The organism is Dactylosporangium sp. NPDC048998 (assembly GCF_043197855.1).
GTDB lineage: Bacteria > Actinomycetota > Actinomycetes > Mycobacteriales > Micromonosporaceae > Dactylosporangium.
In genome coordinates, this window is the sequence record NZ_JBICTV010000030.1 from 1 (window position 1) to 57,671 (window position 57,671).

Below are 57,671 nucleotides of genomic sequence, written 5' to 3' on the forward strand. Positions count from 1 at the left end.
CTGCAGGACCGCGACGCGGGACACCGGCTGCTGGCCCGGCTCCGCGAACGCTGCACCACCATCGCCCTGGTCTGGGCCGATGCCGGATACGCCGGGCGGATGCTCGTCTGGGCCCGCAACGTCCTGCGGCTGACGGTCCAGATCGTCAAACGCACCGAGCCAGGTTTCGTCGTGCTGCCCCGCCGGTGGGTGGTAGAGCGAACGTTCGCCTGGATCAGCAAGCATCGCCGCTGCGTACGCGACTATGAGACCAAGCCCGACCACCACGAGGCCATGATCTACATCGCCATGATCATGACAATGTCACGCCGACTTGCCCGCACCGGCAACTGGTAACCAAGGTTTCCGGACGCTCACTTAGGAAGCTCGTCCGCGAGCACAGACCGAAGCGACCGCTCATCGGCATGAGCGCGCACCGGCCGCGCAAGGTTGCAACTACGTGCCGTAGCCACTGGCCATCGCCGACGATCATGCTGGAGCCAGTTTATGGCCGTCCTGGTGAGGCCAGCGTCGTTCGACACAACCAGGACGAGTGTGGTGCCGAAGCGGGAGGTTAGATGTGCTGGTGACCGTTCATGACGTAGCGCGCGCCTTGCCCGACATACCTGTGCTTCGCGAGCGGTGTCGCGCGTTGGCGATGTTGGACGCGATCATGAGTCCGGATTGGGAGTCGCGGTACTACTCGTTTGACTCGCGTTGGGCGCCGGGAGAGGAGATGGCGTCCATGCGGAACGGGTCGGGCGACGCGTGGTCGATCGTGTTCTCACCGGTCGGTGCGTTCATCCGGGGCTTCGATCACGAGTCGCCGATGAGCCCGGCTGTCAATGACGATGAGCTGTGGCCTGGGCTGGTCGATACCGTGCCGGAGGTCTTTACCGCCTGTGTTGAAGAGCCCGCGTTCAGCTTCGAGGGAACGCTGGAAGCGACCGTGTGCCTGTGGCGGCAGCATAGCGACGACCGGTGGCATGCCGGAGAGATCGACTTCCCTCAGGGTGGCGACCCGGACGGCGCCAGCTGGCTGTTCGAGGTGCTGGTCGAGGGTACGCCGGCGGCGTACCAACGCTTTGCCGAGGACTACTACGAGACAGCCGTAGATGTGCAAGCGGTCGGCGAGATCTTCGCGCTGCATCCGCTCGCCGATGAGTTGGTGCGGCGCCTGAACCCCGAGGTGACGGTGGAAGATCTGGCTGCTGATCTCGTCGAGATTGGTTACCCACCGCGCGGTGCATAGCGGCTACCTCGGTGGTGGTCAGTAGGACGCCGGACGTCGACTTCACACCCCGAGCATGGTCCCAAACACCAAAAACGCCACAGCAGCCGGCGACGGGCGCCCGCCCGTCGCGGCTGCTGTGGTGGTTCAGCGGGTCAGCTGTAGGTGAGGGAGAAGCTGTTGTCGGTGAAGTTGCTCTTGCCGGCGGTGCCGCTCAGCTCGAAGCCGAACTGGATCTGGCCCACCGTCACGTCGCCCCACCAGTTCTGGGTGCGTAGCCAGTTCATGACCGCCAGGACGTCCACCGTGCCGGACGTGGTGTTGGCGGTGCGGACGAAGGAGAAGACCGCGTTCGCGCCGTTCGAACCGCGGTACACGTTCCAGGTGTGGCCGCCCACGCTCACGTTGCGGGCGTTCGGCACCGCGCCGTTGCTGTCGTAGGACTCGGCGATCGGGCCCACCGCGCCGTGCTGGTTGGTCCAGATCATGACCTCGTACGCGTTGTTGTTCGCCCAGATGTCGTACGCGGTCTCGTAGTCGCCGTCGGCGGGGACGGTGACGTTGAAGGAGCTGCTGACCGACGCCAGCGAGCTGAGCGTGCGGCTGAGGGTCTTGCCGGTGTGCGGGTACGACTTCACGCCGCTGGTGCGCGGGTGGTCCGCGACGACGCCCCAGTTGGTGCCGGTCCGCGCCCAGATCGTCTGGGGGCCGGCGCCCGAGCCCCAGACGTCGTTGATGATGGTGTACCCGTTGTTCGTCCACTGATCCCATGCGCCCGTCGCGACCCACACGGCGTCGGCGGGAACGCCGCTGGTGCTCGACGGCGTCGGTGAGGCGCTGGGGGTGCGGGACGGAGTCGGGGAGGCGCTGGGAGTGCGGGACGGTGTCGGGGAAGGGGAGTTGGTGACGGTGCCGGTGCAGGCCGTGCCGTTGAGCGTGAAGCTTGTCGGCACCGGGTTGCTGGCGTTCCACGAGCCGTTGAAGCCGAACGACGCGGTGCCGTTGGTGGCGATTGAGCCGTTGTAGCTGACGTTCTTCGCCGTGACCTGCGAACCGCTCTGCGTGACGGTGGCGTTCCAGAACTGCGTGACTGTCTGGCCGGCCGAGTACGACCACACCAGGGTCCAGCTCGCGATCGGATCGCCCAGGTTCGTGATCGTCACGTCGGCGCCGAAGCCGCCCGGCCACGAGTTCGTGATCGAGTACGCGACCCGGCAGCCGGCGGCGGCCGACGCGGGTAGTGCCGTGACGATGTGTGCTCCGACCGCGGCTACCGCAACCGCTGCTCCCATGGACAGGGCAAGTGTTCGCCTCCGCATGACCGCACGACCTTTCCTCCGAGGTATCGATGCGCTTCGACACGGCAAGCTAGACCCGGGCGCAGGGCCGGTCAACGGAATGCCGCGGCCCCCGCGTGATGGCGCGCGACGGGGCGTGAAAGTTACGGCGGGAGGACCGGTTTGGTACCGGCGTGGATGATCGAGCGGGCCACGCAACGCCGGCTGGCCGGTGACTGGCGCGGCGCGTGCGCGGCCGTCAACGTCGACGCCGACTTCGACCTGCGCGCGGTCCGCCGCATGCACGGCGCCGAGGTCGCCGAGCGGGTCGAGGACGACCTGCGCCACCTCGCGCCCGACCTGCTGCGGTGGCACCTCCCGCGCCGGCCGCGCGACGGGCTGCTGCGCGGTGGCCTGTGGTTCCCGCTCGATCTGCTCCCCGAGGACCACGCGCTCGTCGCCCGCGCGCCCGTCTGGCACGACCGGCCGCAGCGGATCACGCTGCGCGTCGAGCACCTCGACCGGACGTCACCCGGCCGGCGCGACGACGAGCTGCTGCACCTTCGGGATCGATGGGATTCCAGGTGTACCGGCGGAATGCTGAGCCGATGCGGAGGAGTGCAACGGCTGCCGTTCTTCGCCGCCGACGGTGAGCGGCTGCCGGAGGAGCGGCTCGGTGGTGCGGGGCCGGAGGGGCTGGTCGAGCGGCTCGTCCGGCTCGACGACGGCGGGCGGCACGCGGCCGCCTGGGCCGCCGCGGGGTTCCGCCTTGACGTGCTGCTGTTCGACCCGCGCTGGGGGCGTGACCTGGTCGACCCGGCCGCGTTCGACCCGTGGCTGCCGACCGGCCGGCGTAACCACGTCCGCGGCGAGGTGGTCCGGCGTTCGCTGGCCTGGCTGCGGCCGATCCACCCGACGCTCACCGAGGCCGCGCGCGGCGTGCAGGGGCTTGCCCGCATCGACATGCGGGGCCGGTGCCTGGTGCTCGACGGGCGGCGGGTCCGGCTCGTGACGCGCGTGCCGTACGGCCGGGTCGACGAGGAGCGCCGGCGGGCGGAGGTGGCCGAGTTCGGCGTCGAGCTGGCCCGCATCCCGAGGATCCCGGACGTGCTGGCCCGCCGGCCGGCCGAGCTGGACGCCCTCGTCCAGGGCCGGCTGGGCCCCGACGACCTGCATCCGCTGGTCCGCGCCGCGCTGTTCCCCGGCCGCCCGGCACCGGTACCGGCACCGCTCCCGGTGCTGCGGGAGACCGTGCGCGTCCACTGCGACCACGCCACCCACGAGGTCGCCATGCGCGACGGCGCCGTCGTCCTGCCCCACACGCCCGCCGAGATCGCCCGCGAACGGATGATCCAGGCGCTCGGCGGCGAGGTCCAGGGCTGCGTCGCGGCGTACGACGGCTGGCGGAACCCGGCCGTGCGCATGCCCCGCCCGATGCGCACCCTGCGCGACGACCTCATGACACTGATCCGGCGCGGCGACGCCCGAGCCGTGGCCGCGGCCCTGGACCGCGGGCTCGACCCGCACGTGCGCGACGAGCGCGGCCGGACGCTGCTGCACCTGCTGCCCTGGCTGCACGGCGCCGACCTGCTGCCGCGCCTGCTCGCCGCCGGCCTGGACATCGCCGCCCGCGACGAGCGAGGCGAGACCCCGCTGCACGCGGCCGTCGATCACGGCACGGCCGAGCTGGTCACGGCGCTGGTCGCGGCCGGCGCCGACCCGCGGGCCAGGGCGAACGGCACGTACGGCCGCATGCCGCTGCACACGAACCGGCCCGAGCTCGCCTTCCTGCGCCGGTCGCCCTAGGCTGCCCGCCGGCAGGGCTGTAGCGCAGAGGTTGTCGCGCCCGACTTCCACTCGGGAGGACGCCGGTTCGACTCCGGCCGGTCCTGCCCTCGAGTGCTGCGCCCCCTCATCCGCTGGCGCCTAGACTGCCGGGCGGCAGGGCCGTAGCGCAGAGGTCGTCGCAACCGACTCCGAATCGGTAGGACGCCGGTTCGACTCCGGCCGGCCCTGCCCTTCGGATCACCGCCTCGGATCACCGGTGGAGGCGGATCCGCGCGGCGATCGGGAGGTGGTCGCTGCCGGTCGCCGGCAGCGCCCGGACTCCGGTGACGGTCGCGGAGCGCGCCATGATCTGGTCGATCCGCGCGATCGGCGCCCGCGCCGGGAAGCTCCACGCAAACCCGGACGACGCCCAGGTGAGCCGCGAGCTGACCGGCCGCAGCCCCCGGTCATCGACCGTACTGTTGAGGTCGCCGAGCAGGATGACGTGCGGGATCGGCTCGGTGGCGAGCAGGGCCCCGAGCCGCGCGGCGCTGTCGTCGCGCCACGCGGTGTTGAATCCTTTGCGCAGCCCGATGCGCACCGACGGCAGGTGCGCGACGTACACGGCGATGTCCCCGCCCGGTGCTTGCACGACCGCCCGCAGCCCGCGGTTCCAGTCCGCGTCGAGGCCGCGGGGCTTGATGTCGATCGCCCGTGCGTCGGCGAGCGGGTACCGGGACCACAGCCCGACCGTGCCCTGCACCGTGTGATGCGGGTACTGCGCCTCGAGCACCGCGGCGTAGGCGGGCAGCGCCTCGGGGGTCACCTCTTCAAGCCCGATGAGGTCGGGCCGGGGTTGGGTGAGCGCCCGCGCGGTGCCGGCCGGATCCGGGTTTTCGTCGCTGACGTTGTGCTGTACGGCGACGAGGTCCGCGGGCCCGCCGCCGGCCGGCAGCATCTGCCCGCCGAACGCCGCGAGCCACGCGACCACCGCCACCAGGACGCTGATCAGCATCGGGATGGATCGGCGCCACACCGCGACGCCGAGCAGTATCGGGACGGCGAGACCGAGCCACGGGAGGAACGCTTCCAGCAGGCTGCCGAGGTGGCCGGGGCGGTTCGGCACGGCGCCGTGAAACGTCAGCAGGCCGCCGAGCAGGACCGCCGCGACCACCGCAGCGTAAGAGCTTCTGCGCACGGAAAGCTGACGCGCCCGGCGTCGGGATGGTTGTCATCGCGCCGGCGTGAGTGAGCGCGAGATCAGGAGAGCGCCTTCGCGATGGCGGTGGCGGCGCCGACGACCTCCGGGGGGACCGCGGACGGGTCGAGCTCGGTCAGGGCCACCACCCCCACGCTCGCCTCCAGGCCCTCGACGCCCGGGACGGCGGCCGCCACGCCGTGGGCGCCCTGTTGCAGCTCGCCCGTGGTGGTCACGGCCGTGTAGTCGCCCTGACGGCCGGCCAGGATCGCCTTGCCCGCGGCGCCCGAGGCCAGCGGGTGGCGGGAGCCCGTCCGGTACGCCACGTGAAACTGCGTCCAGCTCGGCTCGACGACCGCCAAGGCGTAGGCCTCGCCGCCGTCGGCGATGGTCAGGTGGGCCGTCGCGCCCACCGATTCGGCCAGGCGGCGCAGCGCCGGGAGCGCCGCGTCGGCCACCAAGGGCTGGGCGCGGCGGGCCAGGTGCAGCACCCCGGCGCCCAGGCGGAGGCGGCCCGCGCGGTCGCGGCGGATCATGCCATGCTCGGTCAGGGTCGCGGCCAGCCGGTAGACGACCGCGCGGCCGACACCCAGGCGGGTCGCGGCCTCGGTCATGGTCAGGCCGGCCGGCGAGTCGGCGACCAGGTGCAACAGCCGCAGACCACGGTCCAGCGTCTGCGCCGTCTCGGATGCCACCGGCACAGGCTATTGGACCGCAGCCCGACTCGTTGAGCGTGCCTCAGTGGGCCGCGCTGTGCGCCGCGGCGCCGGACGCTACCAAGGCCGAGATCCGTACCCGGACGCGGCAGGGCCAGCGGGCCGCGGCGACGCCAGAGCCGCTCGTGTGGCAGTTCGGACCATGCTTGACCAACACCGCCAACCCTGATCATCAAAAGTCTCGACAAATTCGGGAACCGCTCGGCCACTTGGGGGGTGATAGGAGTATGGACCAATCGTCCGGCCCGCATGAGGGAGTCTCCGATCTCTACGCGGCCTGCTACCGCCGACTCGTCGGGGTAGTAGCGCTCGTTGCCGACGGTCACGCAGAGGCCGAAGAATGCGTGCAAGAGGCTTTCGTCAGGTTGCTCGGCCGGTGGCAGCACGTGTCTCGTCTCGAGTCGCCCGAAGTGTGGCTTCGCACCGTCGCGTTCAGGCTGGTGTCAAACCGGCGACGGAAAGCTCGCCACGCAGTACGCGCGCTGTGGCGTCATGGTCCAGCAGCCGACGAGCCCGCGCCGAGCGCCGATCGGATGGACCTGATCCAGGCACTGCGTGCGCTGCCTGTTGGGCAGCGCCAAGCCGTCGTCATGCATCACCTCTTGGGGCTCAGCATCGACGAGACTGCTGAGGCGCTGAAAGTGGCTCCAGGAACCGTGAAATCCCGTCTGAGCAGAGCTCGCAGTGCACTTGCCGGGTTGCTGAGAGAGGAGGCTATGCATGTCTAAACTCACGGAATTGTTGGCCATGGAGGCGGTGCGGCAGCAACCGGCACAGCAACCCGCCTTCGCCGAACTCGTGCGATTGCGGCGGAAGCGAGATCAGCGCAACCGCGCCGTCGCTGGCGCTGTCTTGGCACTTGCACTCGCCGCGGCCGGAGGATCTATGTTGTTCCGGCAGGAACAGGGCGCGCCAGCTGCGTCTGGCGATCGCGTAGTCGTCACTGGAACACTGCTGCAAGTCGGCGGCGATGCGTTGGACTCGGGAGATGTGCTGAAACGCGGCATTGCTGGCATGGTGCAGTTCCAGTCGGCGAACGGAACTGCGATCGATGCACCAGCCGCCAATGATGGCCGATTCTCTATCATGGTCCCGCCAGGTCAATATACCGTTACCGGTCGACCGCACTATGCCGTCGCCAGTAGCTCACTCGACTTCTCTTTCTGTCAAGCAGACGAACCCGTTATTGTTCCGGGCGACGGCCTCAGCGGCGTTCAGGTGATCTGTAACATCCGCTAGCGCGCCGGGCGAGCAGCCCGGCGCGCCGTTCCGCCCCCGACCGCTCCAAGCAATCCTCGCACAGCCGGGACCGGGTCTTCGCGGTCTCGCGGGCAGCGGCCCGGACCTCCTTGTCGGCCTTCAACGGCGCGTTCCACCACAGCGGACGTCTACGCGCCACACCACGACAACCAGGCACCCATCCGGGCGAGTCGGAGGTGGCATGTCGAGCGGACAAACGCCTGGCACAACGCCTTCAACCGCCTGCAACGCTGCGACGAACGCAAAGAACGCGTCATCGACGCGTTCTTTGCGTTCGCCGACGCCATCATCACGCTACGTAGCCTGATCCGGCAGGCATGGACCCTGTGCCGGTGGGACAACCGCCCCGCCCGCCGTCCATGATCTTGACCTATCTGCGCGATCTCTTCAATTCAATTTGGCGTCGGCACCTACCAACCGTGCGCGGCGACGGCTAGGCTCCCGTCCGGCTCGCCAACGGATTGTCATAGGGGAACCGTCGTGTCGTTGCTGTTGTTCTACATCGTCGCGCTCGGCGCGAGCGCCATTGTTCTACTGCTCGTGACGGTCACTGGGTTCGGAGCGACCTCGCTCGAGTACCGGATTCTCAGCGGCTTTGGCGCTCTAGCATCCGCCGCCTACGCGTTCTACCTGGTATTTCAGTTCCAGGGAGGGCGCTACTACTTCTTCAACGGTGCCCTAATCCTGCCCGTGTATGCCGGCTACAAGCTGTACACGGGTTTCCGGAGGCGCGAGCTTGATAGGGCGGACCGGCGGGCGGCGAAGGCCGCGCAGAAGGCTGCGGACGAATGGCGCTCGACCCGCCGTTGGTAGCGCCGGTCCAGGACCCAGGAGCGGACAGCAGAGGCCAGCCAAGGTCACGTGATACCACCGAGACCAGGCGGGCAACCCGACGAACAGCCAGACATCGACAATTCCCAAGCTGACAGTCGACCCGTACCCGCGCGCCCCTTGCATGCCCGTTGGGGTGGAAGACGGCGATCAACGGCGGTCAGCTCCTGGACGTGGCGGCCAGCGTGGCGACGCAGCTCAAGCCAGGTCGCTGCCGTGCGACTCCCGGCCGTGTCCACACTTCCTAAACTGTCCGGCTGTACAGCCAGCCGTTCCTTGCCCGCGCGGGCGTCGGCCCTGCGCCCCGCCGCAGCGACATGAGCTGGCGGGCCTTCCCTCGGGCGCAAGCGTCCGGGCTGCTCGCGACCGACTACTTCCACGTCGATACGGTCGCGCTGCGGCGGTTGTACGTCCTGGTGGTGATGGAGGTGGTGACCTGCCGGGTCCACATCCTCGGCGTCGCTGCGAACCCGACCGGCGAATGGACCACACAGCAGGCCCGCAACCTGGTCGTGGATCTCGGGCCGCGTCGTTCCGGTTCCTTGTCCGTGACCGAGTCGCGAAGTTCACCGGTCCGTTCGACGCGGTGTTCACCGCTGTAGGCATCGACGTGGTGAAGATCCCGCCCGCGGACGCCGAGGGCGAACTGTTACGCCGAACGGTTCGTCGGCAGCGCACGCAGGGAGTTTCGGCAAGCGCAGGAATCACCCCGGTCTCGGGTGGGGTTCGATCGGTACTGTCGCCCGTGTGGACGAGGAGTGGATGTGGTCAGACGCGTGGGTGCTGCTGTCCATCGGGGGCGCTGACGCGTCGACGGGGTCCACGCTGGTAGAGGTGATCGGCGTTGCCGACTACCGCAACCACGCGATCCTGACCGAGCCCGAGTTCACCCAGGCGGTCGGGCGACTGCTGGCGGCTGGCCTGGTCGGCGTCGACATCGCCGCCGATCGCTACTGGCTGAGGGATGCCGGCCGGGTGGTGAGCCAGCACGGCGGCCGAGGCGGATCGTTCGAAGGCGTGGAAGCCGCTCTTCGTGAGCTCGGCCGTCCCACGACACTGGGTTGGGCATTGCCGGCCGACATGTTCGACAGCGCTGTTGAGGCGTATCAGGAGGGTTTCTCAAAACTCTAGTCGTGCGTATCTGAGTGATTGCAGCCGGTGTGGCGCTAGGTAATTTTAGGTGGAGGGGCTGTGATGTGTTGCTTCGCCTGGGCGTTGTAGGCGTCGACCGCGCGGCGGTGATCCATGCCAGACAGGGTGGCGTACCACTCGCGGATCAGCTCCGGGTGTGACGTAGTCCGCGGACGGCCGGATCCGCACTGTGAAGACCGTCGACGGCCTGGTTCGCCAGCTGTCAAAGACTCGCCGCGGCACGGCTGCGGCGTCTGGCAGCACGACACGCTCTGTGCCCTTGTGACGCAGGGTCCCCGCCCCGCCCCTCGCCGGGTGCTGGTCGACGTCCGGCGGGGCGGACACCCCAGACTCCCTCCCGGCGCCATAGGGAGCCAGGTGCCGGCGGCGACAGCCGCGACGAGAACACGAGCCGGGCAGATCCGCGGCCGGCGGCTGAGTCGAGGACTCCATCTGCACGTGACGGCAACGCCACACGCAGGACCAGTGTCCCGACAGCCTTTCGTAGGGTCTCAGAGACGCTATGTGAACGTCGGCGGAGCGGTACGGCAGGCAGCGATCTTCACTGGGCGGACGTCCGGACGGCACGTTGCCGGACGCGGCCTCCGGGCGTGATGCCGGACGGGCGCGGAAGCTACTCTTGCACGTGTGACCCTACGCCTGTATGACACCGCCACCCGATCGGTCCGGGACTTCGTCCCGATGACGCCCGGGCAGGTCGGCATCTACCTGTGTGGGCTCACGGTGCAGGCCGGCCCGCACATCGGCCACCTGCGCTCCGGCGTCAACTATGACGTGCTGCGCCGGTGGTTCGCCAAGTCCGGCTACACGGTGACGTTCATCCGCAACATCACCGACATCGACGACAAGGTGCTGCAGAAGGCGATCGAGGCCGGCCAGCCGTTCTGGTCGATCGCATACGCCAACGAGCGGTTGCTGTCGGCCACCTATCAGCGCCTCGGGGTGCTGCCGCCCACGTATGAGCCGCGCGCGACCGGCCACATCCCGGAGATGCACGAGCTCATCAAGCAGCTGATCGCGGACGGGCACGCCTACGAGGCCGTCGACGGCAGCGGCGACGTGTATTTCGACGTGCGGTCCTACCCGGAGTACGGCGCGCTGTCGGGGCAGCGGCCCGACTCGATGGAGCCGGCGGCCGACGGGCCCGCGCGCGCCAAGCGCGACCCGCGCGACTTCGCGCTGTGGAAGGGCATCAAGCCCGACGAGCCCGGCGACGCCAACTGGCCGTCGCCGTGGGGGCCCGGGCGGCCCGGCTGGCACATCGAGTGCTCGGCCATGTGCTGGCGGTATCTGGGCGCCGAGTTCGACATCCACGGCGGCGGCCTCGACCTGCAGTTCCCGCACCACGAGAACGAGATCGCGCAGTCGCGCGCGGCCGGGCACGGGTTCGCCCGGTTCTGGGTGCACCACGCGCTGCTCAACCTCGGCGGGACGAAGATGGCCAAGTCCGTCGGCAACGTCGTGACGCTCGAGTCGCTGGAGGATTCGGGTGTACGACCGGTCGAGGTTCGCTACTACCTGCTGACGCCCCACTACCGGTCGATGATCGACTACTCGCCGGAGTCGCTGGCGGAGTCGGCCACGGCGTACCGCCGGCTGGAAAACTTCGTGCTGCGCGCGGCCGAGCAGGTCGGCGACGGCGAGCTCGGCGAGGTGCCGGCGGCCTTCGCCGAGGCGATGGACGACGACCTCAACACCTCGCAGGCGGTGGCCGTCGTCCACAACACCGTCCGCGACGCCAACGCGGCGCTGACCGCCGCGGACGTGCCGGCGATCCGCGCGGCGCTGGCCGAGGTGCGCGCCATGCTCGACGTGCTCGGGGTCGACCCGCTGCACCCGCAGTGGCGCTCGACCGACGCCGGCGACCTGACCAAGGTGGTCGACTCGCTGGTGGCGCTCGCCCTCGAACAGCGCGCCGCGGCGCGCACCCGGAAGGACTGGGCCGCCGCGGACGCGGTGCGCGACCAGCTCAAGCAGGCCGGCGTCGTGGTGGAGGACACCGCGGCCGGTCCACGATGGACCTTGGAGCACTGAACTGATGCCAGGAAATTCCGAACGCCGCGGCAAGCGGGTCGTCTCGAAGAAGGGCGCCGCGAAGGGCTCCGGCGGCAAGAACCGGCAGTCGCTGGCCGGGCGGGGGCGCACGCTGCCCGCCGACGAGCGGCCCTGGCACAAGGGGTACTCCGGGGACGAGCAGCTCCCGGAGCGCACCGCCTGGAAGCAGGACAAGGAGCGCCGGGCCGCGGCGGCCGAGGGGCGCGCCCCCAAGATCGGCCAGCCGGGGACGAAGCGGACGGCCGGCAAGGGGCCGTTCGGCGCCAAGAAGAAGGCCGCGCCGGTCAAGTCGTCGCACCGGGTCTCCCCGGGGCGCAAGGCCGCGCAGCCCAAGGAGGGCCCCGAGCTGCTCGTCGGGCGCAACCCGGTCGTCGAGGCGCTGCGCACGCACGTGCCGGCCACGGCGCTGTACGTCGCCCTCGGTATCGACATGGACGAGCGCGTCAAGGAGGCTGTGCGCACCGCCGCCGAGCGGGGCGTCGCGATCCTCGAGGTGTCCCGCAACGAGCTGGACCGCATGACCGGCGGGGTGCTGCACCAGGGGCTCGGCCTGCAGGTGCCGCCGTTCGCGTACGAGCCGTTCGCGGACCTGCTCGCCGCCTCGCTGGAGTCCCCGGCGCCGTTGCTCATCGCGCTTGACGGCATCACGGACCCGCGCAACCTCGGTGCGATCATCCGCTCGGCGGCCGCGTTCGGCGCGCACGGCGTCTTCCTGACCGAGCGTCGCTCCGCCGCGATCACCGCGACCGCCTGGCGCACCAGCGCCGGCGCCGCGGCCCGGGTCAAGGTGGCGCAGGTGACCAACCTGACCCGCTCGCTGAAGCAGTGTCAGGAGGAGGGGTTCATCGTCGCGGGGCTCGACGCCGACGGGGAGACTTCGCTGTACGAGCTGGAAGCGGCGGTCGGACCGCTCGTGGTGGTCGTCGGCTCGGAGGGGCGGGGCCTGTCCCGGCTCGTCGGGCAGACCTGCGACCTGCGTGTCGGCATTCCGATGGTCTCTGACGTGGAGTCGCTCAACGCCTCCGTCGCGGCGGCCGTGACCCTGGCCGAGGTGTCGCGCCGCCGCATCTTGTAGCTCGCGTCGGGTTTCGGCGTGCGTGGTTTCGCACGCTGTGGATCTTTGTGGGCGCCCCTAGGATGGGCCGGTGACTCAGCCTCAGCAGGGCTTCGCCATCGGGGTCGACCTCGGCACCTCCAATACCGTCGCGGTGATCCGGCACCCCGACGGCCGGACCCGCCCGCTGCTCGTCGACGGCGCGCCGATCATGCCCTCCGGCGTGTACGTCGACGAGCACGGCCGGCTGCACGTCGGCCGTGACGCGTACCGTATGGCCGGGCTCGACCCGTCCCGCTTCGAGCCCAACCCGAAGCGGCGCATCGACGAGCCCACCGTCCTGCTCGGCGACCGCGAGATCCCGACCGTCGACCTGCTGGCCGCGATCCTGGCCGCGGTCGCGCGCGCCGCCGTCGAGGCGGTCGGGTTCCTGCCGTCCGCGGTGCTCACCCACCCCGCGGCCTGGGGCACCCGCCGGCGGGACACCCTCGCCGAGGCGGCGCGGCGGGCTGGCTGGCCGCCGGTCATGCTCGTGCCCGAGCCGGTCGCCGCGGCACGGTACTTCGCGGACGTGCTGCGCCGCCCCGTCCCCGTCGGCGCGGCGCTCGCCGTGTTCGACTTCGGCGGCGGAACGCTCGACATCGCCGTCGTACGCAACGACAACGGCCGCTTCTCCGTCGCCGGCTCCGGCGGCATCGAGGACCTCGGCGGCCTCGACGTCGACGCCGCGATCATCGAGCACCTCGGGGCGGTCATCGCCTCGACCACACCCGCGGTCTGGGCTTCGTTGAAGAGCCCCGAGACCACCACGCAGCGGCGCGACCGCCGGCTGTTCTGGGACGACGTGCGCGGGGCCAAGGAGATGCTGTCCCGCACCACCGTTGCCCCGATCACCGTGCCCGGGCGCGACCAGGCGCTGCACATGACCCGCGAGGAGCTGGAGAAGGTCACCGAGCCGCTGATCCGGCGGGCGGTCTGGGAGACCGGGAAGGTCGTACACGCCGCCGGGCTGCGCCCCGACCAGCTGGCCGGGCTGTTCCTGGTCGGCGGCTCGTCGCGGCTGCCCCTGGCGGCGCGGCTGCTGCACGCGGAGCTGGGGATCGCCCCCACGGTCCTGGAGCAGCCGGAGCTGCCGGTCGCGGAGGGCGCGCTGGCCGAGCTGGCACCGGTCGGCTACCAGACGGAGAGCGTGCCGGTCGCCGCGAGCTTCAGCGCCCCGCCAGCCGCGGTCAGCGCTCCTCCCGCCTCGCCGGTTTCCCCTACTTCTCCGGTTTCTGGCGGTTTCGGCGGTGCACCGGTTTCTGCCCCGCCGGGCTATCCGATGCGGGCCGCGCAGGCCATTCCGCCGGGTCAGGTCATTCCGCCTGGTCAGGTGAGCCCGCCGACGCCGATCTCGGTGCCTCCGGCGCCGGCCGCACCCCCGCGCCGCCGCCGGACCGGGCTGCTCGTCGGGGCGGTCGCGGCGGTCGTCGTGCTCGCGCTGGTGGCCGCCGGCGGGTACTTCTTCTTCGTTCGCGACCGGATCAGCACCGTCGACTTCAAGACCTTTGCCGGCGCCGGCTCGCTCGACCTCGCCAACGCCGACGCGATCACCTATCCGGTGACCGCCACGCTGGGCTCGCGCACGTACGCCGGTTGGGTTCAGGACAAGAAGTTCCACCTCGTCGCCTACGACCTCGACGAGAAGAAGAAGGTCTGGTCCCACGATGTCGACTCCGACAGCTACCGCTGGCAACTGCTGCCGAATCCGGGCGGGCTGATCCTGATCGCCGCCGGCGGTACCAAAGGGTCATTGAGACTGTTGAATGATTCGGACGGCAAGGAGCGCGCGCAACTCGACTTCGCCTCCGACGACCGCGTCGTGTTCCTCGACTCGGTCTGGGTGGTCCACTCCGGCGCCACGAAGAAGACCAACGCGTATGCGTGGGACGGCGCCTGGAAATGGACCGTCGATGACGACAAGAAGGGCACGGCCATCATCGGGCCGGTCAACGCCGCCGACGGCCGCGGCCCGTCCGACCTCTCCGGCCCGACCGACCGCGACGTCAAGTCCCGGACCACATACGTCTCGGTCGACGGCGACAAGATCAACCTGCGTGACGGGGCGGCCAACGGCAAGGTGCTGCGCAGCTGGAACAACACGTCGGACAACTACTATTCGGGCTACGCGATGGCCGACGGGACGCTGTTCATCTACAGCACTGGCACCAAGTACACGGTCAAGGCGTACGACCTGAGCAAGCAGGGCGAGCCGGACCAGCTCTACACCTCCGACGACAAGCACCGCATCGCCTCGATCTCGCCCTGCGGCACGGGCCGGATCTGCCTGCTGGACGGCACCGCTTCGGACGGTTCCGACACCGTACTGCGCGTGCTGTCCATCGCCGACAAAAAAGAACTCTGGCACGGGGATGCCAAGGGCACCAACACATTGGTACCCGTGGGAAAGCAGACCCTCGCCACGTCGTACCCGAACGGCGGCGCCAGCTGGCTGTTCGACGAGAACGGCGGGCAGCTGCTCAAACCCGAGGACCAGGGCGCGCTGGGCTTCCGGGTGACGAACGGGAGCCTGCTGTTCTTCGCGAAGGCCCCGACCGCCTACGCCGGCGACGTCGCGCTGGTCGGCGTCACCGCGGCAACGGGTGGTCGTGTGGCACTCGGCACCCTGTCGAAGGTCTCCGGGTCGAGCTGCTCCTGGAACGACTCGAAGATCGCCTGCATCGGCGAGGGGAAGCTGCAGGTCTGGACGTTCGCCTAGTCTTTGGTTCATACATAAAGGCGGCGCCGGGAATCCGGCGCCGCCTTTGTTGTGTCTAGCTTTGTTGTGTCTAGGGTTTGTCAGATCCGGCGGCCGGTCGCGGCGTTGAACGCGTGGTGCGTGTTCGCGTGCGGGCGGACGTACACGATCTCGGTCAGGCGCGGCGTGCGGCGCGGGTCGGCGCGGACGACGAACCGCTCGTCCTGGCCGTCGAGCGCCACGATGCCGTGCACGTAGGCGTCGGAGCCGAGCTCCTCCACCAGGTCGACCGTGATCGGGATGCCACCGTCGTTCGGCCCGACCAGGTCGGTGTCCTCGGGCCGGAAGCCGACCGTCACCCGGCCGTTGGCCCCGTCCGACTGCGCCGCCGCGATCTGCTCGCGGGTCAGCGGCAGGATGACGTCGCCGAAGCGCCCACCCTGGTCGGTCAGCGGCACCGTCTTGATGTTCATGGCCGGCGACCCCATGAACCCGGCGACGAACACGTTCGCCGGCCGGTCGTACAGCGCACGCGGGCTGTCGACCTGCTGCAGCACGCCATCGAGCAGCACCGCCACGCGGTGACCCATCGTCATGGCCTCGACCTGGTCGTGCGTCACGTACACCGTGGTGATGCCGAGCTTGGCCTGCAGCGTCGCGATCTGCGAACGCGTCTGGACACGCAGCTTGGCGTCGAGGTTCGACAGCGGCTCATCCATGAGGAAGACCTGCGGCTCACGCACGATCGCGCGACCCATCGCGACACGCTGCCGCTGACCACCGGACAGCGCCTTAGGCTTACGCCCGAGGTAGTCCTCGAGCTGCAGCATCGCGGCCGCTTCCTTCACCCGACGGTCGATCTCATGCTTCGGCGTCTTACGCAGCTTCAGCGCGAACGCCATGTTCTCGTACACCGTCATGTGCGGGTACAGCGCGTAGTTCTGGAACACCATCGCGATGTCGCGCGCCTTCGGCGGCAGATGCGTGACGTTGCGCTCGTTGATCAGGATGTCGCCGCTGTCGACGTCCTCAAGACCGGCGAGCATGCGCAGCGACGTCGACTTGCCACAACCGGAGGGCCCGACGAGGACGAGGAACTCGCCGTCACCGATCTCGAGGTCGAGCTGGTCAACCGCGGGACGCGGGGTGCCCGGGTAGACCCGGGACGCCTTAGCGTACGTGACCGTAGCCATAGGGGTAGCCACCTTCCACCGGCAGGAACGTGCCGGACGATCCGAGTAGAAGCACCTCCGGCCTGCGGCGTTGCAGGATGCGGAGTAGGGCAACAGTAAGCGGTAGGAGCCCCGCTGCCAAGGTCGAGGACCAAATTAGTGGTGATTTGGTAGCTTTCGCCAGGGGGCAATCTGCGAGGCGCGCCCCGCCAGGGACCAAGTAACATCGTGAGTCAGGCCGACGTGGCGCAACTGGCAGCGCACCCGACTTGTAATCGGAAGGTTGGGGGTTCAAGTCCCCCCGTCGGCTCTCTCGATCAATCCCCCGACCTGCTCATTTCCGGTCGGCTCGCACCCTCGTGGCACTGCCCTACGGAGCGTCGTGCTCATTCCGTGCTCGGATGAGCCGGGTTCATCGGCAAGATATTCGGTCGTGAAGGCCTATGTCGGCGTGACGGACGGCAATTGGTATCGGTTCCTTGCCGACAGGCCGCAGTTGCACCGGCGCCGGTGGCACGCTGCGGGCGCGGCGAGGTTGCCGGTCCAGGGCGGCAGAACGACGCGCCGCCGACAGCCTGGCCGGCGGTCTGATCCGGCCGTACCACGCGCCATCCGGCGAATCCCCGATCGAACATGATGTGGACGTCGAAGTCGTCCCGCAGCCGAGGACTCACCAAAGGTCCAGGGCAAGGCGATCGTCGTGGCCGTCTCAATCACCTGCAAGACCGGCAAGATGAGCTACAACCCCTTCCACTGGTCGATGCTCGCCGGCCGCCGGGAATCCTGACCTCGTACGCCGCGGCCAGCGGTTCGTACTCGACCTGGCTGAGGTGCGCTCTCTCTGCCCCACGCCGCGATTCGTCGGCGACTATCGGCTGGTGCAGCCGACCCTCGGCTGCGACCGCAGCGACTCACTCGGGCGGTGAGTAAGCGCGGATTCGTCTTCTTCCGCAGCTGGACCTCCTGTGCTGACCGTGCTCACGACCTCCACCTCGACCCGTCGCTACGCAGGCGCCGAACGGCCCGGTAGAGCCCGGCGAGAAACCACGGGTCGAGCGCGGCCGGGTTCGGGCGCAACAGGTAGAGATTGCGGCCGGTGATCGCACAGCGGTGCTGGTAGGCGTCGAGCACGACTCCCCGAAGGCCCCAAAGAAGTTCGCGGTGGGCGAGGTCGGCCCATGAGGTTGTCGCCGGCCGCAAGTAAGCTGTTGTCGCTGGCGCAGAGCCCGGAGGCGCCGGGACGGCCGCTGCTGAACATCGAGACGCACCTGTGGACCCGCGCGGTGACGCGACTCCTGCGCGGCGTCGCCAACGAGACCATGTTCGGCTGGTACGACGAGCCGCCACGCGACCTGGACCCGTTCGCGCCGGAGATCGACGCTGTGGTGGCCGATGCCCGGTACCAGCGGCTGCCCGCCATCTACTGCCGCCACTGCGGGCGTTCCGGCTGGATGGCACTCTCGCCGGAGAAGGACCCGGACGAGCTGGAGATCGACCCGGACAAGATTTATCGGGCGAGCGTCAGCCGGGACAAGCGGCGCGTGCGGGCGTTCATCGCCGCCACCGTCAATATGACCGAACGACGTCCAACATGGCCGGTACGGCTATTCGATTCCCCGTAGAAGATCCATATCTTCAGACCAAGTCGGTCATCGGCGCCGGTTGAACCTTGGTGCGTAATGCTCGCGGAGGTACTTGCATGCCGTCCGTGCTGTCCTGCGCTGCTGGGTCCACCCCCGGCCGCCTCGAGTGCAGGACTAACCGTCGGGCGACCGTACGCTTGCGGAGCTCTACGACGAATCACCGCGGCAGGGACTTATGGAACCCACAAACGTACGATTCTCCCAGTTTGATGCCATATCGATAGCGATCTTGTTAACCTGGCATGCCGCCCTGCATAAAAGTGCACGAAGCGCAACAACCTAGGGGCAACGGTAGTGGACCTGGCTCAGTGGAATAGCGCGCTCTTCAATGAAGTCCGAAGCAGAGGACGCCCCGAGGTGCCGCTGTACCTCTACGTGGACCGCGAACTTCTTGGAAAGATCTCTGGCCAGCAGGCGGCTGACGCTGTCGCGGACTTCACGGGTTCATTCAAGGTCCAGTCCTGCGTGTCACCCTTCCCGGACGGCGCCAAGGCGGCGATCGGATGGCAGTACAACAACTACTCCGGTACGCCGCCAATGCTGGCCCACCTGGCCCTGACCGTGCTCGCCGTTACCGAGGAGCCCGTCGGACCCCACGGCGTCTACCGACGGCTCAACGAACTGCTCGGCTTGGAAGCGTTGCCCGAGCCGCCACCGGGATACCGTGATGTGCCGCTGATGTGGCGAGTGTGGAACAACTGGCTTTCCGGTCCTGGGTGGGTCTACGGCGAACCCACCGCTCGAGAGCATCCGCGCTGGACACTTCAAGGCTGGGCACGCAGCCAAGGCTTGGTTCGTCACTCAGAGCGGTTCCTGATCGAGGAGTTCCTGGAGAAGACCGGTCACGATCGCGACGATCCGCCTCTGGTCGACACCTTCATGGAGTGGCTCGTCTATCGCGGGAGCGTCGGCGAAGGGCTGCGGGAGAAGTTCAGATCGAACGCAACGAGGCCGATCCTCCAGGAGGTGCTCGCGGATGAGGCGCAGCGGTGGCGGAGAGACGGCGTTCGGCTTCGGTACAGGGCTGCGAAGCGAGGCCTGCTCAGTTACGACGACTGGTCTGAGGAGTTCAGCGGTGTTGTGGAGTTGGAAGGGGGATGGCACGGCGTTCCGCTCGACGTGGGCAACGGTTCGCGAACCTTCGGGCCTTTCGATCAGTATGTGTTCGTCCGCCTGAACGCACCGATGTCGCAGCTGCTCGAGGAAGGTGTTCTGCACGAGCTGTCGAGCGACGCCGCGGTTCGGTTCGGCGGCCGGGAAGCGTACGCCTTCCACGAAGCGCCATCGCTGGGCGGATGGCTGCAGTGCCGGCGCATCGATCGTGGGATGACGTGCCGCGTCCTGGTGCACCGCCGACGCCTCGCCTCGCTGCTGGACGCGGTGCAGGGAGTTCAGCCGGAGCCAAGTGCTATTGATGGCTGGTACTGGATTCGAAGCCTGGAGGTCGAACCGGGCTCTGCGGTGGTTGCGTTACTGGACCTGGCATCGCCCGGAGCAGAGGCAGGACAGCGGATCGCACTCGTCGGTGGCCTCCCGGTCGGACCCACGACTTACCTTGTTGGCGGCGAGCCGGACGTCGATATGGCGGCCGAGGAAGACTCAATCGTTCACTTCGGCGGAAAGCGGGTACCGATTGGGCCAGGCCAGCGCCAGTTCTCCCTCGCCGACCTAGTGCCGAATCCGGGAAGCCACGTGCTTTCGTGGGGTTCGCGCCGCCTGACACTGCGAACGGTTTCGTTCGTCCGGGAGACGGCTACGCACGGCGGGGTGGCGCGGCCTATCGCCCAAAACGGTACGAAGACGACCTTCGGTAAGGCCGCACGTGTGGGCTCGTCGGGGTCGCTCAGTGGAGCATGTCTCAATGGTGTGCCTCTTCCCGACGTTGTTGCGGTGCGGTGTCCGACCGGTAGCGAGTGCCTGGTGTTGACGCCGACAGGCCGGCTACGGCAGGTCTGGCCGTCGATGCCGTTGTGGCTGCGCGAAGTCGGGCTTCAGCCAGCTTCCGTCGACGTGATGTACACGCTGAGATCCACGTTCGAGCCCGGCTCGTACTTCGTCGTCCGGTCAGGGCGCCAGCACATGAAGCAGGTCGTGGCGACCTCCTTGAAGACGGGCGACCGGCTTCCTGGAGCCGTCCGATCGCGAGCCCGGCCGGACCTGGTACCCGAACTGTTCGGGGAACTCGAATGGCGCTGGGTAGGTACGCCGGACCGTGGCCTTCTAAGGGCGCTTGCCGCGGCGGTCCGGGCCCAGGATTCCACGCCAGCCCAAATCCCGATGCCCCAGTCGTCCGCCGAACTCCGGACCGACGTCGTCGACGAGTTTAACGCCCCGAACCCGTATGATGAGGTCCTTGCGTGGCTTTCCGAGCAGGCGGAGGGCCGCGCCTCCATCGAGTCCTTCTCTGAGGCATGGAGTTGGGCATGTCGGCGCTACGGTCTGGAGCATTTGGCGAGCCGGTGGAGACTGGGACTCGCCACGCTAGGTCGGCTCGGCCACGTCGAGCGCGACCACATCCGACGTCAGGTGGCCGTGGCACCAGCGGTCCTAGTGGCACTGCCCGCCGCGGCCGGTCTGCATGTGCTTGCTGGCGCGAGACCATCACGACTGCTGGAGCGACTGGACGATCCTGACGACACTGACCCGATCGTGGGTTCGGCCGCAAGCAGCCTTACGGTTCATCGGCGCACCTCGCTAACCAGTGATGGTTACGTTTTAGGCCCCACAGTGGTCTATGTGGAGTGGGATGCGCGCTGTCGCGAGTCGGTCCAGATTGGGCTGAAGAGGTTGGGCGTCGAACTGCTCGGTCTGGTGTCCACACAAATTCTAACAATGCTAATGACGCTCGACGAGGTGCTCGACTCTTCCCATCACATGGAAATCAGTCCTGGGCCCGACCCTGTCCTCTGGATGCCTTCGACCGCCGGCGACGGGCGTTGGGCCCCGTGTAGTAACGATGCGGCCGTAGGCCTGTACCAGTACACCGTCCATGGCCAACGCCGATACGGTTGGCGAGACGAGCTTGGACGGCTCACCCTGGTTCCTCTCCTGGTGGGCCAATGGTTGTCGGAAGCCAGGCAAGGACGAACCAAGCTACTGATACACGACCCGATCGGCCGGCGCCTTCTCGTTCCTGCCGGCCTGCCTCCTCCTGAGCTCGTCGACCGCGCGCTTACGCTTCGAACCGGCCTGACGCCGTACCAGGGTCGCCGGGGGCGCGCCAACTCATCTTGCCTCGTCTATGAGAATGTGGACGAGCAGACCGCGCGGCTGGTCGCAACCCTCCTGAAGCAGGACCTCCAGAATGATGACGGAACACTAAGGTTTGAACGGTGACGAAGCCGAAGCCAACCAGCTCGCTGACCATCGACGGCCTCCAGCGGGATCTGCAGGATGCCTTCCTCCGTTACTACGACACCGCATATGAGCTGCGTGATGAGGCGATCGGGCGGGAGCGCCGGGAGCTGCTTGAGCAAGGTGGATCAGTGTTCACCGATCCCTATCTCGAACTCATGCCTACCTACCAACCCGCGGGGCGGACCCTCGCCGAAACGTTCTCCTCGCTGGGACTGGACGAGGCCGCAGATCTTGTCGCACAGGGGTTGCTGCCCCATGATCGGGCCTACGAGCATCAGGAGCGCGCACTGCTCGCGTCCCTCGCCGGCCAGGATGTTGTTGTCGGCACAGGTACCGGTTCGGGCAAGACCGAGTCCTTCCTGCTGCCCGTCGTCGCGAGACTGGTAGAGGAGTCTCGGACGTGGGGAAAGCCCGAGCGAGTCACCCAGCCTCGCTGGTGGCGAGGCAGCATGTTCCAGTCTCAGAGAGCCGATGACGAGGGCCGCCTTCCGGGCATCAGAGCACTGCTGTTGTACCCCATGAACGCGCTCGTCGAGGACCAGATGGTTCGCCTGCGGGCGGCACTGGACTCGCCAGGAGCGAGACAGTGGTTCGACACGCATCGCCCGGGCCACCGCTTTTACTTCGGACGTTACACCGGCCGCACACCGCTGCCAGGCACTGCAGAAACGGCCGCAAGCGACAAGATCGAGCGGCTTCGCAAGATGATGGCCGGAGCCGAACGGCGTCACGCGAGTCTGCTGGCCCGCATCGACGAAGGTAAGATTGAACGATCCGCCCGGTATTTCCTGCCGGCGATGGACGGTGCGGAGATGCGGTCCCGATGGGACATGCAGCACGCTGTGCCGGACATTCTGATCACGAACTACAGCATGCTGTCGATCGCGCTGGGGCGCTCGGACGAAGCGCCGATGATCGACGCGACGCGACGATGGCTGGCCGCGTCATCGGACCATCACTTCACACTCGTTGTAGACGAGCTCCACATGTACCGCGGTACCGCCGGCACTGAGGTGGCATACCTGCTCCGGCGTCTGATGTCCTCGCTAGGGCTCGACGAGCGGCCAGAGCAGCTCAGGGTGATCGGCACATCGGCGAGCATTCAGGACGACCCTGAAGGTCGGGCGTTCCTCTCGCAGTTCTTTGGGCGGCCCAGTAGCGATGCCTTTACCTTCGTCCGGGGGAAGCGCGAGATTCCGTCGGATGGGGCCGACGACCTCACCAACGTTGCGAAAATGCTACTAGATGGCGAAGCCGCGGACTTCGACCCGGATGAGCTGCCCCAGGACGACACCCTGCCGAGGGCATTTACGTTGGCCCTGACGCGGGAGGACGGTCTCCGGCCACGGCCGGTCGGCGAGGTGGCGACAAGGCTGTTCCCTACACTGCCGGCAGATGATGCGCGCCGGGCGCTGGATGCGTTGATCGTACTCTTGGAACGTCAGGACGACCCCAGCGTTCGCTTGCGGGGTCATCTGTTCGTACGGACGCTTCAAGGTCTGTGGGCCTGCTCCGATCCCGAGTGCTCAGCCGTTGCCGAGGGATTTCGCTCCTCAAACCGCCGCATCGGCGCGCTTTATGCGGTGCCTCGGTTCACGTGTGACTGCGGCTCGCGCGTACTCGAGCTGCTGTACTGCCAATCCTGCGGCGAGAGCATGCTCGGTGGCTACGTCGCCAGCGCCGGGCCGAAGGAGTTCCTCGTATCGACGATTGCCTCACTCGACCAGCTGCCGGATCGAAGCTTCGATGCCAACAACGCGAGGGGATACCGCCTCTACTGGCCGACGCGACGTAAGCCCGTCGTGGAGAAGAGCTGGACACGGGCTGGTACTAAGCTGGCGACCGATGCCAAGACGGTCAAGTACGAGATGTCGTACATGGCGGTGGGGTACTCACCCGGCACCGGAATGCTTGATGTCAAATCGCCAGCGACGGGCTACCAGTACGTCGTCAAAGGTCCCGCCGAACGGCTGCCCGCACTGCCCACGCAGTGTCCGTCGTGCGGCGACGACTGGGAATATGTCAGCAAAGGAAAGGTGGAGGACCGGGAACGCTCCCGTTCTCCCATCCGGACGCAGGGTGTCGGTTTCGACCGAGCCAACCAGGTCCTGACCGGCGCCCTCAAGCGGAAGCTTGACTCGCATCTCGTGGTGTTCTCGGACAGTCGGCAGGGAGCAGCACGAGTCGCGGCGAACTTGGAGCTTGCTCATTATCTGGACCTCGTTCGCGCGCTGGTGGTCGCCACGCTCGAGATGGTCTCCAAGGACGGCGCACTCCTGACGCAGCTCATCGAGGGCAACCTCACGCCCGACGTGCTCGAGTTCCGGCAGCGCCTCAAGGCGACACATCCTGATGCGCTCAGTGCCATCGGCGCCATCCGCGACGGGATCCCACTCGACGCCAAGGAGCATGACGCCTTGGCCGCCCTGAAGCAGTCACTCCACGGACGTCCCAGCATTGTTGATGTTGCGCGGCAGGTCCAGCCGCGGCTGCTCGCGCTCGGCGTCAATCCCGCAGGGCCGGGCCCCGCTAAGCAGCGGACCAAGGACGAGCAGCCATGGACGGACATCTACCAATGGAACGTCAACCCAATCACCGATCGACCGGCAACCGGCCTGGACGCCTCGCTTCGTGGACTTCGCGACACCATCGAGGAACTCCTCAGAGAACAGGTGATACGCACCGTCTTTGCTGGCGGGGACCGGGACATAGAGTCACTAGGTATCGCGTACGCGGTTTCGGCGGCGCCGGTAACTATTGGTCTCCTCGACGCGAAGGCAGCAGACGAGTTCGCCTCCTCGGTCTTGAGGCTTCTCGGGCGCAGGCGGCGGTTCACCGCGCCGAAGATGGAGGACGACTGGCCGCGTGAGGTGCGTGACTACGCCAAGGCCGTGGCAGAGCTGAACGACCGGCCCGACGAGGGCCCGGTTCTGCTCGAGGCTCTCGGTGAGCGGATCAGCGTTAAGGAGTCCACAGGATACCGGGTGTCGCCCGATCAGGTTCGGCTTTACCAGGTGCGGAAGCCAGAGTTCTACCGGTGTGAGAAATGCCGGACACGGCATCTTCACAGAAGCGCTGGCGTCTGCGTGACCTGCCTGCATCGCCTGCCCGACGAGCCTCAGCCGATAGCCGTGGGAGGCGAGGATTACTACCGTTGGCTCGCCCGTGAAGATGGCGGCGTGTACCGGATGCACTGCGAGGAGCTGACCGGTCAGACAGATCCCCTGGAAGGTCAGGCCCGACAAGCACGCTTCCAGGGAGTCTTCCTCGATGACGATGAGAACCCGCGCGTCGACGAGGTTGACGTCCTCTCGGTGACGACAACTATGGAGGCCGGTGTAGACATCGGCGCGTTGCGTGGCGTGGTCATGGCCAACATGCCACCCCAGCGGTTCAACTACCAACAGCGGGTGGGCCGGGCCGGCCGTCGCAATGAACATTTGGCGGTTGCGTTGACCGTATGTCGGGGCGCCCGGAGCCACGACGAGCATTACTTCGCCAACCCCGCGTCCATCACCGGGGACGAACCGCCTCAGCCGTTCCTCGACATGCGATCTCGGCGGATTCTTGAACGAGCGTTTGCCGCCGAGGTGCTGACCAGAACGTTCCGGCAAGTGGCAGCAGAGGACCCCGACTTCGCCGGCGGACGCAACGTTCATGGCCAGTTTGGAGGTGTCGCCAATTGGCAGACCGTTCGAAGCCAGGTCCACGACATTCTCGTCTCGAGACGGCGGGAGTGGACGTCGACGGCGGCCGGCCTGCTGGCAAGCACGAAGGTTGATGAGCTCGACGCGGATGAGCTGGCGCGATGGGCCGCCGAGGACCTGGTACGGGTCATCGACGACGCCGCCAGCGGAAGCCGCGTTGCCGACCTGTCAGAAGCCCTGACCCAGGCCGGCGTGCTGCCGATGTTTGGCTTCCCAACCCAGTCGCGAGTGCTCTACACGGAGCATCCCCGATCGTGGGAGGAGCCCAAGACCCTCGATCGGGACGCGGGCGTCGCAATCTCAGAGTTCGCGCCGGGCGCCGAGGTGGTCAAGGACAAGGCCATTCATACGGCGGTTGGCGTCGTCGACTTCCGACAGCTGGCCAACGGCAAGTGGATCGAGGGTAGTGAGGCTCTGGGGTCGCCGTCGCAGGCGGGTCTCTGCCGCGCATGCCTCGGGGTTACGGAGGATCCGACCCTGACTCGGTGCCCGGTCTGCGAAAGCGAGGCACCCGACTTTACCCAGGTAGAACTTGCAGAACCCGCAGGCTACCGGACCTCGTTCCGTTCGCGCGACTACGAGCAGCTCGGCGACCCCACCGCACATGCCGCGCAGCCTCGACTGTCGTTGGCACCTGACGTGTACGAGCGACGGGACGGCAACGCCTTCGTTCGCTCGACCTACGGAGAGATCATCGCGGTAAACGACAACGATGGAAGACTGTACTCGTTTGTGCAGATGACGCCGCAGAATCCCCGGCGCCCAGACGAGAAGGTGCCTGGTCTGCTTGAGAGCGGGCTAATAGCCGACGGCCAGCGCAGGCAGCGGGCAGGGCTGCCAACCTACACCGCCGCGGCAGCATCACCGCAACCCGTTGCGATCTCCGCGCGTCGCCGGACGGACGTGCTGGTTCTGGGACTCGACACCGTGCCCGCGGGCATGCAGATCAGTCCCGAGACGCCGGCTGGACGTGGAGCGTGGGCCTCCCTCGGGTATCTACTCCGCGACGCGGCCGTGCCGTGGCTGGACATTGGTCCTGATGAGATCCAGGTTGGCGTCTATCCCCGCCGGCGCGATGACCGGCTGCTCGGGGAGGTCTTCATCGCAGACAGCCTCGAGAATGGCGCTGGTTACGCGGCCCGATTCGGCGAGAAACTGGAGGAGCTGCTCGGCGAGGCGGACAAGCTGGTGGGCCGCCTAGCGACCCACGCGGGGAAGCCCTGCGACTCCAGCTGCCATCGCTGCATCCGCGACTACAGCAACCGCAACTGGCACCCACTGCTCGACTGGCGCCTCGCGGCAGATCTCCTAGACCTGATGCGGGGTCGCCCACCTGTCCCGGATCGCTCCATTCAGCGCGACCGCAACGCTGCGCAGCGCTTCGCCACGGACTTTAAGCTCGCCCTGGAGGACCACAACGGGATCCCGGTTCTGGCGGGACCAAACGGGCGCAGGCTCGCCATCATGCATCCGTTTGTGGATCTGGCGCCGGAGTCCATCGACAACCGAGTGGTCAGCCTCCGACAATATGAGCTCGGTATGAAGTTCGACTCTTCCTTCGAGCTGATCCGTCGACCGGGCGCTGTTATGGCAAGACTGATGAGCCACTGATGACGTCTGTCGGCAGGCTGTGTGATCGAGAGCAATCGGAGAGATCTCGGTTCGCCAAGAAGGTCAAACAGGTCGGTAACGCCACGCTGCCCCTCCTTGGGGAGGTCATCGGGCGCGGTCTCGTCTCCCAGATACTCGTCCCAGGCGTGACGTACCCCAGCCCGCCTCGTAACCTGAGGAAGCGCCTCGGTCCGACTCCGCGTCCGATTGCTCTGGTCGCGGTCCCGGACCAGTTCGCATCGATGATCGGCGCCAAGGGCGCCGATCTCGGCACGGGCAGGGGCCCGGCGCCCAGGTCCGTCACACCTCCAGAGGAACCTGCCAATGCGGAGCACTGACGGCCTCGAGCGCAAGACACACCAGGGGTATTACGGCGAGGCATTCGTCCGCCTTCTTGCGGCCGCGGCGGGGCTGGTGGTCGCGCGGGCGGACCTTGATGTAACCGGCGAGGACTTCACCATCGGCTATCCGGGGAGTCGAGGCGGTTCGCGATACCCCAAGATCGAGGTGCAGGTTAAGTCCTGGAGTACACCGACCGGTAATGATCAATTTTGGCGTTACCGGATGCAGGTGGAGAGCTTCAACAGGCTCGCTGGAGACGACTTCTACCTTCCGCGCTACCTGTTTCTTATCCTGGTCCCGGCCGAGGCGGAGTCCTACACCAAGGCTGACAGCCAAGCGTTACGAGTACACCACGCGGGATACTGGGCCTCGTTCAGCGAACGACAGACGGTGGCTGACGCCGGCTCGTTGACCGTCGATGTACCCAAGCGGAACCTACTGACTGCCAGTTCGCTCCATAGCCTTCTTCGCGGCCCTCTCGTGGAGGCGACGTGATAGCACAAGCCGACCTTGATGCGCTCGATCCACAGGTCTTTGCCCGCTATCTCAACCATGCCGGCTGGACAGAGCGCGAGCCGGGCCTCCCTGCCTCAGTGTGGGAGCTGGATGCCGAGGGTGAACAGTTCGAGCTGCTTCTGCCACTCGACCGTTCATTTCGAGACTTCCGAGCTCGACTTTGGGATGCGCTGCGGACGGTGGCCATCGCTGAGCAACGCGATCCTGAGGCAGTGCTTCGTGACATCGCTGCGACGACGGTCGACTCGCAGCACTTCCACCTGCTGCCGGACTTTCCAACAGGGAAAATACCGCTGGTTGACGGATCGGCCGCGCTGTACGGTGTTCGCCTGCTCATGACCGCCGCCGCCGAATGGGCCTTCCGCAGACTCAATGCCTCCGGCGGACCAGGCCAACGCGCCAATGGATTCGTTAGGTCCGTGCAGCTCGTCGCGCCAACGCCCGGAAGCTTCGTCATCACGACTCAGATCCCAGTGATCAACGAGATACCTCGACAGTTCCTCGCGGCCCGAACGCCCCTCGAGCAGAGTTCGATCAACAGGAATATCGTGCTTCAGCTGCATCGAGCGGTCAGCGCAACACATCGCGCCGCCGGTGAGTCGTTGCGGACAGGCGATATCGCACCTTTTGTGGAGCGTGCGGGCCAAGGCGTCACCGCTGACCTGTGCGAAGCTGTGACAGCAATCGGCCGGCGCCAGCCGTTCGAGTTGCGCTTCTCGTGGGCGCAGAGCCTGCCGGTCAACGTCCAGTCGCCTCGCCTCCGGTTTGATCGCCAAGTTCTCCGCGCCATCAGAGACGCCGCACCGCAGCTGCCTGGCCACGATGCTGAACAGGACGTCCGGTTGGTGGCCAAGGTCGTCCAGCTCGACCGCGTCGACCAAGGCTTCGGACGCGTAAGTCTCCTGGTTGAGTCGTCAGACGGTGGTATCCCGTCCCGGGCTCGGCTGACGGCAAACCTGCCACCGGATCTCTACAACGTTGCTGTCGATGGTCATCGCACGAGTGCTCGTCTAGTACTGACGGGGCGGCTCAGAGGAGATCACCTCAGTTTGGTGGAGTCGATGACGTTGCTTAGCGGGTAGCGATCCATGGGAAAGGAACCGAGTGGGCATGGTTGGCTGGCGCTCCACAGCTGAAGGGCGCCATCTCAAGGGGCGACGCAAGGCAGATACTGGGCCTGAGATCATGCTTCGCCGAGCGTTGCATGCTTTGGGGGCGCGGTTCAGACTGCATCGGCACATCGCTAGGGGATGTACTCCGGATCTCGTGCTTCCTGGGCGTCGGATTGCGGTGTTCGTCGATGGCGACTACTGGCACTCCTGTCCGGCACACGGTCGCAGGACGCCATTCGTTGGGCCCAACGCGCAGCTCTGGACGGAAAAGATGAGGCACAACCGTGAGCGCGACGCGCGGAGTACGCGTCTGGCAGAGCAGGCAGGGTGGCAGGTGGTCCGGGTGTGGGAATGCCGGATACGCCAGGACGCTGTCAATGCGGCGAAGGCCACCCTGGAGGGCCGGACGCTAGGCCCTGCCGACTGGCCGCCACCCGGTCAACCGTCGGCCACAGACCTCCCGCCGTAGGCGCTAGCTAGACCACTATTCCCAGTTGCGGCTCCAGAGCTGTCAGGATAGAACCCACGCCGCTACTCCCGCTGGCAGTTCAACGACTGCATTGCGGCCGCGCGGACCACCGATCAACCAGAAGTTAAGTCCAAGCTGTATAATAGCCGCCCAACCTGGCACGTAGGCTATTTAATGTACCCAACTGAGAGGGAGTCCTGATTCCGTGGCCGTAATCGGATCCTTTTTCCAGAGCAATGAAGGTCGGGGTCTCCACAGAACCGTGGTGGAGTGCGGCTGGCAAGCGGTACTTCATAACGGCGAGACGATCCTTCAGCTAAGCACCTATGGGTCGGACCAGCGCAAATCCGAGAAGAAGGTTAGCCAGACGATTCAGCTTGACCGCACCCAGGCCGAGGAACTCATGAACATTATCAGAGACGTATTTCCGAGCCTGTAGCGCCCGGGCGGGAAGCTAAGGCAGGCATATCCGCCTTAGCAAATATTGCCAGGTTTGCAGTAGCCTGTCCGGATATTCCGTCCGGGCGATGCGGGGGCGCTTGAGCCAGGGCTGTTGCGTAGTCGTTTGAGGGGTGGCTGAGCTGGGATTTTGGACGGGGTTGGGGTCCATGTAGGACGGATGCGACCTATTGGTGATCATGAACTCTGCGAAGACCCATGATCCCGAGAAGGACCGCACCCGCCGATGTCTCCGGCGCGAATGTCCTGTAGATCCCGCTAGCGTTGACCCGACCGGCTTGCTCGACGACCTCCGCGAGACCATCCGGTTGTCCGCGGTCGACACGCCCTCACCGGAGCTCGAGTTCATCGCTCGTCGCGAGGCGGGTGCTGCGTGCGTCGCGCTCTCTGTTGCGGCGTATCTTCTCCGCCCAGAGACCCGCGCTGGGACCGCTGGACGGTCTCTTGCGGCCATGTATCGGGCAGGGGCGCCGGTAGGTCATCGTCGGCGAAGGCTGCGGTTCGACGGCCGGGCATGACGAGATCGGGAGCGCCGCCCTTGGCGAGGCTCTGATGTAGGCGTAAGCGGGCGCCCAGCGCACGGAGGGGTTGCCTTAGCATCAGCTCCCGCGCGGTGTCCTTCTTGCGCTGGCCACGAAGTTGGGATCCAGCTCTGGTCGGAACCTACCGCCCGTCCCCGCTATCCACTGTCTGCCTCCGCAGTTGCCGGGAACCCAACTGGGCCTTCTGCACGATACTGACAGCCCTCGAGCACCCGATGCTGCCTCGATGTGCCCGTCCGGCATATGGTTCAGCATCAGCCTCATGAACTTTGATCGGCTCACGAAGGGAGCACTCCGGCGTGCGCGTACCCATTCGTCCGCAGGTAGGCGTATTTGGCGTATTCGAGGCGGTTGACTACAAGCAGTGGTACGCCTTGGCGGAGTTCGTCGACAACTCGGTTCAAAGCGCACTAGACCTCCGGGCGACGCACGGCCGCACGGGTCCGCTTCACGTCACCATCCACACGACCGCCGGGGAAAACGGCACCATTACCGTTCGGGACGATGCGGGCGGCATCCCGCTCGCACGGTTCGCGTCAGCCTTCGAGGTGGGCACACCACCTCCCGACGCAAGCGGCCTATCCGTATACGGCATCGGGATGAAGAGCGCGGCGGCATGGTTCGCGAGTCGCGTACGTATTACGACGACCGCCTTTGGCGAGCCGGTCGAACGGACCGTCGAGTACGACTTTCCTGCCATCATCGCCAATGGGCTCCAGGAACTCGAGGTAGTCGAGACTCCAGCCCCGGCTGACGATCACGGAACTCGCATTGTCTTGTCCGCGCTGCGCAACCCGATTCGCACCAAGACACACAGCAAGATCCGCGACCACCTTCGCAGCATCTACCGCCATTTCATTCGCGAAGGATTGCTGTGTCTTACATACGAGGGCGAGACTCTGACGTACGAAGAGCCGGAGATTCTCGTTGCGCCCCTCTTCGACGGCGATGCAGGCCCGCTGGAATGGCGTAAGGAACTTGACTTCACGCTGAGCGGTGGCGAGCGCGTTCATGGCTTCGCAGCAATCAGGAAGGTAGGACGAGCGGCCGGGTCGGGCTTCAGCCTGTACCGACGGAACCGCGTCATCACAGGCCTCGAGGAGGATCCGTGGCGTCCCAGAGAGATATTCGGTTTCGGCAACAGCTTTCGTAGCCAACGGATCTTCGGCGAGCTTCACCTGGACGACATCAAGGTCACCTACAGCAAGGATGGGTTCGTTTGGCAAGCCTCCGAGGAAGAGCTGATCACGCGGCTTAAGGCCGAACTCGACTACGAGCCGATCCCTCTTCTGCGTCAGGCTGACGGGTACCGCGTTCGCGAGGTCACCCCGCAACAGCGACAGGCCGCGAAAAAGGCCGTGAAGGCGATGGACAGGGCGCTTGCAGATGCGGTCGAGAACGAGCTGCCAAAAAGAATCCAAGAGCCGGTCGAAAGCGATCCGCAGGTTCCACCTCCGGCTGGCCCAACGCCGACATCGGATCAGCGCCAGCGCCCAACGGAGGAGCACGTCGACGAGCGCCTCTTCATGACGTCGACGGACGGTACTTCTTGGGAGATCCTTCTCCGCCTGACGGAGCGTGGAAGTAGCTGGATCTCATTGAGCGAAGTACCGGCCACTACGGATCCCGCGCCGAAGCGCCTCGTCGTCGAGTTGAACCTCAGCAGTCCGTTCATGCTCAACTTCGGTGGGCGCGACGCCGTCGAGATGGAGTCGATGCTGCGCGTTGCCGCGGGAATCGCGCTCACCGTCGCGACTGCGCGCGAGGCGGGCGTGAAGAACTCGATGTACATGCTAAATCAGCTGAACCAACTTATGTCTGGCAGCCTTGGCCGGAGGTAGTCATGGAGACTCTGATCGAAGACGTTAATAACCCGTACGACGTGCATCCGCGGCTCTGGCGATGGAACCCTAAGGTCGACGGGCCGAACTTCACTCGCTTCCTCGATGCCTCCGGGCTGCCGGACGCCGCGAAGGAGAAACTCCGCCACTTCACGCCCCGGGTCCTGGGACAGAGCAGCCCGCCGGGTGAAAGTGGATTCTCCACGGGCCTCGTCATCGGCAAGGTCCAATCTGGAAAGACCAACTCCTTTCTGGCTCTTTCCGCATTGGCCAGTGACAACGGGTACCGCCTAATCATCTTGCTGTCAGGGACGAAGAACATTCTGAAGGGCCAGACGTACCGCCAGGTCGTCAACAAACTGTCGCGTGGCGACCGCCGTTGGAGGGTGTTCGACTTCGAGCCAGGAACTAACGACGTCGACTTCGAGACCACGCTACGGACGGCGCTGTCCGTCTTCTCCCCTCGGACCCTTGTGGTGACGATCCTAAAGCGCACGCGCGCGGACGCCTCTGCCACAGAGGGGATCGACCGGCTCGCCGAATTACTGGAGCGGTCGGAACTACGGGACCAGCTACGACGGCAACCGGTCCTCATTGTCGACGATGAGGCGGACGAGGCCAGCCTGGACAACTCGGCGAATGCGCGGAGGGCCGGCAGAAGGGCTCGCCAGACGCCGACGTTCGAGGCTATCCTCCGCCTCAAGGGGCTCTTTGACCGACATGTGTTCATCCAGTACACCGCGACACCCCAGGCCAACCTTCTTGCCGAACTTACCCAACAGCTATCACCCGACTACTGCGAGCTTCTTCCCCCGGGCGAGGGATACTGCGGAGCCGAGGACTTTTTCCCGCCCCAGGGAACGTATTGGGTGGAGATTCCCCTGACCGACGTCAACGCGGTGGGCCTGCGATCCGACGAGCCTCCCGACTCCTTGGTCGACGCAATTCGCTTCTTCTACGTAGGCTGTGCTCTGGAGGAAAAGACCAGCAGCGGCAGCCCGAGGACTCGCAGCATGCTCGTGCACCCCGAGCGTCAGATGCCGTCGCACCGCCTCGCGCAGGTCTGGGTGCAGCGGGTTAGAAGCCGCCTGTTCACGTCAGTTGCGGCGGCCTTGGCAGAGCCCGACAGCTACCTTGCCCAGGAGTTCTACGACGAGATTACAGAGGCACTTCGGACGCTCAGCACCACGGTTTCCACCGAGGCGGTCACACCCCGCGACCTGATGCCGTTCCTCCACGAGCGCCTTCAGGACACCAACGTCCGTTTGATCAACTCGCAGAACCAGCTGGCCGAGGATGTCGACTGGGACGACACGCACTGCTGGATCTTCGTCGGCGGAGACGTCTTGCAACGTGGCTTCGCCTTCCAGGGGCTCACGACCACCTGGATGGCGCGGGCACCGGGTACTGGCCAGATCGACGTGCTGATGCAGCGTGGCCGGTTCTTCGGTTACCGCCGCGATTACCTTCCGTACTGTCGGATCTGGCTGCCGCGCGCCATGCACGATGACTACTACGCGCTTTTCGCCGCACACGAGGCCGCCCTGTGGCGGTCGGTGAAGGCCCATATCGAACGGGGCCGGCCTATGACCGAGTGGTCCCGCGTGTTCTGGATCGACCCCGGGTTGAGCCTGTGCCGGCGGACCAGCCAGTGGTTCCGGATGAGGCCGGTGGCCGAGTGGCTCGCTCAGGGTACGTTGCCAGCCGCGGACCAAGGCGATGAGGCGGCGACTAACGCCAAACTGGTACGGGATCTCCGCGCGTCCGTCCGGACCTGGCGCAGCGGCTGGACCCCGCAGAATGGCGAGGTCGCGCGAACGCATCGCTTCGCCTACTTGCCTCTGAAGCAGCTCGCCGACTTCATCGCCGACTATCGCTTCTTCGGGCCGGACGAGGTGGACCATGCCGTTGTCCAGGACGTGATTGCGTCGCTGTTGGAGCAGGATCCGTTCGTCCGCGGGCTTGTCGTCGACATGCGGCCGGGACACCGACCGAAGCGTGCTGTCCGTAACAGGGTCGTCAGTCAGGTCTTCCAGGGGCGGGGAAAAGAACAGGACCCGCGCGCCGACGCCTACTACCCTGGCGACCGCGAGTTCCGGGCCGGCGGAGACGGTCTTCCCGGTGTGAGTGACGGTCTTCTTACGATCCAGCTTCACGAACCGGATCTCCAAGAGGGTGGGAAGAGTCTGACCGGTGCGGACGGCTACCTGAGACAGGGATGCCCAATTCTGGCGGCATGGCTTCCCGCAGGGCTGCGCAGCTACCGGCGGGAGGCCCGATGACGCTGGCCTACCCAGACGTGCGACGAATTTTTGACCGTCTTCCGTCACCAGCCGACGGTGCCGCCACCACGTCATACGCAACCGAGCAGTTAGCCAGCCCAGCCGTACGACTGGGAAAGACACCCGAAGGGCTGCCTGCGCTCGTCGTCGCTGAGCCTGGCGTTCCGCCGACCTCGTTGCCGGACCGGCACTACGCCAACCTAAGACTCCGCCACCGGCGGGTGCTTCGCCTCGTCGACGACCAGCAGCCCGCCATCTACTCCGTGCTGGAGTGCGTGACCCACGACCCCGCGGTACAGGACTGGTTCCTGCGTCTCCTGCCGTCGCTGCTCGAGCGGATCGGCGATAACGGAGCCGACGAACTCGGCCGCCAGGTGGCATGGCTCAACGAGCTGTTCCGGAACTTTGACTCCGAAGCCAACAAAGACATGACAGGCATCTGGGCAGAGCTGTTCCTGCTACACGAGGCACGGGACCCGGTTCATGCCACCACAGCCTGGCGCTCGGCCGGCTCGTACCGCTACGACTTTACCGACGATGGCAATCACGTCGAGGTGAAGGCCACGACCCACGCCGAGCGCCGGCATGCCTTCTCCGCGTCGCAGCTCGTTCCGCCCGACCGGGTTCTCATCGCAAGCCTAGTCCTTGACCGAAGCGACAGGGGCCCGAGCGTCCTCGACCTCTACCATCGGATCGCCGCTCTGCTCACGGGCTCGCTACAGGCAGGCGAGAAGCTCCACCAGCATGTGATGGCGTTGGTGGGCAGCCGCATCGCCGAGGCGGACGACACCCGTTTTGACACGTTGGCCGCCAAAGGGAATCTGCGCTTCTATCGGGCCTCCGACGTTCCACAGGTCAGCGTGCCGTTCCCCAATGGCGTGTCGAATGTCCGCTTCACCGCGGATCTTTCCAACGCCACTCCAGCCCCGTCTGGACTCAGAGAGTGGAGCGTTCTGTGGGGGAATCTGCTCGCAATTGCCCAGTCGGAGACGTAGATACCGTGCGCCGCGGGGACGGGCCCTTACCAGCGCCGGGGTGAGCGTCCTTACTGCCCACCAGCGACCGGAAGCGCTCGGGCACCGGGACCGGTGGGACCGGTTTCGGTACCGCTCCTGCGGTCCGTGGCCGAAGCAGCTTCGGCGGCTCCTGGTCGCCCGTCGACGCCCCCCACAGGTGCGCCAAGAGGGCACGCCCCACGACCTCCGCAAGCAGCGGCGGCGTGGCGTTCCCTGCCTGTTTAATGCGCTGCCTGTGGGTGCCCACCAGACGCCAGTCGTCCGGAAAGCTCTGCAGCCGGAGGCACTCACGAGCGGTCAACGGGCGGTTGTCCCAGTGGAACGGTCCGGTCGACGGCCCCGGACTGGCCGGCAACGTCCAGGCCGGCAGGTCCTTCGCCAGCTTTAGCAGGAACGACCAGTACCGCGTACGGTAACCAAATAGCTCCTCACCGTCACCACGAGCTGTCAGGTATTGGTAGTTTCCCCCTTCAGGGATGGAGGCCAGCAGCTCGGCCCAGGCGCCCTGGTTCGGCGGTAGGTCGGTCTCAGAAAGGTCACCGATCGCGTCCCAGGCCCGCACAGGCGCGTCGGCGTGCGTGGCGGCAGGCATCTCGAATTCCCGCCCGTCGCTGGTCGCCACTGCGATTACACGGCTGCGATGCTGCGGCACGCCGTAGTCGGCGGCATCGACGATGCGCGCGTGGAGGTCGTAGGCGGTGCCGTGCCTCTTGTTAATCTCAGCGAGGCGCTCCGTTATGAACGGCGAGGCCGAGATCTCGCCTCGAAGGAAGCCGGCAACGTTCTCGATGAGCAGCGCCTTGGGTAGGAAAGACTCCACCAGGTCGAGCATCGCGATCACGGTCTGCGCACGGTCGTCGTCCATGCCGCGCCGGCCAGAGTTCGCCCACTGGGCGGCTATCGAGAAAGGTTGACACGGCGGTCCACCGGCAATCAGATCCAGCTGGCCAACCTTCAGGCCGAGGTCCATCGGCCTAACCATCTCGGCGGCGACGGTCACATCACCGCTGTCTAGCTGCTTCCATGACGGACGGTTCTCCCGCAGGGTGTCCGCGCAGACTGGGTCGATCTCTAGGCACGCCACCGTGTCGAACCCGGCGACCTCCAGGCCTAGATCTAGACCTCCCGCCCCAGTGAAGAGCGAAAGGACCGAGCCATGGAGACTCTGCACCGTTACTCCACCCTCCATCCTCAGCCCGGCCTATCGGCCGAACGACCGTAGGTAAGAGCTCAGCCCATCTGGCCTCCCATGTCAAGGACCAATATCACCTCGGGTGAAGGCTTCCGCACCGCACCCCGTTGATCAGGTAATGCTCATACTGCCCGCGGTGGGCGCCGGCGGCCGGCGGTGATGGTCGCAGTCGCGCTGGAGCGATTGGCGATGCCCCGCCCCGGCCACAATGAACACGCGGTGGAAACATCCGGAGTTCCTGACCGACCGCAGTGACCAGTTTGCGATCTCTGCTGCGGCCCCATTACGGTGATTTGGCATTGACGCACTGCGATAAGGGCGGGGGGAGTCGGTCCCGTGGTGATGTCGGCGGGTCAGCCACCGGTCAATTTCCACGCGCACCGGAGCCGGGCGGGGGAGTCCGGCGCACCGGAGGACTTCGAGCAGATGCTCGCGCTGCTCGTGCAAGCGATCTCCGGATCCGCGAGCCTCGTCTACGCCAACGCCCCTGGTGACTGGGGCATTGACGTGCTCATTGGCGAGCTCGACGGTGACGTCGAGATCTTCCAGGCGAAGTACCTTATGGGCGGCGTCGGGCCCAGCCAGCGAACCAATATTCAGAGCTCTTTCCAGCGTGCCGTGACGGCGGCCGCTCAGCACGGCTACACGGTCAAGCGCTGGGTGCTGTGCACCCCGGCGAGCCTGGGTCCACTTGAGCGGCAGTGGTGGCGGCCCTGGAAGCTTGCGCAGGAGGCGGCCACCGGCGTCGCGATCGAGTTGTGGGACGAGACGGTGCTGCGCGGCCTGCTGCTGCAACCCGCCGCCCGACACATCCGGCGCAGCTTCTACGAGCCGTATCGCGACGAGCAGCCGAAGTCGCCGCCGGCCGCCATCCGCAGCGGACCGGATCGGCGTTGGCGGCCCGGCAACGAGACGATCGTCGGGCCACACGTCTACCTGCTGCACTCGGACGCCACCGAGGAGACCACGGCCGATCGCACCGGCACCTGGCGCGAGGCCACCGCCGCCCGGATCGGGTCGGAGTCGGTCCGCGTCCGGCTGCGCCAGGCCGTCGGACCCGGCGTGAGCGAGCCTCGCGAGGCGCTGCGGGTGCAGGCGCGGCTACTGCGTCAACGCCCTGCCGAGCGTGGCTGGCCGAAGCTGCTCGATCTTCACGAGGGCGGGGCGGCCACGACCCTCGTCATGGCGCGGCCGGAGGGGCGCACCTGGCGTGAGGCGTTCGGGCCGTCCGCCGTACCGTCCGACCGCTTGACCGCCGCCCGCGCGCTCGCTGCGGCGTCCCGGGTCTGCGCCGCCATCGGCGCGCTGCACGGGCGCGGGCGATCCCATCGGGCGCTGACGCCCGATGGGATCGTCGTGACCGCCGACGGCGTGGTCCTGCGCGACCTGGGGTGGGCTGGCCTGGCGAAGGCGGGCGGGGCACCCGGCCCGGCGGTCGACGTCGAGATGGTCGCGGCGCTGGTGCATCACACGCTGACCGGGCATCCGCCGGTACCGCTGCTGACACCACCCGTCCGGGCGACTCTGCCCGCCTTCCCGGAGGCACTCGACGACCTGCTGCTCCGTGCGCTCGGTCCCGACCCGGGCCGGCCCCACGTCCGGGAGCTGGGCGATGCGCTCAGCCGGGCCCGTCGGACGCTCTCGCTGGGCGGCGCCGCATGACTGTACGGCCGGTCCGGCTGTCCGGTCCGATCGCGATTGTGCCCTCGGGGAAGGCGGTCGAGCAGCTCGCTCGCGACCGCACTACCAACGCCGTGGGGCTGATCGGCGAGATGGCCCGGCTGTGCGCCGCCGGGACCCTTCCCGCACGCATCGAGGAGTCGCCCGCCAGGCTCATCGTCTACACCCAGCGGCATGCGGCGACGCTCTACGTCAGCGACCACGGCGATGCCTACCGGTTGGGTCATGTCGCCCGGCTGACGTTCAAGGACCAGGAGCGCCTGCTCCGCGGCGCGCTCACGCTCATGGGCGTCGCCGGCTGGCGGGCCTTCGAGCACGTGCGTGACGTGCCGCCCGGCTGGTCGGCCCAGTGGCCGGCGATCGCCCGCGAGTGGTCGCTGCTCGACGCGCAGCGCGCCGTGGCGTCGGCACACCCGCCTCACCACGCCGCCTATCTCGACCTGCTGACCGAGGTGGTCGAGGCGACCCGCGACATCGAGATCGAACGGCAGCGCACCGCACCGCCGGCGCAGTATGCGCGCAAGCGCAGCACCCGTGAAGAGCGGCATTCCGGCCGGGGCGTATACACGTTCACACTCGTGCGCCCGGCGCGGCTGACCGTCGGCGCGCCGGTATTCATCGCCGACGAGCCCAACCTGCGCGGGCGCATCGTGCGCGTCGATGGTCTCGACGTCGTGGTTCGTTTCGACAGCGCCGTCGACTATCGGAGCATCCCGGACCAGGGCGGGCTGCACGAACTGCCGAGCGACCGGGTGCACAAGGCACAGTTGGACGCCATCGAGACCCTGCGGCAGGGGCGGGCGGTGAATCCCCAGCTGCTCGCCGAGCTCGTAGACCGGCGGCTGCGGCCCTTTTCCCCCGCCGCGGTAGCGCCGCGTGAGCCGCTCGACCCCGGGCAGCTGTCCGCCTTCCGAAGTGCGCTTCGAGTACCGGACCAGCTGTTGGTGCTCGGGCCGCCGGGCACCGGCAAGACCCGCACGATCATCGAGATCGCGGCGGGATCGGTGGCAGTTGGCGAGCGGGTGCTGGTCACATCGCACACGAACCGTGCAGTGGACAACGTGCTGGAGCGCCTGCCGGGACATCTCCGGGCGGTGCGGGTCGGCAACGAGGATTCCATGACGAGCCAAGCGCGGACGTTCATGGTCGAGGCCCAGGTGCAAGGGCTGCGTGACGAAATCCTCGCGGCGACGGAGGGCACAGCATCGCGATTGTCGGCCTTCGCGGACGCTCAGCCGCCCGGCTCCGCCTCGTCGGCGCCGGCCGTGCGTTGGCTGGAATTTCTCGGTGCCCAGGTCGACGAGGCGCGCGCCGCCGATGCGCGGGCTCAGACGGCAGCGGCCGCCGGCGACGCGGCTCGGCAGCGCGCGATCGCACCGATAGCGGCCCAGCTCGCAATGGCCGGCGCGGCGCTCCAGCGGGTGCGGGCCGACCTCGCCGGCGCCGAACGGCACCTGGCCGCCGCACGGCGGCGCTTCGCCGCGGCAGATGCGCGGGCCAGTAGGGGTCTGCTGGCCTTCTTCTTCCGCTGGCTCGCCGCCCGCAGATGGCGTTCAGCGCAGGCAGCCGAGGCGACCGCCGGGTCGGTCCGGGCCGCCGCCGGCCAGGCCGAGGCTGCCCACGTCGGCCTGCTGGCGCAGGCCGACGCGCTTGCGTGGCGGGATCCCGAGACGGCCCGGCAGGCCGCCGCGCGGGATGCCGCGGCCGTCGAACGGCGCGCGGCCCTGGAACAGGCCCGTAGGGCTGCCGAGGTGATTCGCGACTGTTTGCGGCCCGTCCCCGCAGCCCCTGGGCTGCCGCCGGCTCCGGAGGCCGATGATCTTGCTGGTTGGGAACAGCACCGTCGGCTGACGGCCGAGGCGGTCACCGCCGTGCGTTCCCGCGCTGGCCTGCTGGCGGAATGGCGGGACCGCGTCCGCGACGCCGACGAGGAGCTGCAGCGCGAGCTCGTCCGCTACGCCGACGTGGTCGTGGCCACCTGCGTCGGCACCGCGACCACGGCGCTGCTGGCGGAGCTCGAGTTCGACCTCGCGGTCGTCGACGAGGCCGGCCAGATCTCCACGCCCAACCTGCTCGTCCCGCTCGTACGGGCCAAACGGAGCGTGCTCGTCGGCGACCACCACCAGCTACCGCCGTACCTCGACGACGAGGTCAAGGGCTGGATGGAGAGCCTACGTGGCGGGGCCGCGGAGCAGGTCGCCGATCTGTTGCGCCGCAGCGCGTTTGAGCGCCTCTACCTCAGCGCCGACGACCAGCACCGGGTCATGTTGACTATCCAGCGACGGATGCCTGAGCCGCTCGCCCGGTTCGTCTCCGACCGCTTCTACTCGGGGGTACTGACGACCGAACATCCCGGCGGGCCGTCCGATTCTGTTTTCCGCGCGCCGTTCGCGATGGTCGACACTGCCGATCAGCCGGTGGCCCGCCGGGCGGAGCGGCCGGGGCGCCGCCAGGAGGAGTGGGGCCGGGGCGGTTATATCAACCCATTCGAGGCTGACCTCATTACTCTCCTGATCACCTGGTACGTCGACCAGTACCCGGACTGGGCGGTCATCGTGCCGTACCGTGCCCAGGTTGAACTCGTCACCGAGCAGCTCACCAAGGCACTGGGCGACGCCGCCGTGATCGCGGACAACGTCGGCACCGTCGACGCGTTTCAGGGCGGCGAGCGGGACCTGATCGTCTACGGCTTCACGCGTAGCAACAAGCAGGGCGACATCGGCTTCCTCAAGGAACTCCGCCGGATCAACGTGGCCATCACCCGGGCCCGGCGTCAGCTGGTGCTCGTCGGCGACGGGAGCACCCTGCGGGCCGCGAGGGACAGGCCGTTCGCCGAACTCATGCTGGCGCTGACCGACCACCTGACCCACTCCGGCGACCTGCGGCCGTCGCGTGAGGTACAGCAGCAGCTGGAGGGGCTTCTGTGAGCCGTCAGGTGATCTTTCCCGCGCGCCGGGCGCTGGAGCACACGATGACGCTGCCCACGGTACGGCCGCTGCGGTTCTTTCCGGTGCTCTGGCCGCTGTGGCGGGTCGAGGTGTCGGCCAGCGTGTACGACGAGCCGGCGTACGAGATCGTCGACCGCTTCCTCGTGCGTGCGATCCACGAGGGCGGCATGTCACACCCCGAGCAGCTTGCCTCGTTCTTGGGCATCCAGGTGTCGCTCGTGCAGCGGTGCCTTGCGTTCCTCGCGCGGATCGGGCACGTTCGGTTCGCCGGCGACCGGGCCGAGCTGACCCCGCTCGGGCTGGAAGCGCTGCGCGCCGGCGTCCGCCTCGAGCCGAAGGAGGTCCGGCAGGACCTGCTGTTCGAGCAGTTCACCCATCGCCCGTTGCCGCGCGGGCACTACGATGGGTCGGTGGCCATCTTGCCGACGCCCGAGGTACCGGAGGACCGCCTCGCCGACCGGTCCCGCTTCACCGGGCTGTTCGCCCCGACATGGTTCACTCCGGAGGCCGTCACGCGGCTGGCGCGACGTCCCGACCGGACCGAGTTCAACGTGCCGAGGCTCCTGCGCAACCTTGCGGTCGAGAGTCATCAGGACGCGTTCCTGCCGGTGTACCTCGTGGAGACGGTCGACAGCGGTGTCATCGCCTACAGCAGCGCGGCACCGCGGCGGGACGCGTTCATCGAAGAGGTCTGCGCCGACGTCCCGGCGATCCACGACCTGATCGGGGCGGAAGGGACGGGAGACCCGGAAGAGATCTGGACCGGCTGGCTTGCGGAAGGGAAGTACGGTCGCGGCACCCTCCGGCAGCTCATCAACGGTGTCTGGCGGGTGACCCTGCGCGCCGAGGCGTTCGCGGGCCCGCCCAAGCTTCCACCGAGCCGCGTCGGCTCGTTCGAGCTGCGCCGGCGGCACTTCGCGCAGCTGTGGTGCGATGACGCGGTGCTTCGCCGCCGTGTGCTGCTCGACCGTGCTCTAGCGATGGCTCGCGGCCGCGCCGTCACGACCCGCGTCGATCTGATCGAGCGAATGGCCGACCTGGCGCGGCTGCTGGAGCTGGCCGAGCCGACACTGGCCGAGTTGCGCGCACACGGCGGGGACGAGGACGCCGCGCGCCTGGACGCGCTGGAGTGAACGAAATATCGTCGGTGCTTCAAGCGGCGCGTGTCGCAAACGAATGAGCCGCGGGTTTGTTGGAGAGGCTCTTCTATGCTCTCGCGATGACTGCCGAGCTTGCTCTCGATGTCGACAACTGCACGATTATGGTCCGCGCGGGACTGCTGGCCGGTTGGCTGGGCAGCGCCGGGCGAGCCGTGACCGCGAAGGGTGTGCTCCGACGCGACGACGTCGTGCCGGCCGCGGCGGCGATGGGGGTCACGGCGCCGGCGCGGGTTCGTAGTGCGGCTGATGTCGAGGTGATGCACCGGCCGTGGGTGGCGGCGCAGGCGGCCGGGCTCATCGCGGTCGAAGCGGGCCGGGCGATGGCCGTTGCCGGGCCGCCGGCCGATCGGCTGGAAGCGTGGTGGGGCGCGCTGCTCGCGGTACTGCGATCGGAATCCTACGACCGTCGCGGTGAGGGCGCCGTCGTGCTGTGCCGGACGGTGCTGGAGCTTCTGGACACCGAGCCGGCGCCGGCGGCCGAGGCGCTCGAAGGCGCCGTGTACGAGCGGCTCCGCGAGCTGGGGGACCGGGAGTCCGGCGCGGTGTTCGAGGCGTTCCGGCGTCGTGCGGAGCAGGTCGAGGCGGGGATGGCGGTGCTGGTCGAGTTCGGCGCGGTCGACGTCGAGGGACGGCTGACGGCGCTGGGCCGGTGGGCGGCCCGGCGCTTCGCCGCCGTCACGCCGCAGCCGGTCAGGGCCGACCTGCCGGCCGGCGACCTGCTGGTCCGGCTGGCGGCACTGTCCGAGACGGATGCCTGGCAGGCGGCGAACCGGTGGGTCGCCGGGCGGGATCCGATCCAGGCGGTGGACGAGGTGCTGGCCGCGGCCGAGGCGGGGACGGCGGCCGCTCGGGTCGCCGGGGTCGGCTTGGTCGCCGCGTTCGGTGAGGCGATGCGGCCGGCGTGGCAGGCCGCGCTCGACCGGCCGATGCTCGCCCCGCACGCCCGTGCGGTCCTGGGCGAGTGGGATGCGGAGGACGAGTGGCCGGAGCCGAGCGAGGCGGACCGGTGCTGGCTGGCCGTCGAGTACGCGCTCGCCGTCGAGGATCTCGAGGAGGCGTACCACCTCGTGCAGGAGTCCGGCGGCATGGCGGTCGTCGACGCCAGCGGCCACCCCGGCGCACCGGGCCTCCGCGACGCGCTCACCGCCGCCGGGCGCCCTCCGCTGAAGGTGTACCAGTTGAAGATCGTCCTGTCCGATGTCAGGCCGCCCGTGTGGCGGCGGCTGCGCGTCCCGGCGGCGATTCCGCTGGACGTGCTGCACCTCGCGCTCCAGGTGGCCTTCGACTGGGACGGCGACCACCTGCACACGTTCGAGACGGATCGCCACCGCTACGCCGATCCGTACTTCGGGCTCGACGACTGCGACGACGAATCAGGCGCACGGCTGGGAAAGGCCATGCCCGGCGAGGGCGCCACGATGACGTACGTCTACGACCTTGGCGACCAGTGGGAGCACCAGATCACCGTCGAGAAGATCGACGAGCTGGACGACTCGGCCGTCGCTTCCATCGTGTGCACCGCGGGCCGCGGCGACGCTCCGATCGAGGACTGGCATCCCGAGGCAGGCCCGGCCACGACCCCGTTCGACATCGATGCGATCAACACCAAGCTGGCGGAGCTGCTCGGCAGCGAGGGTGCCGAAAAAGATCCCTCCTGAAGGTGCAACCCTCCGCTGCCGGCGGTACGAACGGCAACCCGATGGGCGTGGCCATCCTCAAGGCCCTCGCCCCGGGTGCGACCTCGCGACCGGACGCGGATCTCCTATGCGGGGCCGGAACGCCGCGTTGTCGCGGCTGCCCGGTCGATCGCTGCCTCCACCGCGCCGACCCGGTCCGCGAGCAGCCCGACCGCGCCGACCGCCCGGCTCATCGGATCGTCGTCGGCACCGCCGAGCGCTCGCGCCCGCAGGTACGCGGCCTTGACCTCGGCCCACCGCGCCGCCTGTTCGGGTGTCATCCGGTCGCGGATCTCGGCGAGCTTGAGCAGGTTCGCCTCGGCGCCGGCGGTGAGCGTCTGCGCCTCGCCGACGTAGTGGTCGTCGATGGCGGCCTCCAGCTCGGCGTTGTTCATGACCGGTACGACGCGCTCGGCGAGCTTGTTCATGTTGCGGTACGAGCCCTGCAAGAGGAACGGCGGCTCGGTGCGGGACGCGTCGGCCTGTGCTGCGGAGGCGATGTACGCGCGGTTGTTCGCGAGTACCACTTCCTGTACCCGCAGCAGCTTGCGGAGTACGGCCAGCATCTGGTCCACCTCGACCGGCGAGTACGGGTGGGCGAGCTGGTCCGGTCGCACGGTGTCGTCGCCCCGGGCCAGCCGGACCAGGAGCTCGACGTCGCCGCAGTCGCGGGTGGACAGCGGGGCGAGGATGGTGTTGGAGGTCAGCGCGTTCTCGATGTAGCTGAGCGCGAAGAGGTCGTCCTTGCCGGTCAGGACGTCGCCGAGGTTCCACACGTCGGCACGGTTCGCCAGCATGTCCGGGATTCGGAAGCGCTGCCCCGACTCGGTGTACGGGTTGCCGGCCATGCACACGGCGAACCGCTTGCCGCGCAGGTCGTACGTGCGGGTCCGGCCGTTCCAGACGCCCTCCATGCGGCGCTGGGCGTCGCACAGGGAGATGAACTTCTGCAGCAGCTCCGGCGATGTGTGCTGGATGTCGTCGAGGTACAGCAGGACGTTGTTGCCCATCTCGAGCGCGAAGTTGATTTTCTCGACCTCCTGGCGGGCGGTGGCGTTCGGGGCCTCCGCCGGGTCGACCGACGTGACCAGGTTTCCGAGTGACGGGCCGTTCACCTTGACGAACACCAGCCCGAGGCGGCTGGCGACGTACTCCATCAGCGTTGTCTTGCCGTAGCCGGGTGGTGAGATGAGTAGCAGCAGGCCCATCTGGTCGGCGCGCGTCGTATCGCCCACCGCACCCAGCTGCCGGGCCAGGTTGTCGCCGATGAGGGGCAGGTACACCTCATCGAGCAGCCGGTTGCGCACGAACGCGCTCATCACCTTCGGCTTGTACTCGTCGAGCCGCAGCCGGTCCCGTTCGCGGGCGGCCAGCTCGTTGCGGTGCCGCTGGTACTCGCGGAAGGCCGGAACCCGTTCGAGACGGAACCGGCGGGTGCGGGCGAGCACCTCGTCGAGGCGCACCTCCATCCGGCGGCCGACGATCCGCGGATGGGTGCCGAGCAGGCCCTCGACGGTCGCGGTGAGGGGGGCGGAGGATTCGTGGCGCGGCAGGTCGGCACCGCAGAGCACGATCGCGGCCGCCTCTTCCAGGTCTCCGTCACCGGGACCGTCAACGGTGCCGGCGAAGGAGGTGAGCCACGCATGGACGAGCTGGCGGCGCGCGGCGAGGTCACCGTCGAGGGCGCGCAGGTCCTCGTTGAGCTCGCGGGTGGAGGTCGCGTTCGGGCCGCCGAGGGTACGCCAGAACCGGTCGAGGAACGTCCGTACGCCGGCGCTGGTGACGAATCCGAACGGCGTGCTGCTCAGCTCCTCGAACAGGTACTCCCCGGCGAGGCCGGCCGATCCGGCCGCCGGCTGGAACGCGGCCACCGCCGCCTGCAGTTCGGCGCACAGCTGCCCGATCGCGTCCGAGCGGCCGAACGCGGTCCGGGCCCGGGCGAGCGACCGCGCCCGCCGGGTCCAGGCCGCCTTGACCTCGTCGTCGGCGCCGAACGTCCAGAACAGTTGCGCCGCGGCCCGGTCCGCCGCCGGGTAGCGCAGGAGGCCGGCGTCGGCGTGCAGCCGCAGCAGCGCGTCGAGGACGAGGGCCGCGTCGTGGTCGTGGACGCCCCGCTCGTACCCCTCGGCGTAGCGACTGTCGGCGACGCGCCGCACCAGGTCGCGGAGGTCGCCGTCGGTGTCCGCGGCCTGGTGGAGCGCGTCCAGCGTGAGGACCGGACCGTCCGAAATGGACTGTCCGGCCGATGCGGCGTCGAGCACCACGCAGGCCAGGTGCTCCGCGCGGTACACGTCGGGTGCCTCTGACACGAGCAGCTGTCCCCAGAAGGGACGGGCGGCGGTGATCACCGGGTCGTCGACCGGCGCGCGGTAGTCGGTGGCCGTCACGGTGAACGCCAGCTCGTCGCCGTGCGGGACGAGCGTGAGGTCGATCGCCTGGGTGTTGACGGCGAACTGGTGCCGGCCGAGGCGGATGACGTCGGCCGTACCGGCGAACAGGTCGAGCCGGTCGCGCAGCACCCGGCCGGCCTCGAGCCGGGCCGCCTTGATCCGGCCCTCCAGCTCCTCGGCGCGGACCTGGTCGCCCAGATCCCGCAGCTCGCCGGCGACGCGGCGCAGCTTCACGACCATCGGGTCGGACGCAAAGTACGTGTTGACGTCGTCGGGTGAGGTCATCGTGGCGACCCGGCGCCCGATGCCGGCGAGGATCCGTTCCGCGGACTCGACGAGCCGGTCGGCGCGGCGGGCCCGCTCGTCGAGCAGCGCCTGCTTGCGGGAGGAGAACGCCTCGTAGACGTCGGTGCGCTTGTCGGCGAGCTGGGTGAGGAAGTCGTCGAAGTCGCCGAAGCGGGACTCGAGGTTCTCCAGCTGGAGCATGAGCCGGCCCAGCTGCTCGTCGCAGCGCTCGGGTGTGTCGGCGACCGCGAGCGCGCCGGTGACCGCCTGGCCGAGCAGCGCGAACTCGGCGGCGAACTCGGCCCGGCCCTCGACGGCGAGCAGTTCGCGGCGACGGGCGCCGAGGGTGGCCCGGGCCCGGTTGACGCCGCCGAGGACCTCGCTGATCCGGTCCAGGATGCCGACGCGGACGGTGGCGTCGGCGATCTCGAGGGAGCCGACCACCTCCGTGACGACCTGCAACCCCGCGGCCTGCGCGGCCAGCCGCTCGCCGACCGGCGCGGCCTCGGCCACGGTACGGATCGCCTCGGCGTCGCCGGCCAGGCGCTGCACGTCGGCGTGGTAGCCGGCGAAGGCGTCGTCGCGTCGCAGGAACGTCACCGCGCGCTTGGCGGCGGCCACGAGTTCCTCGCCGAGCCGTGTCTCCAGGGCGGCGATCCGGTCGGTGTCGGCGTAGCGCAGCTCGCGCAGCGGGACGAGGGAGCCCTGCGTCTGGCGGAGGTCGGCGAGGAGGCGCACCCAGCCGTCGGTGTCGACCGGCGGCTCGCCCTGGGAGCGGCGGATCAGTGACTCGACCCGCCCTGCCGCCTCGCCGAGCGCGGTGGCCGCCTGCTCGGTGAGCGCATGTACCTTCTCGAACTCGGCGAGGACCTGCTCGGCGGCGCCGCGCAGCTCGGCGAGCGGACCGCGCAGGTCGCCCAGCTCCGGCTCGCCGAGCCAGTGGTAGTGGTCGACCGCGCGGACACACGCGGCGATGATCGCCTCGAAGACCGCCGCGGACGGGCCCATCTCCGCGACCATCCGGGCCACGGACAGGCAGTCGGAGATGCCGCGGACGAGGTCGGCGTTGCCCACCCGGTCCAGCGGCCCGGTCCCGATCGGCTGCGTCGCGGCGTAGGTGTCTGACAGGTACGGCGTCTGCCACACCTGCATCGTGTGGACCCGGGTCGGCTCCGCGGACATGGCCCGGAAGACCACGAGCGTCCCGTCGTCGAACAGGGAGTAGCCGTGGCAGACGAGCGGGTTCTCGACCGCCTTGCGGATGACGTTGTAGGGCAGCAGCAGCGACCGCCCGTCGGCGCGGGCGTGGAAGACGTAGAGCACGTCCTCGCCGTTGGCGGCCCGGATGACGCGCTCGAACTCGAGGTCGGCCACGTCGGTGTCGAACGTCCGCGCGACGCCGGTGGCCAGGTAGTAGCCGCCCGGGAAGATCAGGCCCTGGTCCTCCGGCAGGCGCTGGCAGCCCTGGCCGATCCCGTCGAGCCGGACGACCGCCCGGGTCCGGGTGTTGAACACCAGAAACCTGAAGACCGTTTCCTTGTACGGGCGGATGCGCAGCAGAACGAGCGGACCGATACGGGCGTAGCTGACGTCGGCGTCGGCGAGGCTCTGCAGCGGCTCGTCGACCGGCTCGCTGTAGACGCCCTCGCCCGTCTCGGTGTTGTTCTCCACCTTGACCGTGAGGTCGCCGCCGATGGTCTCGACGAACACCACGTCCTCGATGGAGATGTGCGGGTGCCGGCCAAGGACGTGGTGGTCCCGGCCGACCGGGAGCCACTCGAAGTCGTGCGACGGCGGGAACACATGGTCGCGCTCGCCGCGGTTGTCCACATAGGACACATTGCTGGTCTCATTGGGCCTGGCGGTGTCGACGGCCCAGCGCAGCACCTTGATGTCGTCGGTGCGCGGGCCGGTCTGGAAGACGGCGAGGAGCTTCCCGTCGAGCCGGCGCAGCTGCAGCAGCCGGGTGTCCCGATAGTACTTGTACACCTCGCCGAAGTCGCGCAGCAGCTGCGGGTCACGCAGCAGGCCGGGCAGGTCGGCGGGATCGTCCCTGGACGGCTTGCTGAACCGGAACGCGTCGCCGTCCCGGCTGAACCGGTGCAGCGAGAACACGTCGTCGACGGTCGTCTCCGGCTTGAGGCCGAGGAAGACGTTGTACCCGAACAGCATCAGCCCACCGACGGACACGATGTCGCGCGGGACGCAATTGTGCTCGGTGCGGATCCGTTCGGTGCCGAGCAGCCGCAGGTCGCTGCCGCCGAACACCTCGGTCCGCCGCGCGTTGAGGGCCTCGGCCCGGCGGGTCAGCTCGGCCGCCTGCGCGGCGAGCCGGTCGCGCAGCACCTCGTACGTGCCGACGTCCAGGCTCGCCGCGGCGGGCGCCGCCGCATCGACGGTCACGGTCTGGCCGCCGGTCACTGCTCGGCCGCCGCCAGGGCCGCGACCGGCTTGTCGGCGATGCCGAGCTGGCGGGCCGTGTCGAGCAGCTCACGCAGCTTGCCCCGGTCGGGGCCGCCACGCTGGATCTGCTGGGCCAGGAAGGCCGACAGCGTCAGGTTGGACACGTCGGCGGTGCTCATCGAGCCGAGCACCCGCCCGAGATCGCGGGCCAGATCGCCGTTGCCGTTGAGGTAGGAGGCGCCGACGGTCTGCACGACGTCGGAGTGCTGGACGAAGCCGTCGACGCTCTTGCCGAGGCTGATCGAGCCGAGCAGCTTGTCGAAGAAGACACTGTCGCCACCGACGATGTCGATGTTCGCCTTCTCCAGGCCGGCCGCCAGGACGAGCGCCTGCTGCTCGGCGACCTGCCGGTGCACGTCGATGCCGGCGAGACGGACGTCCTTCTCCATCTCCAGGCGCAGACGGAACTCCTCGTGATCGCGGGTCGCCCCGTCCATCGCGGCGAGCGCGGCGGCCTTCTCGGTGAGACCCTCGGCCTCGCCCTTGAGCTTGTCGCGCAGCGCGTCGGCGAGGGCGGCGCCCTTCTCCCGCTCGACCGCGGCCTCAGCGAGGCCCGCCTTCTCGATCGTCTCCGCGTTCGCGACCGCCTTCTCCCGCTCCACGGCCGCCTCGGCCCGGCCGACCTTCTCGATCGCCTCGGCGTTGCGTTCCCGGACCTGCACGTCGGCCAGACCGGTCGCGGCCGCCTCAGCCTGCACGCCCTCGGCCAGGCGGATCTTGGCGCGAGCCTCCAGCTCGGCGGTCTGCTGCCTCGCCTCGGCGAGCACCAGCTCCTCGCGGGCCCTGAACTTGGCGGCCTGCTCGGCCGCCTCGGCCGCCTTGATGCCCTTGACCAGGTTCTCCTGCGCCTCCGCCTCCGCCTGGATGACGACGGCCTGGCGGGTGCGCTCGGCCTCCTCGACGACGCGGAGCCGCTTGATCTGCTCCTCCTGCTCGGCGACGGTACGCTCGACCGCGATCCGCTCCCGGACCACCTCGGCGATGGCCCGCTTCTCCGCCTCGACCTCCTTGTCCTTGGAGATCGTGCTCAGCTCGGTCTCCCGCTGGCGGGCGATGACCTCAAGCATGCGGTCCTTCTCGATGCGCTCCGACTCGATCGCGATGACCCGCTCCCGGTTCTTCTCGGCGACGGCGATCTCCCGCTGCTTGTTCTCGTGCTGGACGCCGACCTGCTCGTCGGTGCGGATCTCGGCGGTCGCCGACTTGAGCCGCTCCTCGGCCCGGACCCGGGCGGTCTCCGCCTCCTCGCGCGCCCGCAGGGTGGCGACCTCCCGCTGCTGCTTGATCTCCGCCTCGGCCTGACGCCGCTCCAGCTCGAGGACCGCCTCGCGGGCGTCGACGTCCTGGCGCTTGATCTCCTTCTCCTCGTTACGCCGGAACTCGTTGGTCCGCACGTGCTCGATCGCGGTCAGCTCGGTGATCTTCCGGATGCCCTGCGCATCGAGGATGTTGGCGTTGTCGAGGCTGTGCAGCGGCGTCTGCTCGAGGAAGTCGATCGCGGCGTCCTCGAGGCTGTAGCCGTTGAGATCGGTACCGATCACCCGGATGATCTGGTCGCGGAACTCGTCGCGCTTCGTGTACAGATCGACGAAGTCCAGCTGCTTGCCGACGGTCTTGAGCGCCTCGGAGAACTTCGCGCTGAACAACTCCTGCAGGGTCTCCTGGTCGCTGGCGCGCACGGTGCCGATCGCCTGGGCCACCTTGATGACGTCCTCGATGGTCTTGTTGACCCGCACGAAGAACGTGATCCGGATGTCGGCACGAATGTTGTCGCGGCAGATCAGCCCTTCCCGGCCGGTCCGCGCGATCTCGATCGTCTTCACCGAGATGTCCATGATCTCGGCCTTGTGCACGACCGGCAGGACGACGGCGCCGGTGAACGTGACGTCGACCCTGCGGACCTTGGAGATGATCAGCGCCTTGCCCTGCTCGATCTTGCGGAACAGGCGGCTGACGGCGAACAGCACACCGACCGCGATGAGCACGGCCACGCCGAGCACAACGAGGAAGCCGGTGGTGATGACGGTCATGAGAGCTCCCTCTGTCCGGGGGTGGGGCCAGTAGGCGCGGGAACGACCCAGAAGAACTCGCCGTCCCGGTCGTATTCGTAGATGACCGCGGTGCTGCCCGCGGTGAAGGTGTCCGTGCCGGTCTGGCGAACCTGCACGATCGCGCTGGAGCCGTCGGCGGCGGTGACCTCGGCCTGGCCGAACGTGTCGGTGACGGTGCCGGTACGGATCACGCACCTGCGGCCGACGAACGCGGTGCGGGAGTCGCCGCTCGTCTCCGGGAAGAGCCGCCGCAGCGGCACCACGAGCAAGCGGGTCGCCAGCCACGCGACGACCAGGGCGGCCACCAGGACGGCCACACTTGCCAGCGCACCGTCGGCGACGGTCGAGCCGGCCAGGCTGACGAACCAGGCGACCAGCACGAGCACCGACAGCCCCACCGTGACCGGCACACCGCCCAGGCCGACGCTGCCCAGGAAACCACCGAAGCCGCCGTCCGCGCCGCCGTCGACGACACCGGCCGGGTCGGCGTCGAGCAGGTCGGTGTCGGCGCCGCCGAACAGGACGATCAGCCAGTACACGATGACGACGACGAGCAGGAACGTGAACAGGACGGTAGGGAACTCGAGGACCGCATTGAGAAATTCACCCATCGGCCTGTTCATCCCCCTCGCTCGCTACGAAGATCGTGACAGGCTGCGTCAAGACCCATTACTCCTCGCCGCCGGCTCGACTAGGGCTGTTGCGCGGAAAAGTCAAGAGCTGCGTGGCGTAGCGCCAGGCGGGGTTTACGCGGTAGAAACATCCCACCCACTTCTTTCCGGTCCTGTTACAAGTCGCGGCTCGGTGAGAGCGCTCTCCTCATCGGGCCCGCTCGTCCGGGCCGCACGACCCCTGAACAGGCAGGCCGATGAGCATCGCTACCCGACGGGGCGAGAGAGCGCTTGCTCGTCGGGGAAACACCTCGGCCGCCTGTTCAGGCCGTCTTGACCGGGCCGACGTTCTCCGCCAACCGATTGCCTGTCCAGCAGGAAGGACGAACTGTATGACAATCCAGCCCCCCGGTAGGCGGGGTCTCCGGGCGTTCGCGGTCGGGCTTGTGCTGACCACCGCCGTCGCGACGGCGGGAACGGCCGCCGCCGCGCCGCCCCCCAGCAGTTGGGCCCTTGGAACGAACGTCACCGTCTTCGACCCAAGCATGCCGGTCAGCGACATCCAGGCGACCCTCGACGCGGCCAACGCCGCGCAGATCGCCAACGAGATGGGCACCGCGCGCCACGCCTACCTGTTCAAGCCCGGAACATACGGCACCGCGCAGCAGCCGCTCCAGATCCAGGTCGGCTACTACACCGAGATCGCCGGCCTTGGCGCGTCGCCCACCGACGTGGTCATCAACGGCAAGGTCGAGGTCTACAACCGCTGCCTGGAGAACGGGGGCACGAGCAACTGCCTCGCGCTCGTCAACTTCTGGCGCACGCTGTCCAACCTGTCGATCAACATCAACAGCGCCGGCCAGGACGGCTGCCGGGGCTCCGCGGACTTCTGGGCCGTCTCCCAGGCCGTGTCCATGCGCCGCCTCAACATCAGCGGTGCCAACCTGTCGCTGATGGACTACTGCACCGCCGGTCCGCAGTACGCCAGCGGCGGCTTCATCGCCGACTCCAAGCTGCCGTTCGTCATCAGCGGATCGCAGCAGCAGTGGCTGACCCGCAACAGCGAGCTCGACGGCTGGTCCAACGGTGTGTGGAACCAGGTCTTCTCCGGTGTCGTCGGCGCTCCCAGCGAGGCCGGCTTCCCCGACCCGCCCTACACCACGCTGGACACCACCCCGGTGAGCCGCGAGAAGCCGTTCCTGTTCACCGACGCGAAGGGCAACTACAACGTCCGCGTGCCCGCCGCCCAGCGCAACAGCCGCGGCATCACGTGGGCCAACGGCATGACGCCGGGCCGTACGATCCCGCTCACGGACTTCTTCGTCGCGAGCCCGTCGGACTCGGTGCAGGTCATCAACAACCAGCTCGCCCGCGGCATGAACCTGCTGCTCACCCCCGGCGTGTACGACATCGCGCGCAGCATCGAGGTCAAGCGCCCCGACACGGTGGTCCTCGGTCTCGGCCACGCCACGCTCACCGCCGTCAACGGGTCCACTCCGCTTGACATCGCTGACGTCGACGGCGTCATCGTCGCCGGCGTCACGATCGACGCGGGCCTGACCGAGTCGCCGGTACTGCTGCGGGTCGGCAAGCCGCACGGCAACCGTCCGAGCTCGGCTGATAACCCGACGACGCTGTCCGACGTGTACTTCCGCGTCGGTGGACCGCACGTGGGCAAGGCCGGCATCGCGCTCGAGGTCAACAGCGACAACGTGCTCATCGACCACACCTGGATCTGGCGTGCGGACCACGGCGTCGAGGGCTTCACCGACACCCAGCGCTGGAAGACCAACATCGGCCGCAATGGCGTGGTCATCAACGGCGACAACGTGACCGCGCTGGGCCTGTTCGTCGAGCACTTCCAGCAGTACAACTCCGTCTGGAACGGCAACAACGGCACGACGATCTTCTTCCAGAACGAGCTGCCGTACGACCCGCCGACCCAGGCCGACTGGATGAACGGCAAGGTCAAGGGCTGGGCCGCCTACAAGGTCGGCGACTGCGTGAAGACCCACCACCTCTACGGCGGTGGCGCCTACGTCTTCAACCAGAACAACCCTTCGATCCACACCGAGAACGGCTTCGAGGTCCCCAAGACCCCGGGCGTCCAGCTGCACCACATCATGACCGTCAACCTCAGCGCCGGAACGATCGATCACGTCGTCAACGGCGTGGGCGGCCCGGCCGACACGACCAGAATCGGCTCGCCGGTCTTTATCGCGCAGTACCCGACCCCGTAGCACCACAGCCACAGCACCACCAACCGACCGACAGGGCCGCAGCTGCACGCTGCGGCCCTGTTCAGCACTACCCGCCGGCGGGCGGTCTGGGCGCGGTGCCGTCCTCGGACACCCAGACGATGATGCTGTTGGCGGTGCCGTAGGCGGCGTCGTACACCTTCCAGGAGCCTGGGACCTGCTCGGCCGGGGCGTCCAGCGAGCGCCAGCCGACGCGGTACAGCAGCGTTTTGCCCTGCGCGGCGGTGATCCGGCGGACCTCGGCGACGGTCTTGCCGCGCAGCGCGTCGGTCTTGGCGTCGCCGCCGGACGGGGTGCCGGCCTCGATTTCCTCGCCTGGCAGCGGGGCGCGGCCGAACGTGATCCGGGCGTATGAGACGAAGCTCTCCGGCACCCGGACGCCAACGGCGCAGTTTCCGTTGGCGTTGCAGTGGCCGGGGTCCTCGATATAGGTCAGTTCCCCGCCGTCGCCAACTTCGGAGAAGACGACCTTGCCGACCTCCTCGGGCTGGGCTGGGGCGAGGTTGATCGTGATGTTCAGGCCGCGCCGCCGCAGTTCGGCCTGGTACCGCGCCGGGTCGGCGGCCGGATCCTTGATCGTGATAACCAGGTAGCCGGCGTCCTCGGTGATCGACAGCGCGTTGGCCGCCGGCGGGCCGACCGGCGCCGAGGTCGGCAGCGCGGCGAGCACGGCGAACGTGGCCGCGGCCAGCCCGGCGACAGCGGCGACGGCGATCAGGCCGCGCCGGTGCCGGCCGCGCAACCGCGCCGGCCGATCGTTGGTGGCCATGATGGCGCGCAGCATGGCCTCGTCCGGGCCGGTGCGCACGTGAACGGTGGGGGCGAGCAGCCGGATCAGGCCGTCCTGCTCCTCGTCGACGTCATGCATCGAAGCTCCTCAGAGGCGTGATGATCGAGGTCTGCTCGAGCGCCTCAGCGAGGCGTTTCCGGGCCCGGTGCAGGCGGATGCGGGCCGCGTTGACGGAGCAGTCGAGCGTGACGGCGAGGTCTTCGGCGCCCAGGCCCTCCCAGGCGACCAGGCGCAGCAGCTCCTGGTCGGCCTCGGGCAAGGTGGCGAACGCGGCCCCGAGCGACGCCGGGACGTCGGGCGCGATGACCGTCGCCCGCGCCAGTTCCTGCCGCAGCCGCTCGGCCAGGTCGACCCGGCGCTGGTCGGCCCGGTGCTGGTTGGCCATCACGTTGCGGGCCACCCCGAACAGCCAGGGGCGGGCCCGGTCCGGCGGGATCTCGTCGATGCGGCGCCACGCCACGAGGAACGTTTCGGCGACGACGTCGGCGGCGCTGTCCGGCCGGTCCACCCGGCGCAGCGCGTAGCCGAGCAGATCTTGGTAGCAGTCGCGGTACAGCACTTCGAATCGGGCGGCGCTGGAGGGTGCTCTGGCCAAGGGTTGGCTCCCGGGTGCTCGCGGTGGGTGGTCGTCGCTTGATACGTGTCCGCCCGCGCCCGATCATTTCAGCGTCAATGAACCCGTCGGCGGCGCAGCGCCACAAGTACGACGCCGCCTGCGAGAAAGACCAGCCCGACGGTGAGCACCCGCAGCCACCACGGCCACGGGCCGCGATCGACGCCGGTATCGCGCACCTGAAGGTCGCCGATACGGGCGGTCGCCAACTGCACCGTGTCGATCCAGTGGTCGTTGCCGGGCTGGAGCCGGGCGAGGACCCGGGCCGACCCGGTCGGCGGCACCGAGACGATCGTGTCGCGGTTGGTTGCCAACAGGTCGGCGCCCTGCCAACCGAGGACCGCGGTCGCGTCGGTGTCGAGCGGCGTGGACACCCCGGTAGGCAGGTCGAGGACCGCCAACCCGTCCGGCGACCAATACCCGGCGGCCCAGGACGGGCTGCCCGCAGCCACCCGAAAGAGCGCGAGCCGGCTGCCGTCGGGTGACCAGGCGGCTGGCCCGCCGAGCCGGTGCCTGCCCGGCAGCGGGACGACCGTGCTCCCGCCGCCGGCGGTGAGTAGGCGCAGCTCGGCACCGACCTGGACGGCCAGCGTTCTGCCGTCGGGGGAGAACGCCGCGTCGAGCACCCCGCGCTGCCCGGCAACCGTGGACGTGACGCCGGTGGCCAGGTCGAGCAGTGTCAGTTCGCCGTCGGCGGCGAGCGCGACCCGGGGGTCGCCATGGCTGTCCGCCCGATACGGCGCGACGGCGTACGCGAGCCGCATCGAGTCCGGCGACCAGGCGAGTAGCTGTACCGCCGAGCCGGCAGGCACCGGGTGGCTGCGGGTACGGCCGGTGGTCAGGTCCACGATCGCCACATCGTGGACCGGCCCGCGCGCGTCGGCGACGGCGACCCTGCTGCCGTCGGGAGACAGCAGCGTGGGTGCCGCCGGTGACTTCAGCTGAGAGGCCTCGACAGGCTGACCCCGCTTACTGGCGAGGTCGATCTCGCGGTAGGTGCGCCCGTCCACCCCGACGGCGATGAGCTGCGGGGTCTGGAAAGGCAGATCGCCTTGCCCGTACCCGTAAATGGCGATCGCAGGCCCGGCAGGCGCGGCGGAGACGGTGGCGGTGAGGTAGGAATGCTCGGCGAAGACGCGCGGTAGCGTGGCGGGACCGGCGGCAGGTGCGCTCGGCGCAGCCGGCAAGCGCACCAGCCCCACCGCGAGCAGCACCACCACGACGGCGGCGCCCACGAGCACGGGCCGCCATGACCGGCGAGAGGTCAGCAGCATGACGGGCGGCGCCACCGCGGGCACGGGGATCGCCTCGACGAGTTCGTGGACGGCGGCGCGCAGGCGTTGGTCAGTGGTCATCGAGATGCTCCCGCAGTGCGGAGTGGGCCCGGTGCAGCAGGGACTTGACAGTGCCCGGCCGGCAGTTCAGCGCGTCGGCGATGTCGGCCTCGGACAGGTCGAGGTAGTAGCGCAGAAAGATGGCCGCCCGGTGCCGCGGACGCAGCCGGGCGAGGCCGGCGCGGACGGCGATCGCGTCGGGCCCCAGCGGCACGAGCGGTTCAGGCTCAGGCTGGCCGGCATGGCGGCGTTCCAGCCGACGACGACGCACCCAGGAGGTGCACCTGGACACAACGGCGCGGCGCAGCCATGCGGTCGGTTCGCGGACGTCCGGACGGTGCAGCAACGCCAGGAACACCTCCTGCACGACGTCCTCCGCCGCCGGTACGCTGCCGGTCGTCACGCAGGCCAGCCGCACCATGGGGGCGAACTGCGCCGCGTAGAGCGCGTCGAAGTCGCCCCGAACGGCCGGTTCGGAGAGCACGGTCACTTCCTGCAGGCGCACAGCAGCCGCGATCGGTTCCAGCCGGCCCAGAATCACCCACCCCAGTTGGTCGAAGACCTCGACCAGGACCGGCTGCACTCCGGCTACGTCCTGCCCGCCGTCGCCGGGGGTCTCATCTTCGCTCAGGCCGAGAGGCGCTCGGCCCGGCAATCTACGCGGTTGCCGCCACTATGCCTGGCCCGCGCGCGCGGCGATGGCAGCCTGGATGCGCCGCGCGGTGCGCAGGGCCTTCTTCGCCGCGACGCGGACCTCGCCGTCGAAGACCGTCGCGCCGCGGTCCTCGGCCTGCAGACGCTCCAGGGTCGGCACGACCCGCTCGTCGCCGGTCGAGCCGAGGGCGACTGCGGCCCAGTAACGACGGTCCGGATCCCGGTCCGCAGCCGCCTCGA

At 68.3% G+C, this 57,671-nt stretch carries 38 protein-coding genes, 3 tRNA genes and 2 pseudogenes (1 of these 43 running past the window's edge); 29 read left to right on the top strand and 14 right to left on the bottom strand.

All coding sequences use genetic code 11. The features are described from left to right. Both ACGFI8_RS38620 and ACGFI8_RS38625 read left to right on the top strand, forming a co-directional pair. A partial coding sequence (locus tag ACGFI8_RS38620) for a transposase (RefSeq protein ID WP_392812277.1) occupies positions 1 to 336 on the top strand: 336 nt, incomplete at its 5' end. Positions 337 to 559: 223 nt separating this feature from the next. Then, positions 560 to 1,231, top strand: a complete 672-nt coding sequence (locus tag ACGFI8_RS38625; protein WP_392812278.1) for a hypothetical protein — start codon at positions 560 to 562, stop codon at positions 1,229 to 1,231. A gap of 134 nt (positions 1,232 to 1,365) precedes the next feature. On the opposite strand, the gene ACGFI8_RS38630 is transcribed toward ACGFI8_RS38625, so the two are convergent. Further along, positions 1,366 to 2,502, bottom strand: coding sequence for a cellulose binding domain-containing protein (locus ACGFI8_RS38630; RefSeq protein ID WP_392812279.1), 1,137 nt, complete (start codon positions 2,500 to 2,502; stop codon positions 1,366 to 1,368). 183 nt (positions 2,503 to 2,685) lie between these two features. Between ACGFI8_RS38630 and ACGFI8_RS38635 the strand changes: the two genes are divergently transcribed. The 3 genes from ACGFI8_RS38635 (at position 2,686) to ACGFI8_RS38645 (ending at position 4,503) form a co-directional block, all read left to right on the top strand. Then, positions 2,686 to 4,293, top strand: a complete 1,608-nt coding sequence (locus ACGFI8_RS38635; RefSeq protein WP_392812280.1) for an ankyrin repeat domain-containing protein — start codon at positions 2,686 to 2,688, stop codon at positions 4,291 to 4,293. Positions 4,294 to 4,306: 13 nt separating this feature from the next. After that, a tRNA-Gly gene (locus tag ACGFI8_RS38640) sits at positions 4,307 to 4,379 on the top strand. Positions 4,380 to 4,430: 51 nt separating this feature from the next. Then, positions 4,431 to 4,503, top strand: a tRNA-Arg gene (locus ACGFI8_RS38645). Positions 4,504 to 4,525: 22 nt separating this feature from the next. On the opposite strand, the gene ACGFI8_RS38650 is transcribed toward ACGFI8_RS38645, so the two are convergent. Together ACGFI8_RS38650 and ACGFI8_RS38655 are read right to left on the bottom strand one after the other, a co-directional pair. Then, a complete protein-coding gene (locus ACGFI8_RS38650; RefSeq protein ID WP_392812282.1) occupies positions 4,526 to 5,452 on the bottom strand; it encodes an endonuclease/exonuclease/phosphatase family protein in 927 nt (308 codons plus the stop codon). A gap of 62 nt (positions 5,453 to 5,514) precedes the next feature. Next, entirely contained in the window at positions 5,515 to 6,153 is a 639-nt protein-coding gene (locus tag ACGFI8_RS38655; protein ID WP_392812283.1) for an IclR family transcriptional regulator, read from the bottom strand. A 242-nt stretch (positions 6,154 to 6,395) separates the two neighbouring features. Here ACGFI8_RS38655 and ACGFI8_RS38660 point away from each other — a divergent pair, with 242 nt between their 5' ends. The 9 genes and pseudogenes from ACGFI8_RS38660 (at position 6,396) to ACGFI8_RS38700 (ending at position 15,278) form a co-directional block, all read left to right on the top strand. Next, complete coding sequence (locus tag ACGFI8_RS38660) at positions 6,396 to 6,896, top strand: RNA polymerase sigma factor (protein WP_392812385.1); 501 nt, start codon at positions 6,396 to 6,398, stop codon at positions 6,894 to 6,896. Further along, a complete protein-coding gene (locus ACGFI8_RS38665; protein WP_392812285.1) occupies positions 6,889 to 7,407 on the top strand; it encodes a hypothetical protein in 519 nt (172 codons plus the stop codon). The genes ACGFI8_RS38660 and ACGFI8_RS38665 overlap by 8 nt, the downstream gene beginning before the upstream one ends. A 159-nt stretch (positions 7,408 to 7,566) precedes the next feature. Further along, a pseudogene (locus tag ACGFI8_RS38670) lies at positions 7,567 to 7,791 on the top strand (IS5/IS1182 family transposase); the annotation flags it as partial. Between the two features lie 117 nt (positions 7,792 to 7,908). Further along, positions 7,909 to 8,241 carry a hypothetical protein gene (locus ACGFI8_RS38675; RefSeq protein ID WP_392812287.1) on the top strand — a complete coding sequence of 111 codons (333 nt, stop codon included), beginning with the start codon at positions 7,909 to 7,911 and terminating at the stop codon, positions 8,239 to 8,241. A 335-nt stretch (positions 8,242 to 8,576) separates the two neighbouring features. Continuing rightward, the gene (locus ACGFI8_RS38680; RefSeq protein ID WP_392812288.1) at positions 8,577 to 8,861 is read left to right on the top strand and encodes a hypothetical protein; all 285 of its coding nucleotides are present in this window, start codon (positions 8,577 to 8,579) and stop codon (positions 8,859 to 8,861) included. 145 nt (positions 8,862 to 9,006) lie between these two features. Next, a complete protein-coding gene (locus ACGFI8_RS38685) occupies positions 9,007 to 9,390 on the top strand; it encodes a hypothetical protein (protein WP_392812290.1) in 384 nt (127 codons plus the stop codon). Between the two features lie 648 nt (positions 9,391 to 10,038). Next, positions 10,039 to 11,445 (top strand): cysteine--tRNA ligase, encoded by a 1,407-nt coding sequence (cysS, locus tag ACGFI8_RS38690; RefSeq protein WP_392812292.1) that lies wholly within the window; start codon positions 10,039 to 10,041, stop codon positions 11,443 to 11,445. Positions 11,446 to 11,449: 4 nt separating this feature from the next. Continuing rightward, on the top strand, positions 11,450 to 12,541 hold the full coding sequence (rlmB, locus tag ACGFI8_RS38695; protein ID WP_392812293.1) for a 23S rRNA (guanosine(2251)-2'-O)-methyltransferase RlmB: 1,092 nt from the start codon (positions 11,450 to 11,452) through the stop codon (positions 12,539 to 12,541). A gap of 70 nt (positions 12,542 to 12,611) precedes the next feature. Continuing rightward, the gene (locus tag ACGFI8_RS38700; protein WP_392812294.1) at positions 12,612 to 15,278 is read left to right on the top strand and encodes an Hsp70 family protein; all 2,667 of its coding nucleotides are present in this window, start codon (positions 12,612 to 12,614) and stop codon (positions 15,276 to 15,278) included. Positions 15,279 to 15,358: 80 nt separating this feature from the next. Here the strand turns inward: ACGFI8_RS38700 and ACGFI8_RS38705 are convergent, their stop codons facing one another. Continuing rightward, a complete protein-coding gene (locus tag ACGFI8_RS38705; protein WP_392812295.1) occupies positions 15,359 to 16,450 on the bottom strand; it encodes an ABC transporter ATP-binding protein in 1,092 nt (363 codons plus the stop codon). A 216-nt stretch (positions 16,451 to 16,666) separates the two neighbouring features. Between ACGFI8_RS38705 and ACGFI8_RS38710 the strand changes: the two genes are divergently transcribed. The 7 genes from ACGFI8_RS38710 to ACGFI8_RS38740 all read left to right on the top strand — a co-directional run bounded on the left by ACGFI8_RS38710 (position 16,667) and on the right by ACGFI8_RS38740 (position 29,186). After that, positions 16,667 to 16,739 (top strand) — tRNA-Thr (locus ACGFI8_RS38710). An 868-nt stretch (positions 16,740 to 17,607) separates the two neighbouring features. Next, the gene (locus tag ACGFI8_RS38715) at positions 17,608 to 18,051 is read left to right on the top strand and encodes a hypothetical protein (RefSeq protein WP_392812296.1); all 444 of its coding nucleotides are present in this window, start codon (positions 17,608 to 17,610) and stop codon (positions 18,049 to 18,051) included. A 378-nt stretch (positions 18,052 to 18,429) separates the two neighbouring features. Continuing rightward, positions 18,430 to 21,408, top strand: a complete 2,979-nt coding sequence (locus ACGFI8_RS38720; RefSeq protein ID WP_392812298.1) for a hypothetical protein — start codon at positions 18,430 to 18,432, stop codon at positions 21,406 to 21,408. Beyond that, positions 21,405 to 26,747 carry a DEAD/DEAH box helicase gene (locus ACGFI8_RS38725; RefSeq protein WP_392812299.1) on the top strand — a complete coding sequence of 1,781 codons (5,343 nt, stop codon included), beginning with the start codon at positions 21,405 to 21,407 and terminating at the stop codon, positions 26,745 to 26,747. Before ACGFI8_RS38720 ends, ACGFI8_RS38725 begins: the two co-directional genes overlap by 4 nt. Positions 26,748 to 27,071: 324 nt before the next feature. Then, entirely contained in the window at positions 27,072 to 27,584 is a 513-nt protein-coding gene (locus ACGFI8_RS38730; protein WP_392812301.1) for a DUF4365 domain-containing protein, read from the top strand. Beyond that, positions 27,581 to 28,687 carry a hypothetical protein gene (locus ACGFI8_RS38735; protein ID WP_392812303.1) on the top strand — a complete coding sequence of 369 codons (1,107 nt, stop codon included), beginning with the start codon at positions 27,581 to 27,583 and terminating at the stop codon, positions 28,685 to 28,687. The genes ACGFI8_RS38730 and ACGFI8_RS38735 overlap by 4 nt, the downstream gene beginning before the upstream one ends. Before the next feature lie 28 nt (positions 28,688 to 28,715). Continuing rightward, complete coding sequence (locus tag ACGFI8_RS38740) at positions 28,716 to 29,186, top strand: very short patch repair endonuclease (protein WP_392812304.1); 471 nt, start codon at positions 28,716 to 28,718, stop codon at positions 29,184 to 29,186. A gap of 804 nt (positions 29,187 to 29,990) precedes the next feature. On the opposite strand, the pseudogene ACGFI8_RS38745 reads toward ACGFI8_RS38740, so the two are convergent. Next, positions 29,991 to 30,269: pseudogene (locus tag ACGFI8_RS38745) on the bottom strand (hypothetical protein); the annotation flags it as partial. Between the two features lie 217 nt (positions 30,270 to 30,486). Here ACGFI8_RS38745 and ACGFI8_RS38750 point away from each other — a divergent pair. From ACGFI8_RS38750 to ACGFI8_RS38760, 3 genes are read left to right on the top strand one after another with little or no spacing between them, the layout of a single operon-like run. After that, on the top strand, positions 30,487 to 32,028 hold the full coding sequence (locus ACGFI8_RS38750; protein WP_392812305.1) for an ATP-binding protein: 1,542 nt from the start codon (positions 30,487 to 30,489) through the stop codon (positions 32,026 to 32,028). A gap of 2 nt (positions 32,029 to 32,030) precedes the next feature. After that, entirely contained in the window at positions 32,031 to 34,310 is a 2,280-nt protein-coding gene (locus ACGFI8_RS38755; RefSeq protein ID WP_392812307.1) for a Z1 domain-containing protein, read from the top strand. Further along, a complete protein-coding gene (locus tag ACGFI8_RS38760; RefSeq protein ID WP_392812309.1) occupies positions 34,307 to 35,305 on the top strand; it encodes a PD-(D/E)XK motif protein in 999 nt (332 codons plus the stop codon). Before ACGFI8_RS38755 ends, ACGFI8_RS38760 begins: the two co-directional genes overlap by 4 nt. On the opposite strand, the gene ACGFI8_RS38765 is transcribed toward ACGFI8_RS38760, so the two are convergent. Next, on the bottom strand, positions 35,247 to 36,515 hold the full coding sequence (locus tag ACGFI8_RS38765; RefSeq protein WP_392812311.1) for a DNA cytosine methyltransferase: 1,269 nt from the start codon (positions 36,513 to 36,515) through the stop codon (positions 35,247 to 35,249). The genes ACGFI8_RS38760 and ACGFI8_RS38765 overlap by 59 nt on opposite strands. A gap of 345 nt (positions 36,516 to 36,860) precedes the next feature. Here ACGFI8_RS38765 and ACGFI8_RS38770 point away from each other — a divergent pair, with 345 nt between their 5' ends. The 4 genes from ACGFI8_RS38770 to ACGFI8_RS38785 all read left to right on the top strand — a co-directional run bounded on the left by ACGFI8_RS38770 (position 36,861) and on the right by ACGFI8_RS38785 (position 43,964). After that, complete coding sequence (locus tag ACGFI8_RS38770) at positions 36,861 to 38,180, top strand: serine/threonine protein kinase (protein WP_392812387.1); 1,320 nt, start codon at positions 36,861 to 36,863, stop codon at positions 38,178 to 38,180. 38 nt (positions 38,181 to 38,218) lie between these two features. Further along, positions 38,219 to 41,125: a DEAD/DEAH box helicase gene (locus tag ACGFI8_RS38775; protein WP_392812312.1), complete on the top strand. Its 2,907-nt coding sequence runs from the start codon at positions 38,219 to 38,221 to the stop codon at positions 41,123 to 41,125. Next, complete coding sequence (locus tag ACGFI8_RS38780; RefSeq protein WP_392812314.1) at positions 41,122 to 42,279, top strand: hypothetical protein; 1,158 nt, start codon at positions 41,122 to 41,124, stop codon at positions 42,277 to 42,279. The genes ACGFI8_RS38775 and ACGFI8_RS38780 overlap by 4 nt, the downstream gene beginning before the upstream one ends. Positions 42,280 to 42,365: 86 nt before the next feature. Further along, on the top strand, positions 42,366 to 43,964 hold the full coding sequence (locus tag ACGFI8_RS38785; RefSeq protein WP_392812316.1) for a plasmid pRiA4b ORF-3 family protein: 1,599 nt from the start codon (positions 42,366 to 42,368) through the stop codon (positions 43,962 to 43,964). A gap of 104 nt (positions 43,965 to 44,068) precedes the next feature. Here the strand turns inward: ACGFI8_RS38785 and ACGFI8_RS38790 are convergent, their stop codons facing one another. Genes ACGFI8_RS38790 through ACGFI8_RS38800 form a run of 3 tightly spaced genes read right to left on the bottom strand, consistent with a single transcriptional unit; the run spans position 44,069 to position 51,782 of the window. Continuing rightward, entirely contained in the window at positions 44,069 to 49,060 is a 4,992-nt protein-coding gene (locus ACGFI8_RS38790; RefSeq protein ID WP_392812317.1) for a DNA repair ATPase, read from the bottom strand. A gap of 14 nt (positions 49,061 to 49,074) precedes the next feature. Continuing rightward, a complete protein-coding gene (locus ACGFI8_RS38795) occupies positions 49,075 to 51,150 on the bottom strand; it encodes a flotillin family protein (protein ID WP_392812319.1) in 2,076 nt (691 codons plus the stop codon). Beyond that, positions 51,147 to 51,782, bottom strand: coding sequence for a hypothetical protein (locus tag ACGFI8_RS38800; RefSeq protein ID WP_392812320.1), 636 nt, complete (start codon positions 51,780 to 51,782; stop codon positions 51,147 to 51,149). Before ACGFI8_RS38800 ends, ACGFI8_RS38795 begins: the two co-directional genes overlap by 4 nt. 392 nt (positions 51,783 to 52,174) lie before the next feature. Here ACGFI8_RS38800 and ACGFI8_RS38805 point away from each other — a divergent pair, with 392 nt between their 5' ends. Further along, on the top strand, positions 52,175 to 54,022 hold the full coding sequence (locus ACGFI8_RS38805; protein WP_392812321.1) for an adenylyl cyclase: 1,848 nt from the start codon (positions 52,175 to 52,177) through the stop codon (positions 54,020 to 54,022). Between the two features lie 67 nt (positions 54,023 to 54,089). Here ACGFI8_RS38805 and ACGFI8_RS38810 read toward each other — a convergent pair whose 3' ends face one another. The 5 genes from ACGFI8_RS38810 to ACGFI8_RS38830 form a co-directional block, all read right to left on the bottom strand. Further along, positions 54,090 to 54,908 (bottom strand): hypothetical protein, encoded by an 819-nt coding sequence (locus tag ACGFI8_RS38810; RefSeq protein WP_392812323.1) that lies wholly within the window; start codon positions 54,906 to 54,908, stop codon positions 54,090 to 54,092. Continuing rightward, entirely contained in the window at positions 54,901 to 55,425 is a 525-nt protein-coding gene (locus ACGFI8_RS38815) for an RNA polymerase sigma factor (RefSeq protein ID WP_392812325.1), read from the bottom strand. The genes ACGFI8_RS38810 and ACGFI8_RS38815 overlap by 8 nt, the downstream gene beginning before the upstream one ends. Before the next feature lie 74 nt (positions 55,426 to 55,499). After that, complete coding sequence (locus tag ACGFI8_RS38820; protein ID WP_392812327.1) at positions 55,500 to 56,798, bottom strand: WD40 repeat domain-containing protein; 1,299 nt, start codon at positions 56,796 to 56,798, stop codon at positions 55,500 to 55,502. After that, positions 56,788 to 57,360 (bottom strand): RNA polymerase sigma factor, encoded by a 573-nt coding sequence (locus ACGFI8_RS38825; protein ID WP_392812328.1) that lies wholly within the window; start codon positions 57,358 to 57,360, stop codon positions 56,788 to 56,790. Before ACGFI8_RS38825 ends, ACGFI8_RS38820 begins: the two co-directional genes overlap by 11 nt. A 90-nt stretch (positions 57,361 to 57,450) precedes the next feature. Beyond that, positions 57,451 to 57,671, bottom strand: partial view of a HEAT repeat domain-containing protein gene (locus tag ACGFI8_RS38830; RefSeq protein ID WP_392812330.1) — the 3' end only. Its footprint extends 589 nt past the window's final position; 221 of the gene's 810 nt are visible here — the last part of the coding sequence; its start codon lies off the right edge, out of view; the stop codon is at positions 57,451 to 57,453.

Excerpts from the sequence above, each read along its gene's own strand:
- ACGFI8_RS38630 (WP_392812279.1), bottom strand. The coding sequence starts at position 2,502 with ATGGGAGCAGCGGTTGCGGTAGCCGCGGTCGGAGCACACATCGTCACG.
- ACGFI8_RS38635 (WP_392812280.1), top strand. The coding sequence starts at position 2,686 with ATGATCGAGCGGGCCACGCAACGCCGGCTGGCCGGTGACTGGCGCGGC.
- ACGFI8_RS38660 (WP_392812385.1), top strand. The coding sequence starts at position 6,396 with ATGGACCAATCGTCCGGCCCGCATGAGGGAGTCTCCGATCTCTACGCG.
- ACGFI8_RS38665 (WP_392812285.1), top strand. The coding sequence starts at position 6,889 with ATGTCTAAACTCACGGAATTGTTGGCCATGGAGGCGGTGCGGCAGCAA.
- ACGFI8_RS38680 (WP_392812288.1), top strand. The coding sequence starts at position 8,577 with ATGAGCTGGCGGGCCTTCCCTCGGGCGCAAGCGTCCGGGCTGCTCGCG.
- rlmB (WP_392812293.1), top strand. The coding sequence starts at position 11,450 with ATGCCAGGAAATTCCGAACGCCGCGGCAAGCGGGTCGTCTCGAAGAAG.
- ACGFI8_RS38705 (WP_392812295.1), bottom strand. The coding sequence starts at position 16,450 with ATGGCTACGGTCACGTACGCTAAGGCGTCCCGGGTCTACCCGGGCACC.
- ACGFI8_RS38715 (WP_392812296.1), top strand. The coding sequence starts at position 17,608 with ATGAGGTTGTCGCCGGCCGCAAGTAAGCTGTTGTCGCTGGCGCAGAGC.
- ACGFI8_RS38730 (WP_392812301.1), top strand. The coding sequence starts at position 27,072 with ATGCGGAGCACTGACGGCCTCGAGCGCAAGACACACCAGGGGTATTAC.
- ACGFI8_RS38740 (WP_392812304.1), top strand. The coding sequence starts at position 28,716 with ATGGTTGGCTGGCGCTCCACAGCTGAAGGGCGCCATCTCAAGGGGCGA.
- ACGFI8_RS38755 (WP_392812307.1), top strand. The coding sequence starts at position 32,031 with ATGGAGACTCTGATCGAAGACGTTAATAACCCGTACGACGTGCATCCG.
- ACGFI8_RS38760 (WP_392812309.1), top strand. The coding sequence starts at position 34,307 with ATGACGCTGGCCTACCCAGACGTGCGACGAATTTTTGACCGTCTTCCG.
- ACGFI8_RS38765 (WP_392812311.1), bottom strand. The coding sequence starts at position 36,515 with ATGGAGGGTGGAGTAACGGTGCAGAGTCTCCATGGCTCGGTCCTTTCG.
- ACGFI8_RS38770 (WP_392812387.1), top strand. The coding sequence starts at position 36,861 with ATGTCGGCGGGTCAGCCACCGGTCAATTTCCACGCGCACCGGAGCCGG.
- ACGFI8_RS38785 (WP_392812316.1), top strand. The coding sequence starts at position 42,366 with ATGACTGCCGAGCTTGCTCTCGATGTCGACAACTGCACGATTATGGTC.
- ACGFI8_RS38795 (WP_392812319.1), bottom strand. The coding sequence starts at position 51,150 with ATGACCGTCATCACCACCGGCTTCCTCGTTGTGCTCGGCGTGGCCGTG.
- ACGFI8_RS38800 (WP_392812320.1), bottom strand. The coding sequence starts at position 51,782 with ATGGGTGAATTTCTCAATGCGGTCCTCGAGTTCCCTACCGTCCTGTTC.
- ACGFI8_RS38805 (WP_392812321.1), top strand. The coding sequence starts at position 52,175 with ATGACAATCCAGCCCCCCGGTAGGCGGGGTCTCCGGGCGTTCGCGGTC.
- ACGFI8_RS38810 (WP_392812323.1), bottom strand. The coding sequence starts at position 54,908 with ATGCATGACGTCGACGAGGAGCAGGACGGCCTGATCCGGCTGCTCGCC.
- ACGFI8_RS38820 (WP_392812327.1), bottom strand. The coding sequence starts at position 56,798 with ATGACCACTGACCAACGCCTGCGCGCCGCCGTCCACGAACTCGTCGAG.